General features: G+C 37.8%; 46 protein-coding genes (2 of these 46 running past the window's edge). 31 read left to right on the forward strand and 15 right to left on the reverse strand.

Annotation, left to right across the window (positions count from 1 at the left end):
- From ND2E_RS11670 to ND2E_RS23660, 4 genes are all read right to left on the reverse strand, one after another.
- Positions 1-2,231, reverse strand: partial view of an MlaD family protein gene (locus ND2E_RS11670; RefSeq protein ID WP_033093690.1) — the 5' portion only. 865 nt of this gene lie to the left of the window's left edge; the window shows 2,231 of its 3,096 coding nt (coding positions 1-2,231); it begins with the start codon at positions 2,229-2,231; the stop codon falls past the left edge of the window.
- 2 nt (positions 2,232-2,233) lie between these two features.
- Positions 2,234-2,908, reverse strand: coding sequence for a paraquat-inducible protein A (locus ND2E_RS11665; RefSeq protein WP_033093691.1), 675 nt, complete (start codon positions 2,906-2,908; stop codon positions 2,234-2,236).
- Complete coding sequence (locus ND2E_RS11660; RefSeq protein WP_052056483.1) at positions 2,895-3,545, reverse strand: paraquat-inducible protein A; 651 nt, start codon at positions 3,543-3,545, stop codon at positions 2,895-2,897. The genes ND2E_RS11665 and ND2E_RS11660 overlap by 14 nt, the downstream gene beginning before the upstream one ends.
- A gap of 110 nt (positions 3,546-3,655) precedes the next feature.
- Positions 3,656-4,609, reverse strand: a complete 954-nt coding sequence (locus ND2E_RS23660) for a c-type cytochrome (RefSeq protein WP_033093692.1) — start codon at positions 4,607-4,609, stop codon at positions 3,656-3,658.
- Positions 4,610-4,853: 244 nt separating this feature from the next.
- Between ND2E_RS23660 and yihA the strand changes: the two genes are divergently transcribed.
- Positions 4,854-5,519: a ribosome biogenesis GTP-binding protein YihA/YsxC gene (gene yihA, locus ND2E_RS11650; protein WP_033093774.1), complete on the forward strand. Its 666-nt coding sequence runs from the start codon at positions 4,854-4,856 to the stop codon at positions 5,517-5,519.
- A gap of 98 nt (positions 5,520-5,617) precedes the next feature.
- Here the strand turns inward: yihA and ND2E_RS11645 are convergent, their stop codons facing one another.
- Positions 5,618-7,423, reverse strand: coding sequence for an ABC transporter ATP-binding protein/permease (locus ND2E_RS11645; RefSeq protein WP_033093693.1), 1,806 nt, complete (start codon positions 7,421-7,423; stop codon positions 5,618-5,620).
- 827 nt (positions 7,424-8,250) lie between these two features.
- Between ND2E_RS11645 and ND2E_RS11640 the strand changes: the two genes are divergently transcribed.
- Complete coding sequence (locus tag ND2E_RS11640) at positions 8,251-10,680, forward strand: hypothetical protein (RefSeq protein ID WP_033093694.1); 2,430 nt, start codon at positions 8,251-8,253, stop codon at positions 10,678-10,680.
- Between the two features lie 134 nt (positions 10,681-10,814).
- On the opposite strand, the gene ND2E_RS11635 is transcribed toward ND2E_RS11640, so the two are convergent.
- The 6 genes from ND2E_RS11635 to ND2E_RS11610 all read right to left on the reverse strand — a co-directional run bounded on the left by ND2E_RS11635 (position 10,815) and on the right by ND2E_RS11610 (position 18,037).
- Positions 10,815-11,570: an MBL fold metallo-hydrolase gene (locus ND2E_RS11635; protein ID WP_033093695.1), complete on the reverse strand. Its 756-nt coding sequence runs from the start codon at positions 11,568-11,570 to the stop codon at positions 10,815-10,817.
- A 225-nt stretch (positions 11,571-11,795) separates the two neighbouring features.
- Positions 11,796-14,888, reverse strand: coding sequence for an efflux RND transporter permease subunit (locus ND2E_RS11630; RefSeq protein ID WP_033093696.1), 3,093 nt, complete (start codon positions 14,886-14,888; stop codon positions 11,796-11,798).
- A 9-nt stretch (positions 14,889-14,897) separates the two neighbouring features.
- Positions 14,898-16,034, reverse strand: coding sequence for an efflux RND transporter periplasmic adaptor subunit (locus tag ND2E_RS11625; RefSeq protein ID WP_033093697.1), 1,137 nt, complete (start codon positions 16,032-16,034; stop codon positions 14,898-14,900).
- Positions 16,035-16,155: 121 nt separating this feature from the next.
- The gene (locus tag ND2E_RS11620) at positions 16,156-16,881 is read right to left on the reverse strand and encodes a TetR/AcrR family transcriptional regulator (protein ID WP_033093698.1); all 726 of its coding nucleotides are present in this window, start codon (positions 16,879-16,881) and stop codon (positions 16,156-16,158) included.
- Positions 16,882-17,027: 146 nt separating this feature from the next.
- Positions 17,028-17,486: a GNAT family N-acetyltransferase gene (locus tag ND2E_RS11615; protein ID WP_033093699.1), complete on the reverse strand. Its 459-nt coding sequence runs from the start codon at positions 17,484-17,486 to the stop codon at positions 17,028-17,030.
- A 158-nt stretch (positions 17,487-17,644) separates the two neighbouring features.
- Positions 17,645-18,037 carry a DUF2750 domain-containing protein gene (locus ND2E_RS11610; RefSeq protein WP_033093700.1) on the reverse strand — a complete coding sequence of 131 codons (393 nt, stop codon included), beginning with the start codon at positions 18,035-18,037 and terminating at the stop codon, positions 17,645-17,647.
- 525 nt (positions 18,038-18,562) lie between these two features.
- Between ND2E_RS11610 and ubiE the strand changes: the two genes are divergently transcribed.
- The 3 genes from ubiE to ubiB are packed head-to-tail and all read left to right on the forward strand — an operon-like array spanning position 18,563 to position 21,671.
- The gene (gene ubiE, locus ND2E_RS11605; RefSeq protein WP_223303596.1) at positions 18,563-19,378 is read left to right on the forward strand and encodes a bifunctional demethylmenaquinone methyltransferase/2-methoxy-6-polyprenyl-1,4-benzoquinol methylase UbiE; all 816 of its coding nucleotides are present in this window, start codon (positions 18,563-18,565) and stop codon (positions 19,376-19,378) included.
- 2 nt (positions 19,379-19,380) lie between these two features.
- A complete protein-coding gene (locus ND2E_RS11600; RefSeq protein ID WP_033093701.1) occupies positions 19,381-20,049 on the forward strand; it encodes a ubiquinone biosynthesis accessory factor UbiJ in 669 nt (222 codons plus the stop codon).
- 53 nt (positions 20,050-20,102) lie between these two features.
- Positions 20,103-21,671, forward strand: a complete 1,569-nt coding sequence (gene ubiB, locus ND2E_RS11595; protein WP_033093702.1) for a ubiquinone biosynthesis regulatory protein kinase UbiB — start codon at positions 20,103-20,105, stop codon at positions 21,669-21,671.
- A 99-nt stretch (positions 21,672-21,770) separates the two neighbouring features.
- On the opposite strand, the gene ND2E_RS11590 is transcribed toward ubiB, so the two are convergent.
- Complete coding sequence (locus ND2E_RS11590) at positions 21,771-22,379, reverse strand: hypothetical protein (RefSeq protein WP_033093703.1); 609 nt, start codon at positions 22,377-22,379, stop codon at positions 21,771-21,773.
- A gap of 223 nt (positions 22,380-22,602) precedes the next feature.
- A complete protein-coding gene (rep, locus tag ND2E_RS11585; RefSeq protein WP_033093704.1) occupies positions 22,603-24,636 on the reverse strand; it encodes a DNA helicase Rep in 2,034 nt (677 codons plus the stop codon).
- Positions 24,637-24,748: 112 nt separating this feature from the next.
- Between rep and ubiK the strand changes: the two genes are divergently transcribed.
- The 10 genes from ubiK (at position 24,749) to ND2E_RS11535 (ending at position 38,731) form a co-directional block, all read left to right on the forward strand.
- Positions 24,749-25,000: a ubiquinone biosynthesis accessory factor UbiK gene (gene ubiK, locus ND2E_RS11580; RefSeq protein WP_033093705.1), complete on the forward strand. Its 252-nt coding sequence runs from the start codon at positions 24,749-24,751 to the stop codon at positions 24,998-25,000.
- A gap of 55 nt (positions 25,001-25,055) precedes the next feature.
- Positions 25,056-26,468, forward strand: a complete 1,413-nt coding sequence (locus ND2E_RS11575; RefSeq protein ID WP_052056484.1) for a phosphohexomutase domain-containing protein — start codon at positions 25,056-25,058, stop codon at positions 26,466-26,468.
- A 44-nt stretch (positions 26,469-26,512) separates the two neighbouring features.
- Complete coding sequence (locus ND2E_RS11570; RefSeq protein WP_033093706.1) at positions 26,513-27,643, forward strand: GNAT family N-acetyltransferase; 1,131 nt, start codon at positions 26,513-26,515, stop codon at positions 27,641-27,643.
- 2 nt (positions 27,644-27,645) lie between these two features.
- Positions 27,646-27,933: a phosphopantetheine-binding protein gene (locus tag ND2E_RS11565; RefSeq protein ID WP_052056485.1), complete on the forward strand. Its 288-nt coding sequence runs from the start codon at positions 27,646-27,648 to the stop codon at positions 27,931-27,933.
- Positions 27,934-27,946: 13 nt separating this feature from the next.
- Positions 27,947-28,753, forward strand: coding sequence for a hydrolase 2, exosortase A system-associated (locus ND2E_RS11560; protein ID WP_223303601.1), 807 nt, complete (start codon positions 27,947-27,949; stop codon positions 28,751-28,753).
- Complete coding sequence (locus tag ND2E_RS11555) at positions 28,753-29,601, forward strand: hydrolase 1, exosortase A system-associated (protein ID WP_033093708.1); 849 nt, start codon at positions 28,753-28,755, stop codon at positions 29,599-29,601. Before ND2E_RS11560 ends, ND2E_RS11555 begins: the two co-directional genes overlap by 1 nt.
- A 117-nt stretch (positions 29,602-29,718) precedes the next feature.
- Complete coding sequence (gene wecB / locus ND2E_RS11550) at positions 29,719-32,001, forward strand: non-hydrolyzing UDP-N-acetylglucosamine 2-epimerase (protein ID WP_033093709.1); 2,283 nt, start codon at positions 29,719-29,721, stop codon at positions 31,999-32,001.
- Positions 32,002-32,081: 80 nt separating this feature from the next.
- On the forward strand, positions 32,082-34,826 hold the full coding sequence (gene prsT / locus ND2E_RS11545) for an XrtA/PEP-CTERM system TPR-repeat protein PrsT (RefSeq protein ID WP_033093710.1): 2,745 nt from the start codon (positions 32,082-32,084) through the stop codon (positions 34,824-34,826).
- A gap of 155 nt (positions 34,827-34,981) precedes the next feature.
- Positions 34,982-37,768, forward strand: a complete 2,787-nt coding sequence (gene prsT / locus ND2E_RS11540; RefSeq protein ID WP_033093711.1) for an XrtA/PEP-CTERM system TPR-repeat protein PrsT — start codon at positions 34,982-34,984, stop codon at positions 37,766-37,768.
- 195 nt (positions 37,769-37,963) lie between these two features.
- Positions 37,964-38,731 (forward strand): PEP-CTERM sorting domain-containing protein, encoded by a 768-nt coding sequence (locus ND2E_RS11535; protein ID WP_033093712.1) that lies wholly within the window; start codon positions 37,964-37,966, stop codon positions 38,729-38,731.
- Between the two features lie 459 nt (positions 38,732-39,190).
- Here the strand turns inward: ND2E_RS11535 and ND2E_RS11530 are convergent, their stop codons facing one another.
- Positions 39,191-39,493 carry a c-type cytochrome gene (locus ND2E_RS11530; RefSeq protein ID WP_033093778.1) on the reverse strand — a complete coding sequence of 101 codons (303 nt, stop codon included), beginning with the start codon at positions 39,491-39,493 and terminating at the stop codon, positions 39,191-39,193.
- A 202-nt stretch (positions 39,494-39,695) separates the two neighbouring features.
- On the opposite strand from ND2E_RS11530, the gene ND2E_RS11525 reads away from it, so the two are divergent.
- The 5 genes from ND2E_RS11525 to ND2E_RS11505 all read left to right on the forward strand — a co-directional run bounded on the left by ND2E_RS11525 (position 39,696) and on the right by ND2E_RS11505 (position 44,361).
- Positions 39,696-40,010, forward strand: coding sequence for a DUF3630 family protein (locus tag ND2E_RS11525; RefSeq protein ID WP_033093713.1), 315 nt, complete (start codon positions 39,696-39,698; stop codon positions 40,008-40,010).
- The gene (locus ND2E_RS11520) at positions 40,007-40,519 is read left to right on the forward strand and encodes a DUF523 domain-containing protein (protein WP_033093714.1); all 513 of its coding nucleotides are present in this window, start codon (positions 40,007-40,009) and stop codon (positions 40,517-40,519) included. The genes ND2E_RS11525 and ND2E_RS11520 overlap by 4 nt, the downstream gene beginning before the upstream one ends.
- A 119-nt stretch (positions 40,520-40,638) precedes the next feature.
- Entirely contained in the window at positions 40,639-43,530 is a 2,892-nt protein-coding gene (locus ND2E_RS11515) for a hypothetical protein (protein ID WP_033093715.1), read from the forward strand.
- A gap of 22 nt (positions 43,531-43,552) precedes the next feature.
- The gene (locus ND2E_RS11510; RefSeq protein WP_081962032.1) at positions 43,553-43,765 is read left to right on the forward strand and encodes a DUF1289 domain-containing protein; all 213 of its coding nucleotides are present in this window, start codon (positions 43,553-43,555) and stop codon (positions 43,763-43,765) included.
- 74 nt (positions 43,766-43,839) lie between these two features.
- Positions 43,840-44,361, forward strand: coding sequence for a hypothetical protein (locus ND2E_RS11505; RefSeq protein WP_223303597.1), 522 nt, complete (start codon positions 43,840-43,842; stop codon positions 44,359-44,361).
- Positions 44,362-44,396: 35 nt separating this feature from the next.
- Here ND2E_RS11505 and queG read toward each other — a convergent pair whose 3' ends face one another.
- Complete coding sequence (gene queG / locus ND2E_RS11500; protein WP_033093716.1) at positions 44,397-45,599, reverse strand: tRNA epoxyqueuosine(34) reductase QueG; 1,203 nt, start codon at positions 45,597-45,599, stop codon at positions 44,397-44,399.
- Positions 45,600-45,920: 321 nt separating this feature from the next.
- Here queG and ND2E_RS11495 point away from each other — a divergent pair, with 321 nt between their 5' ends.
- The 11 genes from ND2E_RS11495 to ND2E_RS11445 form a co-directional block, all read left to right on the forward strand.
- Positions 45,921-47,495, forward strand: a complete 1,575-nt coding sequence (locus ND2E_RS11495; RefSeq protein WP_052056487.1) for a bifunctional ADP-dependent NAD(P)H-hydrate dehydratase/NAD(P)H-hydrate epimerase — start codon at positions 45,921-45,923, stop codon at positions 47,493-47,495.
- Positions 47,496-47,533: 38 nt separating this feature from the next.
- On the forward strand, positions 47,534-48,022 hold the full coding sequence (gene tsaE, locus ND2E_RS11490) for a tRNA (adenosine(37)-N6)-threonylcarbamoyltransferase complex ATPase subunit type 1 TsaE (RefSeq protein ID WP_033093717.1): 489 nt from the start codon (positions 47,534-47,536) through the stop codon (positions 48,020-48,022).
- Positions 48,023-48,039: 17 nt separating this feature from the next.
- A complete protein-coding gene (locus ND2E_RS11485) occupies positions 48,040-49,371 on the forward strand; it encodes an N-acetylmuramoyl-L-alanine amidase (protein ID WP_033093718.1) in 1,332 nt (443 codons plus the stop codon).
- 6 nt (positions 49,372-49,377) lie between these two features.
- A complete protein-coding gene (mutL, locus tag ND2E_RS11480; protein ID WP_033093719.1) occupies positions 49,378-51,330 on the forward strand; it encodes a DNA mismatch repair endonuclease MutL in 1,953 nt (650 codons plus the stop codon).
- Positions 51,331-51,408: 78 nt separating this feature from the next.
- Positions 51,409-52,308 (forward strand): tRNA (adenosine(37)-N6)-dimethylallyltransferase MiaA, encoded by a 900-nt coding sequence (gene miaA, locus ND2E_RS11475; RefSeq protein WP_033093782.1) that lies wholly within the window; start codon positions 51,409-51,411, stop codon positions 52,306-52,308.
- A gap of 167 nt (positions 52,309-52,475) precedes the next feature.
- Positions 52,476-52,727 (forward strand): RNA chaperone Hfq, encoded by a 252-nt coding sequence (gene hfq / locus ND2E_RS11470; protein ID WP_033093720.1) that lies wholly within the window; start codon positions 52,476-52,478, stop codon positions 52,725-52,727.
- A gap of 54 nt (positions 52,728-52,781) precedes the next feature.
- Complete coding sequence (hflX, locus tag ND2E_RS11465) at positions 52,782-54,068, forward strand: ribosome rescue GTPase HflX (protein ID WP_033093721.1); 1,287 nt, start codon at positions 52,782-52,784, stop codon at positions 54,066-54,068.
- 62 nt (positions 54,069-54,130) lie between these two features.
- On the forward strand, positions 54,131-55,279 hold the full coding sequence (gene hflK, locus ND2E_RS11460; RefSeq protein WP_033093722.1) for an FtsH protease activity modulator HflK: 1,149 nt from the start codon (positions 54,131-54,133) through the stop codon (positions 55,277-55,279).
- Between the two features lie 3 nt (positions 55,280-55,282).
- The gene (gene hflC, locus ND2E_RS11455; protein ID WP_033093723.1) at positions 55,283-56,170 is read left to right on the forward strand and encodes a protease modulator HflC; all 888 of its coding nucleotides are present in this window, start codon (positions 55,283-55,285) and stop codon (positions 56,168-56,170) included.
- Between the two features lie 264 nt (positions 56,171-56,434).
- Positions 56,435-56,989, forward strand: a complete 555-nt coding sequence (locus ND2E_RS11450; RefSeq protein WP_395858423.1) for a hypothetical protein — start codon at positions 56,435-56,437, stop codon at positions 56,987-56,989.
- Positions 56,990-57,126: 137 nt separating this feature from the next.
- Positions 57,127-57,671, forward strand: the 5' portion of a protein-coding gene (locus ND2E_RS11445; RefSeq protein ID WP_033093724.1) for an adenylosuccinate synthase. The gene runs 751 nt beyond the window's last position; 545 of the gene's 1,296 nt are visible here — the first part of the coding sequence; its start codon is at positions 57,127-57,129; its stop codon lies beyond the right edge, outside the window.

The raw sequence follows: 57,671 nt of genomic DNA on the forward strand, positions 1-57,671 counted from the left end.
GATGTTTCAGGATTATAAAAGCTAATGCCGCCGCGTAAAATGCTATCAATTGATTCTGTTTTTACAACAAAATCACTTAAACCACCGGAAATAGTCAATCCGCCAGCATTATAAAAACGGCTGGTGCCATGCAATAAATCTCGGTGTTCATCGTCAATTGTGATGTTGACTTGAATCTCGTCGTCTACTTTATTTAGGCTAACATTGTCTACCTGGCCAATAATAATTCCACGATAGCTAACAGCGCTTCCAGGTGTTGCAACATTAGCATGATCGGTTGATAAAGAAAGTTGTAAACCGGGTGAACTTGCAAGTTTTACTGGCGGCTGGCTAAATAAAGTGAATTGATTTTTGTCTTTACCTTGGCCAAGATTAAAGGTGATGTAAGCGCCACCGAATAATGCATCAGTATCACTCGCACCAGAAAGACTTAAGTTGGGCTTAACTAGATAGAATTGTGTATCAGCTTTTAAAATATGTTGGTATTCAGGTAATAACCCTAATTGTAGCTGTTGCTTATTACCTTGGAACTTGGCTTGATGAATTGCGCCAATTTCTACACCGCGATATAAAAGCCGTGTATCAGCACTTAATCGCTCGCTAGCGCTATAATTTAGTGTAAAGTTAATATTTTGTTCGGCAAGTTTATTATTAGCATAGAGTGAAAAACTATCGCCATTTTTCACCGATTTTTTTTGTGATTCTTGTGCATTGTCTTGGTTAGTAAAAGCTATACCGCCCGTTAACATACTCTGTAATGACTGAGCTTGGATATCGACGCCTAGTAAATTTGCAGATATTTTAATGCCAGAATTATTGTAAAAACGACTATTTTGATTCACATAATGACTAAACTTTGGTTGTACATGGATATGAATTAAATGGCGATCTGGTGCCGTTGTTTCAATAGCTTGTATATTACCAACAACTTGCTGTTTGTAATATACACTACTACCAACTTGTAATGAGCTTAGATCATTACTCGTTAACATTAAGTGCAACCCTGGCTCAGTATATTTATACGGGGGTTTGCTACTAAATACAGTAAATTTGTTCCTTGGGTTACCTGCTAAAGACGGCCTGATACTTAGATAGTTTCCGGTTAATAACGTCTTAGCATTTGATAAACCTGAAAGGCTAATTTGCGGTGCAACAATATAAAATTGTGACTGATCCGTTAAATAAGGTACCACGCGAGGATTCACTTTAGCTACTGCGGTTATTTTTCGACTTACCGGGTCTATTTTACTGAATGACTCAATAACGCCTATGGTTAAGCCCTGATATAAAATAGCGGCATTGTGATCTATGCCAGAGTTCCATTCTAATGTTAATTCAACTTCATGACCCATTTCAGCTGATTGAAAGTCAGCATGCAAGGGAAACGTTTGACCATTTTTAGCAGGGGCCAATTCTGTTTGATAACTTAAGTTATCAACGGATATTCCGCCTGCCATGATAGAGGCTAATGACTCGGTGTTAACTTTCACTCCAGCAGAAAGAGAAGCGGTGACTTGCACGCCGCTGGTATTATAAAATAAAGAATTCTCTTTTACTAAGTGGGCGAATTCAGGTTTGATATAAATATTAATACCGATTTTTTTACTGCTTTCCTTGTAGTGATAACCGGTAACATGGCCAATAGGGATCTGCTTGAAACTAATAGGGGAATTTTCACTTATAGAGCCTAAGACATCGGTGTGCAAAGTAAGGTGTAAGCCAGGCGTTGACATATCTAAGGTAGGCGCTTCTGTTAACGCGACAAAATGATCTTGGCTATCTGCCTCTTGATTAGTATCTGGCATAATTGTGATATAACTACCTGATATCAGTGTATCTAACCCAGAAACACCTTGCAGTGAAATATCTGCACTGACTAACCAAAAACGGGTATTTTCAGTAAGGTAGTCGGTAAAGTTTTTAGAAATTTCTACTTCGGCAATAACACGTTGTAAGTCGTCAGATGGCACCACTTTTTTCACTAAACCAGTGACTAAACCTTTATAACGAATTTCTGTTTTATTGGGAATGATGCCAGAGCCGTTATCAAACTCTATCGTGATAAAGGTTCCTTGTTCAGAGACTACCTTTACGGTTAGCCATAAGCCAAAAATTAGCGCTATAAAAGGCACAAACCAAATAATAGAGATGCCTTGACGAGGCACAACTTCTGCGTGGGAATTATCATTTTCGTTATGTTCAGAGGCAGCACTAGCTTTTTTATTAGTCATTTCTATCCTTTATTCCTTGGTATCTCGCCTGACAAGTTATCCGATAATGATGGCGCTTGTATTACTGATTTTTTATCCGCTTTTTTATCCCATAACAGTCGAGGGTCAAAACTGTTTGCGGCGAACATGGTAAAAATTACCGTAATGGTAAAGTAATTGATAGCAGGTCCTGCGGCTACAGAAGTTACAAAGCCAAGTTCAACCACTGTTACCATTAAAGCAACAACAAAGACATCAAGCATTGACCAAGGACCTAACACTTCAAGTATATGGTAAATTTTACTATGTTTGTCGGGCTTTAAACGGATCCCTGTATACGCTTTATAAACTAACACAAATAAACCAATGATTTTTAATAAAGGTACTATGATGCTGGCAGTAAAGATAATAACGGCAATTGGATATAAGCCATGGTCTATAAATTCACCGATGCCAGACAGAATAGTTGCCTCATCACCAATACCCAATTGATAAACAATCATTATCGGATAAAGGTTTGCAGGTATAAAGGCTAATAAAGCAGCAAGATTCCATGCCAAAGTGTATTGTAAACTGTTACGTTTTCGTTGATAAAACTTACCATTACAGCGACTACATTGCTGAGGTTCTGCTTTTAAACTATTAAGCTTATGGCACTTAGGGCATAACGTAAGGTTAAGTTGTTTAGCTGTTTTCATCTTGTACCTCAGCTTTAGCAAAAGCTTTTTCAAGCTTGTCCCAAATGTAGTCTTGGTCGAGAGCTACAGCCGACATGGTAGAACATATTAACCAAAAAATAAAAGCTAATAAGCCAAGGTTTACTGATAGCTCAGTGTCATCAATTAACTTATACATAGACACAACAATACCCAGCATAAAGACATTGAGCATGGCCCAGTTATCAAGGTGATGATAGGCACGAAAGAAGTTCAATAAGGAAGGTCTTAGCTTGTTGAATTTAAAACTGTAGGAAATATAAAGCGCACCGGCTAAACGGACAATGGGCACAGCGATAGCGAATAGAAAAACTAAACTGGCAATCATAAAAAAGCCACGATCAATTAATACTAAAATACAATCAAATAAAGACGCTTGATGAAATTGACCTGCCAAGGTTACCCCCATAATAGGTAACATAATTGCGGGTAGCATTAACATTAAACCGGCGAGAGACCAATTAAAGCTACGCTCAATAGAATCGACTTTGCGTTCTATTAAAGTGCTGCCACAACGATTGCATTTGGCAAGTTGTCCTTGTTTTAAATGTGGTTTGTCATATAGCGCATCACATTGCTGACAAGCGACAAATAATGAGGTGTTAATTTTGTTGTTCATTTTGCTGTTAGTTATCCATCTACTTACATATTATTCAAAAGTACAATGAAAAAAAAGCAGCGATAAACGCTGCTTTATATAAACTTATTAATGAAGCAACCAAGCCATTATTATTTTAATGACGTGATGTATTGAGAAACTGCCTCGATATCAGCATCTGATAGTTTAATCGAGATATTGCGCATAATAGCGCTGTTGTCATTACCACGACTACCATCACGGAAGCTAGCAAGTTGCTTTTTCAAGTAATCTTTACTTTGACCAGTAAGACCAGGGAAACCTGCTTGTTTCATACCTTTACCATTTACGCCATGACAAGCAATACATGCTGTAATGCCTTTAGCTGCATCGCCGCCTAAGTATAATTTATGGCCTGCTGCATTTGACTCACCCGTACCAGCTTGAGTGTTTTGCACTGCAAAGTATGCAGCTAAGTCATTCATATCTTCTTGAGAAAGACCTGCAACCATACCAGCCATTACTGGGTCTTTACGGTTACCTGATTTAAAATCAGCTAATTGCTTAGCAATATAGTTAGCGCTTTGACCAGCAAGACTTGGGTATGTAGGCACTAAGCTATTGCCATCGGCACCATGACAAGCAGCACATGCTGCTGATTTATTTTGACCTGCGGCTACATTGCCTGCATAAAGTGCTGCGGCTGGTGTAGAAGTCACGATTTCTACGTTTCCTGCTGCTGGAGCACTCGCTGGTGCAGCATCAGTACTTGCGTCTGCACCTGATGATGCTGCCTGCTCATTTGCACTTGGCAAACCAGAAAAGTGAGCGGCTAAATCAGCCATATCTTCATCAGATAAGTTAGCAGCCATCGGTGCCATCATGGCATCGGTACGAGCACCAGACTTAAAATCTTTTAGTTGTTTTATAAGATAAGCGTCATTTTGGCCGGCAATGTTAGGGAACATAGGACTTCCACTAACACCTGTAGGACCATGACAAGCGCTACAAGCACCTGCTTTTTCTTTGCCTGCGTTAGCATCTGCGGCTTGTACAGCACTTACTGAACTTAAAGCTACAAATAGCGAAAAGATAATTTTTTTCATTGAGTTGCTCTCTGCTTGTCATTAATTACCTAGCTGTTAGAACAAAATGTTAGCTATCTAATTAAGAAATGATAAAAAAAGTATGATGGATGCCGGCATTTTACACGAATATTAGTCCTGTGTAATAGTGGATACGTAAAAATTGAGCAAAAAAAACTATAAATTCACCGTTTTATGCATTTTTTTAATAATAAAAGTGAAAGAAAAACGCTATAATGACGAAAATTTTACACGAGTAAAGCCCTTGTCTTCTACAAAGATACATTTAACTAAAGCCGCCTTTACCATTAGCGCTCCAGATATTCGTCGTTTACCAGCTGATTCTGGAATTGAAGTTGCCTTTGCTGGGCGTTCTAATGCGGGTAAATCAAGCGCTTTGAATACGCTAACCAATCAACGTGGTTTGGCGCGCATTAGTAAAACTCCTGGTCGAACTCAGCTTATCAATGTCTTTGAGGTAGCAGAGAATCGACGCCTTGTCGATTTGCCCGGTTATGGTTTTGCGCAAGTGCCATTAGCAATGAAGAAAAAATGGCAAAAAGCACTGGGTGAATATTTAGAGAAACGTCAGTGTCTGAAAGGCATAGTGGTCTTGATGGATATCCGTCACCCTTTAAAAGACTTAGACATGGATTTAATACAGTGGGCTGCTGATAGTGATTTACCTGTTTTAGCTTTATTAACCAAGTGTGACAAGCTCTCGCAAGGTAAACGTAGCGCTGAAGTATTGGCCGTGAAAAAGGCATTATCAACATTAAATGCTGATATTAAAGTTCAGGCTTTTTCATCACTCAAATATACCGGCAAAGAACAAGCGGATGCCATTATTTGTGGTTGGCTTGAACAAGAAGTTCAAGACGGTGAATTACCAGAAGAAGATGATTTTGATGACTCTTTTGAAGGTGAATAATATTCTGCAGAAGTAAAAGTTAAATTTGCCCATCGCACCGCTATAACAGGAGAACGCATAACGCTATTCTCCTTTTTTATGTTTTCTCACTTTAGCAATTAAGCCAATTTTTTAAACTGTAGTTCCACCAATCGTTGATATAATTCACATTTCTTCAACAATGATTGGTGATCGCCAGTATCTATTATCCTACCTTGTTCTAACACGGCAATCTTATTTGCATGTTGAATTGTCGAAAGTCGGTGCGCAATGATAATCGTTGTGCGGCCACGCATTAACTCTTCTAACGCTTGTTGTACGTGCTGTTCGCTTTCACTATCAAGGGCACTGGTCGCCTCATCTAGTAATAAAATATTTGGGTCTTTTAATATGGCACGTGCAATCGCAATACGTTGGCGCTGACCGCCGGATAACCGCACTCCACGTTCACCTAGAAAGCTGTTATAACCTTCAGGTAAGTTAATAATAAACTCATGAGCATGAGCTTTTTTAGCTGCTGAAATTACTTCTTCATCACTAGCATCAGGTTTGCCGTAACGAATATTATGAAAAACGTCACTACTAAAAAGGGCGGGTTGTTGTGGTACAAGGGCCATTTGTTGGCGAAGGTCTTTTGGCTCAAGCTGTTTTATATCAATACCACCTAAGGTAATACGGCCAACTTGCGGATCATAAAAGCGTTGTAATAACTCAAATAATGTAGTTTTACCTGCACCAGACGGGCCGACAAGCGCTAATACTTTACCTTGTTCAGCGGTTAGGTTCAGTGCTTGGGTTGCTGCCTGATCTGGTCGAGAAGGGTAATTAAAACTAACCCCTTCAAAAGCAATTTGGGCATTGAGTGCCTGAGCTGAGCTAGCATTTTCAACTGGAGGAAGAATATGACTTTTAACCTGTAATATCTCAATTAATCTTTCGGTAGCACCTGCAGCACGTTGTAGTTCCCCTAATACTTCAGAAATAGTTGCTAGTGAAGAAGCCACCAAAATAGCATAAAAAACAAAGGCCCCTAAATCACCACCGCTCATTTTACCCTGAATGACATCACTACCACCGACCCATAACATGCCAGTAATTGCACCAAAAACTATAATAATAACGCCAGCAATTAATGTGGCACGTTGTTTTATGCGGTTTCGGCCAATTGAAAAGGACTTTTCAACTTCCTTGCTAAAAGAGAGTCTTTCATGTTGTTCGTGGGTATAACTTTGTACTGTTTTAATATGTTCAATTGCCTCACCGGCATAGCTACCAACATCAGCCATTGAGTCTTGGCTTTTACGTGATAATTTTCTGACCTTACGACCATAGAATAATATAGGTACTAAAATAAAAGGTACTGACAGCAAAACAATAAAAGTTAACTTGATATTGGTAGCAAATAGCATTACTAAAGCACCTAATAGCATGAGTGCACTACGGATAGCCATGGAGAAAGAAGAGCCAATAATGCTTTGCAGTAAAGTAGTGTCAGTGGTTATACGCGACATGATATCGCCGCTACCATTTGTTTCAAAATAGCTGGGGTGTAAGGTGATGACATGATTAAAAACGGCCAAGCGAATATCAGCACTGACTCGCTCACCTAACCAAGAGACCAAGTAAAAACGGAAAAATGTTCCTCCAGCAATCAATACCGTAATAGCCAATATAAATTGTACGGCTTGCTGTAATTGCTCTATAGATTGTTGCGAAAAACCCTCATCGATAAGCATTCTCACCCCTTGACCCACTGAAAGCATAACACCTGCGGTAAATAGCAGTGCAATAAAAGCGGCTATCACCTGACTTTTATAAGGGTGAATGAACTGTATTAGCTCCAACAGAATGGAGATCTTTTTATTTTTCGAACTTTCTAGTGAAGTATGCTCAGCTAGATCATTAGCAGTAGATTGATCAGACATAAAATCTCAGGGGTTGTTGTTCCAATAGAATTAATTGTTCGGCCATCTAAGATGGTCTACCTATTCAATTGGTATTACTAGTCATTAAGGGTATTAGTGACAAGTACATGAATTAATGATCAGTAGTTTACGCTTTACCTCCGCATTGAACTAGAAAGTTTTACTGGAATCCGATGTAAAAAATGTAACAGAAAGAAATACTGTGGCAGAGAGTTGATGTTTTCGCAGATAAAAAAAAGCCGATGGTATTTTCAGAACTATTAAGTAGTTGTGAATCGCATCGGCAAAGCTTATGGGGAAGCTACAAAAAAATTATTACAATAAGTGTTCGCTTAAGAACAAAGTAATTATAGAGTAACAACTCTACACAAGTAAAGCGATTTATAGAGTAATTACTCTTTTTCTTTGATTTAGATCATTATTGAACGATTTGTTTATATATTAACCATGAATATTAATAAGACCAGCGACAGAAAATGAACTTTTAAGGCTTTGTATACTCAAGTTGCAAGGACGTAGGTAGGCTTAAGGGTAGAAAGTAATCACTTATTTTTGATAATATTTTCTCTGCTACTCATCTAATAATTAAATCACTTTGATATTGCCAACATGGCTAGATGTATTACGTTAAGTAAGAGCCAATAAAATGTAGTTAAGCAGCTTTATACTAGCCTCTTGATTGCAAGGCATTATTTACAATATGTGAAGATTCATGTATTTTAACAAAAAATTTACATTGGTATGGTTATTTGAAATACCAATATAAGTCATTAAAAATCATATTCAGCTCATACGAGTCTGAAGTTAACTTTTATTAAGGAAAATAAATGTTAAAAAATTACTATAATCCACTTCTTTGTTTGGCTTTCACTGTCTTAATTTCTGCTTGTGGCGGGGGGGGTGAAGACGCTGAATCAACACCAACTAAAGCTGCAGTAACAAATACCGCTCCAACAATAAGCGACTATACTAGCACATATCAAATGGTTGAAAACAATGCACTTATTATTGATAGTCTCACTGTTTATGATGCTGAAAATGATAACTTAACTTCGAGCTTTTCTGGCGATGATGCCGATCTTTTCAGTTTTAACATAGCAACAGGGAAGCTTTCGTTCAAATCTGCTCCTGATTATGAAACTCCCTCAGATAGTGATCTGGATAATAGATATAATGTAGAGCTTACTATTTCAGATAGTGAATTGACAGTCACTGCAAGTATAGAAGTTACTATTATTAATGATATTTCGATTGAAATTACATCTCCTGTTGAAAACAGTAATATAGGTGGTGGTGATACTTATAAGGTAGTTGCCAAAATTGCGGAACATGAGTCTGGTGTTGTGACAGTAGGAGTCGATGCACAGGTATCCATAAATGGTCATTCTGCCACACCAATCGATGATTCCGGAAAATATTGGCTGCTAGAAGTTGAAAATCCTGCCAAAGCGAGCATTACCGCTGAGGTTATAATTGAAGGTATTACCTACTCAGATACCATTTCAGTACAAGGGTTACAACCATTGGTGTCAGTTAAGGAAATAGCTGTAGATAACACCAATGGTTTTATGTATCTAAATGATCAAGGTACACGTTTAATAGTAAAAGTGAACCTTGATGGCAGTTCATCTACGGTTATCTTTGACCCGAAGAAATATGGCTACTCTTGGGTATCTTCGATTTTACTAGATAGCACTAATAATCGCTTGTTAGCCGTTATGGATGTGCCTAAATCAGATGGTAGTATATGGTTTGTGAAGAGCCTTGTTGCCATAGATTTAACTACTAAAGCACATTCAATTCTTTCAGGTGAGCACGTAGGTACAGGAGATTTACTAAGTAATAATTCGGGCCAAATGGCTTTGTACAATGAAGCAGTATTAATTCCTGACTATAATAATCAATCATTAGTTGAAGTTAATTTATTAACAGGAAATAGAACAACTCTTTCCAGTGTTGCTATAGGAGCAGGGCCTCTATTGGAAATGCCAAATGGCTTGGCCGTGAATTCAGATAATAATTTAGCTTATGTTTCCTCAAATTCTGCGATGCTAGAAGTTGATCTTCTTACGGGGAATAGAATAATAATAGGTGATAATAAAACCGGTTCTGGTACAGCATTAGATTCACCAGAGAATTTATTTTTTGATGGTAAGAATAATCGTTTAATATTTTCAAATCGGGGGGAAGGTATTACGGCACTTAGTTTGACCACTAAAGAGCGCATATCATTACCAACACCTGTAGAGTCACGTTCACTTGGTTTAGGTGATAATGATAGTTTCTATACCTTCAATTACAGTGACAACTCTATTAATACAGGCGTGTTAGGGCAAGATAAATTTGAAAAAGTCATTGCGATTAAAACGGGTCAAGGCCTTCAAATCAATAATGGTTATAGCATTGAGTTTTCGAACAAATCACAAGCATTGTTTTTTAATAGCCACGGTGTTTATAACTTTGATCTTCTAAAGCAGACGGTAAGTAATTTAACTACAGGGACTTCTGATGTTGTTAATCAAATTGGTTTAGCTTTAAATACGGATGATAATAGTTTAATTATCATTAATAATTCAGAAATTAATGAGCCATCTTTATTGTTGGTAAGTACAGAAGGTACTAAACGAGAAGTTATAACTGAGTATAGTGTTGAAGATGAAGTTAACCTTATCAATCCAATTGATGTTGTTCTAGATGATAAAAATACTTATGCCTATATTCTCGATGCGCCAAATTATCAAAATAATGAAGCTGAAGTAAATATAATACAAGTCGAACTGGCGACAGGTATTAAAACACTTATATCAAGCAATGCAACTCATTCAGGTGCTGCTTTCAATAAGCCGAACTCAATTTCATTTCAATCAAAGAATAAGAGCTTGCTTGTTATTCAAAACCCATCAGATGAAAAGGGTGTTGATATTATTGAGATAGATATCGCTAGCGGTGAAAGATCATTAATAGCTAATGATATTGATACTAGAGTAATGTCAGCAGTTAATGACTCTTTATTTTTGGAAGATGGAACCTTTGTCATTATGGGTTGGAGATTTATTTATAAAGTAAACTTAACGACTGGCGTGAGTAGCTTATTGTCATCTAATGGAGTAGGAGGCGGGGTGCCTTTCAGTCAGTTATCAGCACTAAGTTATGATAGTAATAAAAATAGACTATTTGCCATTGATACTGAATTAAAAGGAATTTTTGCTATTGATATTTCTACAGGTAATAGAAGCTTACTAGTTTCTGGAAATTAATTACTTGATTCGCCTCTACTATAAAGTAGAGGCTTTCTATGGCATACTAGATGCCTTTATCTTATTCAAAAATCATGCGTTTAACTTAGGTGTAGATTGTTTTGTTAACTTACAATTTGCCACATTGAATCTAATTAATTACTAGATGTTTTAAACGGTTTGAATAATCGCGCTTTAACTGATCGCCAATGCGTTTTTGGTATTTTAGGCGCCAAAGACAATAAATGTTGGTAATCAAGCTGTGTTGGAGTGACTTCACCGCCATGGGCAAGAATAATACTCTCAGGCTTTAAGGTGATAATTTTATGTAATGAAGCTCGATATCTATTCGGGTAAAAAATAGGGAAGGGGGGGATGAATCTATTTTTAACCTTCACTATTAAATCAGCAACATAGATCTTATTGCTAGGTAAGTGGTGTAAAGAGATATCTCTATCTGTATGGCCTTGGGTTGCTAGTGCTTTCCATTCAGAAAAACCAGGTAATTGCTCACCATCATTAAGTTTATAATCAGCGGTTAATTGACTAGAATACCAAAAATTGAGGCGAGGTTTCTTCATGCGCTTTGCTACCCATTTAGCTAATAGTATGTCGGTAAGGTGCATGAGACGGCCATCAATACCTGAATACCATTGTCCACTAACATTGGCAGCTGCCACTTTACAGCCCGTGAGCTTTCGTAGTTTATTGGCAGCACCGGCATGATCTGGGTGCATGTGTGTTACCACGACTAACGATAAATCATTGAAAGGCCTTTGTAAGGTCTTAGTGATAAATAGCTTAAGCATTGAAATGTCTGAACGACAGCATCCATCAAGCAATAGCAGCTTGTTGGGGTACTCAGCGAGTAAAATTGTTTGGATGTGCCCATCTATGTGGTGTAATTTCATAATGATAGTACAGTTCAGTCATAATTTAATTATCGCTTTATACTGTAAAAGAAAAGCTATGCCTCTGCACTCTATTTACTTACTTTTAACATTATACTGACTATGGCTGGCCTTTATAGCAGTATGCTAGGCAAGTAAATTTATCAGCAAGAGGATATTGGCTTTTGACACTGTATAACCATCTACTTGCTTCCAGCGGATGGTTATGCAGGATAATTAATAGCGCTAATTAAGAACTTTCTGCAAAGCTTCCTCTGAGACTTGCACTTCATCTACAGCAAGCTTTTGCCTTTTTCGCGCGAGTAATAAATAGAAGCTTGGTAAAATGAACAAGGTAAATATTGTTCCAATGAACATGCCTGCCACTAAAATAATACCAATACTATTACGTGCTTCTGCACCCGCTCCCGTCACCAATACTAAAGGAAAATGACCTAATATAGTGGCTGCTGTAGTCATCAAAATAGGACGTAAACGTGTTGTCGCGGCTTCAGTTACGGCTGCGAGTTTATTGGCACCGAGCTCTTGGGCATGATTAGCAAATTCAACAATCAAAATACCATTTTTAGCAATTAATCCAATTAAGGTGATTAACCCTATTTGCGAGTATATGTTAATAGTGGTTAATTCAATATAAGGAATAAGTAGGGCACCTGATAAAGCTAATGGTACACAGCCAAGTAATACCACTAATGGATCTCTGAAACTATTAAATTGTATCGCAAGTACTAGAAATACAATTAATAAAGATATTCCCAGTACCATAATTAATGTATTACCTTCTTTCCGTAATTGCCTAGATTCTCCTGCGTAATCAATCGAGTAACCTAAAGGCAATATTTCTTTTGCGGCATCTTCTATCGCTGATAACGCCGCTTCTTTATTAGAACCTGGCGCAACACCTCCGTAGACCCTAAAAGATGTTTGTTGCGCAAAGGTACCTAGTTGTCTCGGTACTGTTTTCCATTGTAAATCTGCTATCGCTGAAACAGGCATCAACTCACCAGAAGGTAGTTTAATATCCAATGATAAAATTGCTTCGGTTTTACTGCGCACTTCGTCATTAACAATAGGGATCACTCGATATGCTTTACCGTCTGCATCAAAACGATTAACAAAGTTGCTCGATAATAAAATACCTAATTGTTCGCTAATTTCGCCGACATTCATACCTAAATCAGCAATTTTTTCTCGATTTAATTGCAACTCTACTTGCGGTAAATCCATTTTCAAGTCGGTATCGGCAAAGAGGAATTTACCACTGGAAAATGCTGCGCCAACAAGTTGATCTGCATATTGCTTCATTTCACTATACGGCGCTGTGGCTTTAACAATCATTTCAATTTCAAACTGACCCGAACTCGGTAATGAAGAGGGTAAAATTGGAAACATGTTCAGTCCCGGGATTTGCGATAACTTACCGTAAATTTTTGGCACTAAAGATTGCGCACTGTAATCACGGTTTTCAGCATTATCTAACTCTAAACCGCCAAAACCACCGCCACCAAAAATGATTTGCCATATTTGTTTACCGCCTTCAATCTCCTGTAGACTCTCAATAACTGGGTTCATTTGCGCTACGTTATAAGCCATTGACGCATCTGGTGGCGATTGAATGACAAACATAACTGTGGCTTGATCTTCTATTGGCGCCAATTCTTTTTTAGAGTCGAGATAAAAAGGGATAGTAAGCAATGATATGACTAGCGCTATTAAAAATACTTGTCCTTGCCATTTAAATATATGGGTTAATAATTGGCCATATCGTCGTTGTATTCTCTCAAAAAGGTGATTAACTTTAGCGGTTAACCAACTCTCTTCGCCACCCTTAGGGGAAACATAAGCACTCATAATGGGTGACAAGGTAATAGCCACAATACCCGAAATGATGACGGCGATAGCGAGGGTAAACGCAAATTCTTTGAATAGTACGCCTGTTAGCCCTGATAAAAAGCCAATAGGTGCATAAACGGCAGCTAGCGTTAATGTCATTGAAATAATCGGTACAAGTAGTTGGCGGGAGCTAATGAGTGCCGCATCGAATTTTGATAAACCTTGGCGCATCAAGCGTGCAACGTTTTCAACCACTACAATGGCATCATCTACCACTAAACCAACGGACAATACTATCGCTAAAACGGTTAATAGGTTTAATGAAAAGCCCATTATGGCCATAGCGGCAATTGCCCCTAAAATAGAAATAGGTATGGTAATTAAAGGCACTATGGCACTTCTAAATGAACCCATAAGTAGTACAACGACTAAGCCAACTAAAAGAACCGTTTCGGCCAAGGTGGTAAAAATCTCTTTCAATGCATCGCGCATGTATAACGTGCCGTCGTAGGCATAATCAATTGATAAACCGTGGGGTAGTGTTTTATTTAGTTCATCAATTTTTTTATATAATTTATCACCAATAGCAATTTCATTAGCCCCAGGTAAGGGCCAAATCGAAATGTAGACAGCATCTTTATCGTTTAACCTTGCAGTAACGCTGGTGTCTTCTGCAGCCAATTCAACCTTTGCAACATCTTTTAAATAAATAGTCGCACCATCAACTTCACTAATGACAAGTTGTTGAAACTCTTCAACACTACTAAGTTGGGTATTGGCAACAATATCAATTTTCTGACGAGTGTTTTCAACATAACCCATAGTGGCTATGGTGTTGTTTTTTGCTAAGGCTTCATAGACATTACTAGCGCTTAGGTTAAATACTTGCAGTGCCTGAGCATTTAACCATATACGCATTGCCGGAGTTCTCGCGCCTTCAATACCAACGCGTTGTACGCCCTCAATCGCATTTAAAACAGGGTTTACTTGGCGAGTTAGATAGTCGGTAATACGTGATAAGTCATTACCATTGGCTTGGACATTTAAGTAAAAAACAGCAAAAGGTCTATCCGCTCGACTTACAGACACGACAGGATCTTGAGCACCTTGTGGTAATTCAAAACGAATTTGACCTAAACGTGCTGTCAATTCGGCTAATGCCAATGTTGAATTCTCATTTAATTTGAGCCAAGCCGTTACTTTAGAACTGCCAGAAGTACTTGTTGAATCAACGTACTCAACACCAGGCACAGTAGCGGCGGCACGCTCAATAGGCTCGGTGATGAAACCTTTGACCACATCAGCAGATGCACCAATATAATAAGTGTCAATCACTAATGAAGCACTGTCTATTTTAGGGAATTGTAAAACAGGAATTTTACTTGCAGACCAAAGGCCTGCGATACAAATAATGATAGATAAGACAATTGCAACAACAGGACGTCTTACAAAGATGTCCATTATAGATGGTTTACTTTCTTGCATCATAATCCCTTATTCTTGTGCGATAGCTTCAGAAACTACTGCTTGAGTCTTTTCTTCGTTCACATCACTAGCGGCTTCATCAGCTAGGTATACTTTCATACCTGGAAATAACTTGAATGCACCTTTGTTGGCAACAAGCTGTCCTGCTGTTACACCCGAAAGGATCATGACCTGCTCACCATGTCGCTCACCCAACTCAACGGGGACTTGTTTGGCGCGATAGTTACCCTCTTCATCAGTCTCTAAAACAAAGACATAGTTACCTAATGCATCACGTTTTATCGCTAAATCAGGTACAACGGCAAGAGTCGTTTCATTCGCAATGGGCACAATCACCGATACCAAGGTATTCGGCTTTAAGGCCAAGGTTTCTGATGGGAGTTGTACGCGATATTTTAGGTGACGTGACAGACGAGATAACTGTGGATCTATTGCGATAATTTTTGCTTCGAATACTGCATCTTGATTAATAGGACTAATCTTGACCGTCGAAGATAAACCTAATTCTTGGTAAAGCTGTGGCAGATTAAAATCAATCCAAGTGAAATCATTAACCCCTACCAGTTCAAGTACTTGACTGTTTTTATCTAAATATTGACCAATTTCTAGTGAATGAATACCGATTTTAGCGGTGAATGGTGCAGTTAATGTCTTCTTATCGATGGCAGTAGTGATAGCTGATATCTCTGCTTTAGCTATTTGTACCGCAGCGCGAGCCTGATCAACCTGTTCTTCACTAATGCCACGGTTTTTATGCAATTTAATATTACGATTTAACGTTTGTTGATTTAATGTCAATGTCGCTTCAGCAGCCATTAAGCGCGCATCTTCGTCACGATGGTCTAATTCGAGTAATACTTGTCCTTTATTTACAATCTGACCTGACGTTGCATTTAAATGAGTAATTTCCCCAGCCAATTCGTTGTTGAGCATTAAAAATTTAAATGCTTGTACCTCGCCACTGACTTGAATATTTTTTTGGTAACTCATATTAGCCACCTTCACTGCGGTTACTGTTGCCGCCATCTCTGGCATATTTGCAGCTTGCTCATTGGCAGCTTGTTGTAGCGATGCTTTGTAGTTATATAAGCCAAAAATTGTGCCGGCTAATATGATAATCACTAAAAGCCATTTAGTTATATTCATGATTATTCCTTTATCTTTTTTATTCAAGCACTTAAGCTCTATGTTTAAGTGGTTTTGTGTTTGTCAGCTGCTGCGTTTTGATTCTCTTTATGGAAGTAAATCAATGCAGACTCTTAATTTATTATCTAAGTTGTGCACCTGTTAAGTGCAGACAAACTTTTTCAATATCATCATTTGAAATCTTTTGTTGCCAATCGTATGTATTCACTAAACGTTTCATGGTGCGAATATGAATATTATCGGCGGCTAGTACGAAGCTATTTTCATCTTCGGTATTCTCTTTAAGATCATTATGCCAGCATTGGTGCAAGCGCACGGTTTTAAAGTAACCGACCGATAAGGACCAAGTACCTAAATTGATTTCTTCAATATCTCGATTGCCTGAGGTTAATTCACCAGAATCCGCTGCGGCTTGTAAAAACTGCTGAAACATAGCTTCGCATTTTTTCCCACAGGCGATCATTCTCGTTAACCAACGCTCTGAGCATCGTTTCATCATCGCTTCGGTATTCACAATACTTTCGAGTTGATTATCAAAGTTATACATTTGAACTTTAGAGAAATCTAACAAGCTTGTCGCTAAAATACGCTCTGGTGTTGTTAAGGGTAATGCGAGTACTTTTTCGAAAACCGATTGTCGCTCTTGATACATGCGAGTAGCTAAGGCAATAAGTACATCTTCTTTACATTGTACAAACTTATAAACCGACCCCATTGACAGACCTGCTAACTTAGCAATGGCAGACATGGAGAAGTCTAATAAACTACTTTCTTCTATTGCTTTAATTGCCGCACAAATGATTAATCTTTCTTGTTCTTCTGCACTAAATCGTGGAGCTGGAGCCATGTAAAACCTATAGAAAATGTTATTCGAATGTCGTTCAAATGCTATTCTAACTGACTTAATGCCAAGTTCAAGCACAAAATTTACTGAGTTACCTGATAGGGAGCATTTAAGGCTTGTCGTTTAAATGAAAATAAACGCTATAAAAATTAACTGATGCTCTTTGACATAAAGGTACTGTAGGGATCTTCTTGATAATCTGCGAAGGGCTGACATGGATGAAAACCAAGTTGCTGATAAAGTGCTTGTGCGGGCAAAAATGCATCCATAGTGCCTGTTTCTAAACTTAGTCTTTGGTAGCCTCGGCTAATTGCTTCTGCAAAGATATACTCCAACAGGCACTTGGCGACTCCTTGACGTAAAAAGTTTGCTGAAGTACGCATGGATTTAATTTCACCATGGGTTTCATCTAACTCTTTTAACGCTCCACAACCCGCTAGTTCACCATTTTTCCAAACACACAAAAAGGTAATTTCCCTTTGCGCTAATGCCGATAAATCGAGGGCGTGAACACTCTCTGGTGGAGAGTGTAACAGCATCTCTTGATGATGTTGCTCTAGCAATGCGATGACTGATGGGTGTGTGAGTGATCCAATGCAGACTTTCATGCTTTCCTTAAAATATTTGGATTTTCAGAGTTAATGTTATTAATGTAGATGAAACACTTCGCCTATAGGGAGCGCATTAGCAAGCTAATGACAAAAGCAAATAAGTGAATCCGCTTAATACCAAGCAACTTCATAGCAATACAGCGATATAAACTTTATTATTTTCTGTTTTGTTTCTTGGTTTCTTTTAATAAAGCCTCTTCAAACTCTTCCGGAAATAAGACCAAGCCTTGATTATCTTGATTTGGAAAAGCAACTAATGCTAGTTCGTCATCTACTAAGCCAGTACTCCAACGGCTGTACCATTTACTCAATGATATAGCTTCAGCTTTACATTCCTGCCATTCATCCGTTGCCCAGCGCTGAGCAAATTCCTCGTTTGGCCATACAGGCACGCAATCTTCATCTTCTGTATTTAGCATCACACATCCATGTTTGTCAGCTAATATCCAAATTTCTTTGTTACTAATTACTTGTTGAAGTAGGTAATTTAAACGTTTTTCTTCATCGTACTTTTCTATCGTATTGAGTTGATCGCTGCTGATTGACATAGTTGCCTAGGAGGTTTGTATAGATGAGCAATATTTTACCGTGTTAGTGCTAGGCAAACAACATGAATGAGTTTGCCCATTACACAGTAGGAATTAGCATTGTTGGTTAATGACTGATCTTTTTTCTGTTAGAAACTAAACCACTTGATAGTAGACGTATGAGAATAATTTTAGGAAAAGATAAGAATTAGGCAAAAAAAAACCGATAGCAGGGCTATCGGTGACTTAGCTATGAGGAAAGCTAGAATATTCAATTATTACAACAAGCGTCCGCATTAGGGAACGAAGAGAAGTATAGAGTAAACGCTCTATATTCGCAAGTGTTTTTGTAATTTTATTCCATTCGTGTTGCTTTCTTACATTGTGTTACTGCTAAATAAATGTCTTTTAAGTATTTATTGCTGATTTAAGACACCTTTGTTTTAGTTAGATCAATAAAAAGTCAGTAGGGTGTTTGGTGATTTAGCATGCATACAGTAAACTATCGGCAATTATAGTTTTAACATTGCTTAAAGTGAAAATATCATGTCTACAACAGATCAAAACTCTCAAGCCAGTGACTTACCTACAACGTCAGAAATACCCGCTAATGTCGACAATGAAAGTACCACTCACTTTGGTTATAAAACGATAGAAAAAGACGATAAAATTTCAATGGTCGCTGGTGTATTTCACTCGGTTGCTAAGCAATATGATGTGATGAATGATTTAATGTCATTTGGTATTCATCGTTTGTGGAAACGTTTTACTATTGATGCAAGTGGTGTACGACCTGGTAATAAGGTCCTAGATCTTGCTGGCGGTACCGGTGATTTAACTGCTAAGTTTTCCAAGTTAGTTGGCCGTGAAGGTAAAGTTATATTAGCTGATATCAACAGTTCTATGCTAAACGTTGGTCGTGACAAACTGCGCGATAAAGGTTTAGTGCAAAATATAGAATATGTGCAAGCAAATGCCGAATATTTACCTTTTGAAGAGAATACTTTTGATATAGTTACTATCGCCTTTGGTCTTCGCAATGTAACAGATAAAGATAAAGCGTTGCGTTCTATTTATTCGGTACTCAAACCAGGTGGTCGTTTACTGGTTTTAGAGTTTTCAAAACCTGAACATGAATTATTGAATAAAGCTTATGATTTTTATTCATTCAATATATTACCTAAAATGGGTGAACTGGTAGCAAAAGATGGTGAAAGCTACCAATATCTAGCAGAATCCATCCGGATGCACCCTGATCAAAATACCTTAAAAGGCATGATGGAAAATGCTGGCTTTGAACAAACAAGTTTTAAAAACTTAACTGGTGGTGTGGTTGCTTTACACAAAGGTTATAAGTTTTAACCATGGCACCACTTCACAACCAGGCTGTCACTAAAATAAGCAACGACCTATTATTAACACAGGTTGTCACGGCAACCCTTGAATTGATTATTAATAAAGCTCTGAGCTTGAATAATAAATCAGTCTCTTTTGCTGCTGTAGCGCAAAAGACGCTAACACTTAACTTGGCGGAGTTACCATTTTCGTTAAGTTTTACCTTAGATAATACTTCAATGCCTGCAAGCATTATTGTCCGCTCTGGTTATGAGTATAGTGATTGCACGATAAATACCAGCGTAAATACGCTTAAAAAGTTGAAAACTAACGTGCCTTTGACACAATTGATTAAAAGGGATGAACTAGATGTTAGTGGTGATATTAAAATAGCACAACAATTTTCCAATATTGCTCTATCACTCGACATAGATTGGCAAACAGAGCTTGCTAAACATATTGGTGATGTACCAACTCATAAACTTTTACAGTTTGGTAATAAAATTACTAAATCACTTTCTAGCACAGGTAAACAGCTTGAAGCAGATATTAGTGAGTACCTTGTTCATGAAAAACGGTTAGTCGTAACGAACTCCCAACTAAATGCTTTTAACCAAATGACCAAAGATGTTGCTAGTGAAGTCGATGCTTTGTCAGCACGCATTGATAAACTCATTGCGGATACAGCGGGACAATAATTAAATACTAGTCAGCACTAGCCTCTAATAAAAAATAGGAAATAATCACCACTGTGAGTAGCCAACGCCTTTATCAAATAGTTAAAACTTTCTTGAATTTCGGTTTAGATGACATGGTACCTACAGCTATGTTGCCATGGTATGCAAAAGTGGGAAGACATAGTTTATTTTGGTTGAGGAATAAACATAAAGATAAAACCCCAGAGCAGCGTTTTCGTTTAGCGATAGAATCGTTAGGGCCTGTTTTTATCAAGTTTGGCCAAATGTTGTCAACTCGACGGGACTTATTACCTCCTGAATTAGCTGATGAGCTCGCCTTATTACAAGATAAAGTCACCCCTTTTGATGGCGAGCAGGCAAGAAAGATCATTATTGAAGCCATGGGGGCTGATGTTTTTGAAAAACACTTTAAACATTTTGATTTTACTCCATTAGCCTCTGCCTCTATTGCGCAAGTTCATACCGCAACTTTACTGACCGACGAGCAAGAGACAAATATTGTAATAAAGGTTTTACGGCCTAATATTAGTAAAACCATTCTGGCTGATATAAAAGTGATGTCACTGTTTGCTGGCATCGTTGCGCGATGGTTACCTGATGGTAAGCGTTTACGCCCTAAAGAGGTAGTCGAAGAATATCGAAAAACGATTATCGATGAATTGAACCTTAACCGCGAAGCTGCAAATGCCATCCAATTAAAACGTAATTTTGAACAAGGAAGTGAATACGACAAAGCGCTTTATGTTCCTGAAATTTACAGTGAATATAGTTTTGAGAATGTATTGGTAATGGAGCGTATTTATGGCATTGGCGTAGGCGAGGTAGGTACGCTTAATCAGCTTGGTGTAAATATGAAATTACTTGCTGAACGCGGTGTGGAAGTGTTTTTCACGCAAGTATTTCGTGATAGTTTCTTTCACGCAGATATGCACCCAGGTAATGTTTTTGTCGATGCAACTCAGCCAGAAGACCCTACTTGGATTGCTATTGATTGCGGTATTGTTGGCACATTAAATCGGGAAGATAAACGCTATTTAGCTGAAAATTTTGTTGCCTTTTTTAACCGAGATTACCGTAAGGTTGCCCAGCTACATGTCGATTCTGGTTGGGTGCCAGTCAATACTAGCGTTGATGAATTTGAGTTTGCCATTCGCACTGTATGTGAACCTATTTTCAACAAGCCACTGTCGGAAATATCTTTTGGACAAGTGTTAGTCAATTTATTTAATACTGCTCGTCGTTTTAATATGGAAGTGCAACCGCAGCTTGTGTTGCTACAGAAAACCTTACTCTATATTGAAGGATTAGGACGCCAGCTCTACCCTCAGTTAGATTTATGGCAAACAGCCAAGCCATTTCTAGAAAATTGGGTGAAAGATCAAATGGGTGTTAAAGCCGTTTTAAGTAAAGTTAAAGCGAATTTACCTTTCTGGAATGAAAAACTACCTGAAATACCTGACTTAGTTTATGACTACTTAAAAACTAGCCGTGACAACCAGCATCAACAAACGCAGTTGATGCAGACCTTATTGGCGAACCAACGTAAAAATAACCAGCGTATTATTTACAGTATTATTGCAGCAGCAGTAATGATTGCCGGAGCTATTCTTTTAACTCATTAACATTAAATTCTCGCTAACAGAATAATAAATTAGGCTGATTGGCATATATTCGGCGGAGATAGTTATTTTCATAATAACGTGAAGTTTTAATGCTAGAGGTTATTTAATAAGAGTTGTGACTCCTTTATTAACACCATAAATATCGCTTGGGTAGAAACCTAAGGTAACATGAAAGTCTTTATCAGGTAACCGTAAGTTTTGACGATATTTTGTTGCCAGCGATGATTGAGCAACAACAAAGTATGTGGTTTTATCTTTTCTACTTACCCGGCCTAAGCCACGTAGAGATACAGATAAAATTGTCCCAATAGCAACGTCTTTTGTCACCGATTGGTATTCGTATGGGTTAATTAACGTCATGTGGAAAGTATGAAGATCTCTTTCGCTTTGATATTGTCGATAACGCGTGAAGTCATCCCCTAATATTTTTTGCATTTGGCATAGGTATCGCTCAAGATCGTCCTCGCTCACTTTCCCGCCTATATAAGTTAAGCCGCTATTATCAGTTAATTTAATGACTTCTAATTGAATAACTAATGCCTTTTGTATCGCTAGAGGGGTATCAGACATAGGAGCTTCTTTAGGATGATTATTGGTGTTTTCAGCTAAAAACTTGTTTATAGTCTTAGCCGATAAACTGGCTTGCCAACATATTATAAAAGTAAATAAAAAAACTTTTAAAATAGTTACTTTGTTGATTTCATTCATTTATTGCAATCACTTCATTAGACAATAATTTTAGTGTTGATCGTATTACAACTAAAATTAAACGCTAGCGTTGTTCTAGTCAAAAATTAACACTGTAAATATATCATTATGGAACATAGGTGAATTCTGTAGTGTTAATGAATCCCTAGATAATGTCATGCGCCTTGATGAATATTTACAGCTTATGCACGGGAATAAAAAAAAGCCTAGTCTTCCCAATAACTTACTTTTTAGCTTGCTTGGCTTTCGCTAATTGAGCGCGTAAACCTGCCATGCCTTGTTTATTTGATTGCTCGACATGTTCAGCTGTTTTTTTCTTTGCTGCGCCCAATTCCCAATTTAAATCATCTTGTGGTAATTCATGTAAGAAGCGGCTAGCCTCGGTGCGGGCTACTTCACCAAATTGTCTACGCTCTCTGGCATAAGTAAATATTAACTCACGTTGGGCTCGTGTAATACCAACATACGCGAGGCGACGCTCTTCTTCCACACCACCTTCATCAATACTGGTTTGATGGGGTAATAAGCCTTCTTCCATACCAATAAGAAATACATAGGGAAACTCGAGACCTTTAGATGCGTGTAAGGTCATTAACTGCACTTGATCGTTACTGTCTTCTTCTTCATTACGCTCCATCATGTCGCGCAAGGTCAAACGAGTAACAATTTGGGGTAGGGTCATTGGCTCTTCATCATCACTACCTTCTAGCATTTGCGTTACCCAACTAAATAGTTCAGTAACATTTTTCATCCGCATCTCCGCAGCCTTTGCACTGGGTGAAGTATCGTATAAGAAGTCTTCGTAATTAATTTGGCGGATCATGGAGCGCAGCACTGCTGCAGTATCACCTCGCTCAGCCTGATCAGCAATGTCAACGACCCACTGTGTGAAGGCTTGCATCTTCATTAAGCTGCGACCCGTTAAGGTTTGCTCTAAACCCAGCTCAAAACTTGCAGCAAACATACTAATTTGGCGCATATTAGCGTAGGTGCCCAATTTTTCTAATGTTGCTGGGCCTAGTTCCCGTTTAGGAACATTCACAATACGTAAAAAAGCATTATCATCATCAGGGTTAACCAGCACCCGCAAATAAGCCATGATATCTTTAATTTCAGAACGTGAGAAAAATGAGGTACCACCACTGATTTTATATGGGATACGGTTCTGCATCAGTGCTTTTTCAAGTAAACGAGATTGATGGTTACCGCGATAAAGTACAGCATAATCTTTATATTGGCTACGATTCATAAAGCGATGACCAATCAACTCACCAATGACTCGCTCTATTTCATTTTCTTCATTTTTTGCTTGAATGACTCTGAGTTCTACCCCGTAAGCTAACTCGCTAAATAATGCTTTATCGTAGACATGCGGGTTATTAGCAATCAGAACATTGGCACATTTTAAGATACGTCCACTCGAGCGATAGTTTTGCTCCAGTTTAATCAGTTTTAGTGTGGGGAAGTCTTTACCAAGCAGTATTAAATTCTCTGGTTTTGCACCGCGCCATGAATATATTGATTGATCATCATCCCCAACCACCGTTAAGCGGCCGCGTTCACCAGTGATATGTTTAACTAATTCGTACTGGCTCGCGTTAGTATCTTGATATTCATCGACCAATAAATAGCGAATTTTATTTTGCCAACGCTCTCGAACCTCTGGGTAGTTTTTCATTAACAGCGTGGGGATTAAAATGAGATCATCAAAATCTAATGCGTTATACGCTTTCATGTGTTTATGATAGCGCTGATAAAATTCAGCATACTCGCTGCTGTCTGCATCATTTGCCGTTTTCAGAGCATCATCAGGTAAGAATAAATCATTTTTCCAATTGGAAATCTTACTTTGCAGTTGACTCAATAAATCTTTATCGCCATCTAATTCATCAATGGTTAACTCTTTGAGTAATGCTAGAGTATCTTGATCATCAAATAAGGTAAATCCAGGTTTGTAACCTAAGATCTTTATTTCTCGACGAACAATATCAAGACCAAGTGAGTGAAAGGTAGAAACGGTTAAACCACGTGTTAAATCTCTACCGAGCATTTTTTGAATACGCTCTTTCATTTCTCGTGCTGCTTTATTAGTAAATGTTACCGCAGCAATATTTCGCGCTTTGTAATCACACTTTTGAATAAGGTAGGCAATTTTTTGACAAATAACCCCAGTTTTACCTGAGCCTGCGCCAGCCAACACAAGGCATGGGCCACTCACAAATTTTACTGCTTCATTTTGTCCTGGATTTAGTTTCATTACTTCTTGGGTTACTTAATTCAAATAAACTTTCATGTGGTCGATTTTACCTGTTTTTAGTCATCGGCAAAACAGTTACAATGATATCAAGTGAAATTGATGAGAAATTATTATGTTGAATGCAAAAAAGATTGAAGAAATAGCCAAGCAAGTAACTGAGTCTATTCCGCCAGGTTTAAAAAGTATGGCCAATGAACTTGAAGATAAAGCGAAAACGGTTCTGCAAAGTAAATTATCACAACTTGATGTTGTCACACGCGAAGAGTTTGATGTGCAAACACAAGTACTAATAAAAACTCGGGTAAAAATAGCAGAACTTGAAGCTAAGTTAGCAGCATTAGAAGAGAAAATAGCGGCAAGTTAACTACACTCAAAATCAGTCAGCATCATTAATTAAATACCAAGGACGAGATCATACCATGTCATCTTCTAATGTAGCCCGAACGGTCGGGCCTTCAGCAATTACCTGTTTCAAAGCTTATGATATTCGTGGAAAACTAGGCGAACAATTAAATACCGATATTGCGTATCGAGTTGGTCGTGCTTTTGCCCAGCATACCCAAGCTAAAACCGTGGTCGTGGGTGGTGATATTCGCTTAACCAGTGAAGAGTTAAAACATGCGTTGGCTGAAGGATTAATGGCAGGTGGTACCAATGTTATTGATTTAGGCTTAGCAGGTACCGAGCACATTTATTTTGCGACCAGTCATTTACAATGTGATGGTGGTATTGTTGTAACGGCTAGTCACAATCCTATTGATTACAATGGTATGAAGCTTGTACGAGAAAATTCAAAACCCATTAGTGGTGATACAGGCCTTTTCGATATCCAAGCACTTGCTGAAAAAAACGACTTTATTGATGTTGCTACAGTAGGCACGCTAACCACTGCAGATATCTCCCAAGCTTATACCGAGCACTTATTAAGCTATATTGACAATAAAAATATTACCCCGTTAAAGTTGGTAGTAAATGCAGGAAATGGCACTGCAGGTCCAGCTCTAGATGTCATTGAAAGGGCTTTTAATGCGCTCAATATGCCTGTTGAGTTTGTTAAAGTGCATCATCAGCCTGATGGTCATTTCCCAAATGGTATTCCAAATCCATTATTGGTAGAAAATCGTGCGGCAACTCGTGATGCAGTCATCAAGCATAATGCTGATATGGGCATTGCCTGGGATGGCGATTTTGATCGTTGCTTCTTGTTTGATGAAAACGGTGAATTTATTGAAGGTTACTATATTGTTGGTTTATTGGCAGATAATTTTTTAAGCAAAATTAAAGGCAGTAAAAGTGAAGCAAAAATTATTCATGATCCTCGATTAACCTGGAATACTATTGATATTACCGAACAGGTGGGAGGCAAAGCCATTCAAAGTAAAACGGGTCATGCTTTTATTAAAGAGCGCATGCGCAGTGAAGATGCTATTTATGGTGGTGAAATGAGCGCACATCATTATTTCCGAGATTTTTTCTATTGTGATAGTGGCATGATCCCTTGGTTGTTAATCGCAGAGCTTATTTGTTTGCGTAAACAGCCTCTTTCTAATTTGGTAAAAGAGCGTATTGCTGCTTACCCATCATCGGGTGAAATTAATAATAAAATTGCAGACCCTAAAGCGGCTATCGCGCGTGTACTCGCTTTCTATCAAGACCAAGCGCAAGTTATTGATAAAACTGATGGTATTAGTATGGAGTTCGGCAATTGGCGTTTTAACTTGCGCAGTAGCAATACTGAACCAGTGGTTCGTTTAAATGTTGAATCTAAAGGTGATGTAGCATTGATGCAGGAAAAGACAGAGCAAGTTTTAGCTTTATTGTTAGCGGAGTAATCTTTTTTTAGGGCTAAGGGTTTAATAGCTAAGGGCATATAATTTTGGACGTAAATTCTAGCTATAGCACGCTTTCATTTAGTGAGTTTGTTGAGCAATATAAAACTGATTATGAACGCCTACCAAAGGCGAGGTTATTTGAATTAACTTTGCCTTGGTTAGTTGCAACAGCAGAATTTATGCTTCCTGAAAATAGCCAAATAATTGTTCATTGTTTGTATCACATAAGTGACGGGAAAAAGCCAAAATTAACAATTGCTTGGCCTTTGGTTCATCGTCTTAATAGTAAGAATAAGGTATCTCAACCTGAGATTACCTCACTTACTAGTTTTTATTCTTCGGTTGCTGAACCAATATTCTTCATTTCTCCGTGTAAAGTAGCCATGCGTCAATTGCTTATTCATATAGATAAACAATATCAGTGGCATAGTATGCAGCTTGGTGATTTTGACGAAGGGCTAGTTGAACAAGCATTATTAGAGTATTTTCCTTATCAACGGCTATTTTCTATAACGGATAACGTCTACCAAAGGGATATAAGTGATTATTCAAGTTATTATCAACAACGACCCAGTCAGCTACGCAATACGATAAGAAGGCGAGAAAAAAAGCTAGCTAAGGCGCATCAATATCGAACTGAAATAATCACCAATGTTGAAGCATTCGATTCCGCATTTTTAGCATATAAAACGATTTACCAGCAAAGCTGGAAAGGTGAAGAATATAGTTTCAATTTTATTAAGAAGGTCTGCCTCTCAGCTATCGCTGAAAATAAATTACGCTTTGGTCTTTTATTTGTTGATGATGAACCAGCAGCTGCGCAGCTGTGGTTCTTGCAAATGGCTGACGATGATAGTGCAGAGCAGAATAATAGTGAACTATTTCAAACGACAGCTTCAATTTTTAAGCTAGCTTATAGCCCTAAATATCAGCAATATTCAGTCGGTTCAATTTTATCTTTAGCGCTATCTGAATATGTCATCAGTAAAGATAAAGCGGCTAATATTGAGTTTGGTATGGGATCTGAAGCTTACAAAAAAGATTGGTTAATCGATAAACGAACTAGGCAAAGTTATCAGATTTTTAATCCTGCCAGTATTTATGGTAAGTTAGCTATTATTCGTTATATTGCAATACCGCGTTTAGTAAAATTTTTCATCAGGAAAAACAAGTAATAATGACTTCTGCACAAGCCTTTGAGCAAACGACCGAGCAATCTAGAGAGCAAACCATTGCACAGCTAATTAAATTACTTATTGCTATTATCCCAAGTTATGATGAAAGCTTCTGGAATGTTGATACCGAATTATTTGGCGCCATTGCTGAATTTGACTCAATGGCTTTAGTCACCTTAATTGGTGAAATAGAAGAGTCATTTGATATTGACTTTGATGATGATGATATCAGTGCGGAGAATTTTTTTTCGGTTGCAAGTTTAGCTGATTTAGTTCTTGAGCAAAGCTAGCTCTTTTTTGACTATGGTATCAACGGACGTTGAATTTTATCACGGCAATAAAGGCCCTCTCTTTCGGATAATACGTACACCAGAAAACATGGTTGCGCGTCTTTTATTTATTGCTCCACTGTTTGAGCAAGCTAATCAAACCCGTCATCATATTACCCGTTCTGCAATTAATGCTTATGGGCAAGGTATACAAAGCATTATTTTTGACCACTTTGGTACAGGCGATAGTCATGGTGAGCTAATTGATGCAAATTTGGGGCTATGGCAACAAGATATACTCTGTCAGCTTAGAGAGCTAAAAGCTAAGTCTCCTCATGCTATTTATCTATCTTTACCTTTATCAGCAGTTTTATTATTAACAGATGAAATGTTGGCGCTTACTGATGGCATAATGCTTTTACAGCCTGACTTTAATGGTAAACGCTTCGTGCAGCAGCTTAAACGTTTAGCACTAGCTGCTGGGTTAACCGGGGGGAATAGGCCAACAAACACTGGCGCAGAAGCAGAGCAAGTTGTTGAGATTGCTGGCTATGTGATGAAGGCCAAATTATTGGATGAGTTGGCTGGACAACATATTAATAAGTTAGCCGGCTTCAATATCGACTGTTATTGGTTCGAATGGCAGGAAAAGTTAGAACTTTTAAGCCCTAGCCGACTAAAACAACAAACTCTCGCCAATAAAAATAATACTTTATTTATTCATCAAATTGATGATGTGAAATTTTGGCTAGCAACTGAATTACAAGTAGCTCAATCATTTTTAGCACAAGAATTATCGCTTTTTTCAACATTAACTGCTTCTGAAGCTGAGGGACGTTGATGAGTGAGCAAGGTGTTGTTTTTAATAGTAATGGCAAACAATTAGTTGCTATTGAGCATTTGCCTGAATTAGTAGAGCAAGAGAAACCTAAAAAAGGCATGATAATCGTAGTTGGTGGGCCACAAACTCGCGTTGGAAGTCATCGATTATTTGTTTATTTAGCTCGCACATTAGCAAAAAAAGGCGTGACAGTTTTTCGTTTTGATTATAGTGGCGCAGGGGACAGTGAAGGTACTGTTAGTACTTTTAGTGACATTCAAGATGATATTGATGCTGCGATTAAAACCTTTCAACTACGTCATAGCGATATTACTGATTTAGCCTTATGGGGGTTATGTGATGCAGCCTCTGCTATCTTGCTTTACCTCAGTGAAAAGCCTGAACAGGCCAAAATAAAACGTATATTTTTAGTCAATCCTTGGGTCAGGCAAGCTCAAACCCAGGCAAAAGCTTATCTTCGCGGTTATTATATTAAACGGTTCTTGAGTAAAAATTTCTGGCAAAAACTATTAGCAGGAAAAATTAAAACAAAATCAACCTTAAGTGATATTCAAAAACTCCATCAACAAAGTCAAACCAACAACATTAGTAATAAACAAGGTAACTTTGTGACGGAAATGCTACGCGGATTAAATCAATTTTCCGGTACGTGCGACATCTTGCTGAGCGGAAATGATTTAACCGCTGATGAATTTAAGTTATTAATTAAAATTGATAAGCATTGGCGCCATGCAATGGCTCGCGCTACTATTAATAAGCAGACAATTGACCATACGGACCACACTTTTTCTCACCGAGATAAACAAATCGAGCTAATTAGGTTAGTGTGTAATGCTTTTGCAAAATAAAGAGTTAACAGATCGTTAAGAAATTTACTTAAGCTATGTTACTTGCAATGATAAATGCTTTACAATTAAGCAATGCATAACATTTTTGTCATAAATTAACACAGAGAAGGAAGCAAAATGAAAATAGGGATTATCGTTGGTACTCGCCCAGAAATAATCAAAATGGCACCCGTTATTCGTGAATGTAAAAAGCGCGGTATTGCCTATTTTATCATCCATTCTAATCAACATTACTCTCAAGAAATGGATAGCATCTTCTTTAAAGAATTGAAATTACCTGCACCGGATTATAATTTAGGTGTTGGCTCTGGTTTGCACAGTAATCAAACGGGCAATATTCTTATTGAAATGGAGCCTATCTTATTACAAGAAAAACCAGATGTAGTATTAGTACAAGGCGATACGAATACCGTATTAGCTGGTGCATTAGCTGCATCCAAACTTGATATTAAAGTGGGTCACATTGAAGCAGGCTTACGTAGTTATGATCGTACTATGCCTGAAGAAACTAATCGTATTCTGACCGACCATATGAGTGAATATTTGTTTGCCGTTGGTCCAAATCAGCATGCTATTTTGGCGAAAGAAGGTATTGATAGTGATAAAATTTTCACTGTGGGTAATACTGTATCAGATTCATTATTTCAACATTTGGACATTTCAGCCAGCACAAGTACCATACTGTCTGATTTAGGTGTCGCTTCTGGAGAGTTCTTCCTAGTCACTGCTCACCGAGCTTCTAATGTTGATATTCCGGCAAATTTATTAGAACTGTTAGCATTATTTGATAAATTACACGCAAAGTACAGTCAAACGATTGTTTGGCCAATTCACCCAAGAACCCAAGCTAAGCTCAAAGAGTTTGCGATTGAGTTACCTAGTTACCTGAAGCTTATTCCACCTATTGGTTACTTAGACTTTATTCAACTGCAAAAACATGCGCAGTTAATCTTAACTGACTCTGGTGGGATCCAAGAAGAGGCATGTTTATTAGGTGTTCCTTGCATTACTTTACGTGAAAATACTGAACGTCCCGAGTCCATTGAAGTGGGCGCCAATGTACTCGTTGGTCGCGATGCAGATAAAGCCTTAGTTGCCGCAGATAGATGGCTTGCTAGTGATGCGGCTAATTGTAACTGGGCAAACCCCTTTGGTGATGGTCATGTTGCTGAAACTATTTTAGATATCATCACTAACTCAGTGCCTAATTCTATTGATAAAGAAATCATTGCTAAAAATGAAACCTTAAGTGTTATTGGTATGGGTTACATGGGGTTACCCATTGCAAGTTTGTTGGCTGAAGCCGGGTATAACGTAACGGGTGTCGATTTAAATAGCGATAAAGTTGCTGCTATTAATGACGCACAATGTCCTTTTGATGAAGCAGGTTTACCTGAACTTATTACTAAAGTTGTTTCGCAAGGTTATTTAACTGCGAGTACTGAAATTCCTTCAAGTGAAACCTATTTAGTTGCTGTGCCGACACCACACAAAGATAATAGTTGTGACCGTAGTTATGTTTTTAGTGCAGTTGATGCTATCGCCAAGGTTGCACAAAGTGGTCAAACCGTGATTGTTGAGTCAACCATATCACCACAAACAAGTATTGCGGTTGCACAACGATTCGCAGATGCAGGTTTGACGATTGACGTGGTTCATTGCCCTGAGCGTGCAATTCCGGGACAAACCTTACATGAACTTGTGCACAACGATAGGATTATCGGTGCGACAAGCGCTAATGCACAGCAGAAAGTTAAGACTATTTACCAAAGCTTTGTTAAAGGTGAAGTGTTTTTAACAGACCTGACAACTGCTGAGTGTATCAAATTAGTCGAAAATACCTCTCGTGATGTTGGTATTGCGTTCGCCAATGAGTTATCGCAAATATGTAAAGAGCTTGGCGTTGATGTCTATGAAGTTATCCGTTTAGCCAATCGTCATCCAAGAGTCAATGTATTAACACCAGGGCCAGGTGTCGGTGGGCACTGTATTCCAATTGATCCATGGTTCTTAGTTGAAAACACTAAGTCGGGAGAGTTTGTTCGTTTAGCACGTGAAATTAATGATAAACGTCCAAGTATTGTGGCAGAGCAAGCTCTATCATTGTTATCTGATAATCAAGGTAACTTGGCAGGTAAAAAAGTCGGTATTTTAGGTGTTGCATACAAGGCAAATGTCGATGACTGTCGAGAATCACCGGCAGATGCAATTCTCGATTACTTTAAGAAAGCAGGTGTTGACATTAATTACCATGACCCATTTGTGCCAAATTGGCATTGTGAAAAACAAGAGACGATCAGTGATATTGATAATTGGGCAGATGTACTTATTTTAGTTACTGACCATGAATGCTACAGTAACTTAAAGGTTTCAAGCCTCTTGCTCAACACTAGAGCTTAACTATAAACCCATTAGCTTTACTGTTAATGGGTTTTATTTTTTGTTAGCTTAATAATAATAACCACAAAAGGAATTTTGACATGAAATTTGTAAATGCCTCTCTCTATTTAAGTGTCGTTCTGGCCATATCCGCTTGTGGGGAGCAAGTCTCTGTTGAATCTCATTTAGAAAATGCGAAAAGCTACCTAAATGAAAATAAAGTTAATGAAAGTATAATCGAATTGAAAAATGCAATTCGTGCAGATACTAAAAATGCTGAAGCACGTTTTTTACTAGGTCAAACCTATTTAAGTTTAGGTGATGGTCTTGCCGCAGTGAAAGAGTTGGAACGAGCACAGGCATTAAAGTTTCCAGATAACAAAGTGCTTCCCTTATTGGCTCGAGCATATATCTTAACTGATAGTGATAGTGATGTAATCGACTTAAGTATCGTTGCTAAAGAACTCGCTGCTGAGGAACGAAGTCAATATTTGGCCTATCAAACACTAGCGGCACTTCGTAGCGAACAACCAGAACTAGCAGAGCGAAGTGTTGAATTAGCGCAGTCGATTGCCCAGCAAAGCCTTTATAGTATGTTGGCTTTGGCGTATTTTCAGTTATCGGAAAATAAGTATGATGAAGTAAAAACCCTTATTTCAAGGATTTTAACGATAAACCCTAAGCAAGTAGATGCTCTGATGCTACAAGGGCAAGTTTCTATGGTGACTGAAGAGTACCAATTAGCGGTAGATAGCTTTAAACAATTTATGGTGTTACAGCCTCGATTTGCCATGGTGCAATTATTACTCGCTAATGCACTACTTAAAGCAGGGCATGACGAGGAAGCAGAACAGCATGCAGATGCTATTTTAGCAACAGTTAATAATCAACCCTTTGCTAACTATATTAAAGCGATGGTACGCTTCCAAGCCCAAGACTATGCCAAAGCTAGTGAGCATGCCGAAGTAGCACTATCGGCAAACTTTAATCAATTCAATTTAAAATTAGTGGCAGGTGCCAGTGCTTTTTACCTAAAAAATTGGCAGCAAAGTTATCATCACTTAAGTGCAATTATTAAGTATATGCCTAATGACCACCAAGCTCGTCGCATGCTAGCCGTTACTCAGTTAGAGTTAGGGTTAATCGATGAAATTAGTGCCACAATTGGCGATTTTGATGGTACTGATGAGGTTAACGCACAATTTTTATCCTCTTTGAGTTATAAGTTATTAGAGCTAGGCGCAACCACAGAAGCAAAGAAATTACTTACTCAAGGTGAGCAAACTCGCTCAGGAAATGCTGCCCATAATGCCCGTCAAGGCATTTTAAAGTTAATGATGAACGACCTTTCGGGCATAGAGAACTTACAAGCTGCGGTTAAGCTCAATCCAGAGCTTGTTGAAGCAGAATTAGCCATAGCATTTTCTGCATTGCAAAGAGGCGATATTCCTAAGGCTAAGGCCATTGCTGATAAATGGAAAAAACAATACCCAGACAAAGCGAGCAGTTTTAACTTATTGGCGAGTATTGCAATAAAAGAAGAAAAATATGATGAAGCTGAGCAAGCGCTTAAGAAAAGTTTAAGCTTAGAACAGGACAATCTTTTTGCATTGATTGAACAATTGCGTATCGCTCGCATGCAAAAGAATATTCCTGTCAGTAAAAACCGAGCTGATTACTTAATCGCTGTCGCTCCGACAAATAATAAAGTTTTAAGACAGTATTTTGGTGTTTATCAAAATGAAATGGCACTAGAAAAACTGACAAAGGCTTATGAACTTGAAAAAACAGATATTAATAAAGCAATATTATTATCAGAAGCTATGGTGAGTCTTGGGCAATTTAAACAGGCCGAATCATTACTTGTGTCACTCGAAGATACTGAAAAGCTACCTAAGCGTTATTGGCAAATATTATTGCTTACCTACAAAAAGCAACAGAAAATCGAAAAAATACAACCTACCTTAGAAAGGTGGTTAAAAGAGAATCCTTATCATATAGAAGCTGTAGTGTTATTAACCGATTCTTATGCGAGTCAACGACATTATGATCGCGCTTTAACAGTCATTAAAAGAGGGCTTGAAAATCATAATGACAACTTAGTTTTGCAATTAATTCAAATGCAATTATTACTAAACAGTAAGCAAATATCTCCTGCGAAAAGTCTATATAAAGTGTTAGAAAAAAAAGATATTTACGACGCACTTAAGCAAGGCCTGCTTGGAAGAATACTACTGCTAGAAGAAAACTATGTACAAGCACTACCTAAATTAACCGTGTTGTATCAAACTTACCCTAGCAGTCAAAATGCTATTTATTTAGCTGGAGCTCACTTGGGTAATGATGATAACGCCAAAGCAGTACAAGTTTTAGAACATTACTTGACTGTTGAGCCTAATAATAATCGTATTGAAACTATGTTAGCGGGATTATACCTAAAAAATGATAGCAATAAGGCGATTGCTGTATACGATGACGTTGTTAAGAAGCAACCTAAGAATGTGGTTGCCCATAATAATTTAGCTTGGTTATATTTAGAACAAGATAATATCAATAAAGCCTTAGAACATGCGAAAAAAGCATTTGAATTGGCACCACACATTGCCAATATTGTCGATACTTACGGCAAGGTATTGTTGGGCTCTGGCGATAAACGGGCGGCCTTGACATATGCTAGTAAAGCGTCAGAAATAGCCAAAGGTAAGGATGTAGATATTCAGTTGAATTATGTTGAAGCTCTTATAGCCAATAATCGAATAAATGAAGCTAAAGACTTATTAAGCAAAGCTAATGCCTCAACAGATGAACAAAGTAAGAAAAAGTTAGAATTACAAGCTCAGTTATAGCTTTGTTTTTTATAGCCCAAAGAAATGACTGCTATGGCAGTCATTTTTATTTGAATCAAGAGGCTTAAAGTAACTGCTATTGATTGCGTTATCTTTTTCGTAATAGACAAAATAAACATTCTGTTATGAAGTAGGAGTACACCAAGGGATTTATCATGAATAAATTATTAATCACCGCAGCTGTTGTCTTAGCATTGAGTCTTAGTGCCTGTAGCGAACAAAAGACCGCTGAGCAATTAATGGCCAGCGCACATCAACTTAGCCAACAAGGAAAGTATGCAGATGCCATTATAGACTATAAAAATGCAATCCGATTAGTTCCTAAAAGCGCTGAAGCCCGTTTACGATTAGGTCAAGCATACCTAAATCAAGGGAATTATATTAGTGCTGAAAAAGAACTAGATAGGTCTGTAGATCTTGAGGCAAGCTTTACACAAGCAGCAACACTGTTAGCACAGGTAAAAACTCGACTAAATAAGCATAAAGAAGTTGAACGACTCGTTGTGCTAAGTGAGGAGCTTAACGATAATGACTATCTTACTATTTTAAGCTATGCGGGTATGGCCACTCTCGCAAATGGTGATATTACTAAAGCACAAGATTACTTTTCACAAGCCACAGCTATAGTAGCTGAAAACCCTTACAACAAACTATCGCAGGGTTATCTCTCTTATATAAATAGGGATTTTTTACAAGGAATAGAAATTACTAAAAGCTTGTTAAGCGAGCAAAGTTCCTTCGCTGAGGCCTCTTTATTACAGGGCTTCTTATATTTTTCTCTACATAATTATCAGCAAGCAAGTGATTCGTTTGAGCAATATCTTGACCGTTATCCGCTAGATCAATCTATCCGATTTTTCTTAGTTAATAGTTTGCTCAAAGCGGGTAAGTTTGCCCAAGCGAATATTCTCACTGATGAGCTTCTCGTTACCTTTAAAGAATCACCACTTGCTTTACAGTACAAATCACAAATTGAGTACAATGCGGGTAACTACGCAGAAGCTCAGAGATATGCTAGCCAAGCGGTTAATTATGATGATAGTTTTGTCGTTGCTAACATGATAGCTGGTATTAGCTCTTACCAATTAGATGAATTAGAGCAGGCATACGATCATTTGATTTCTTTAGAAAGTAAATTACCTGCCAATCATCCTATCAATGCTATTTTGTTATCGATTAAAATAAAATTAGGCCATACCGATGATATAGCTTTATCTGTAGATAAGTTAAAAAACAGTGCTAGTGATGCAGGTTTATTGCAAATCAGCAGTTTAGAGTTATTGAAAGCAGGTGATCTTGTCAGTGCGCAATCATTATTAAATAAAGCGACTCAGGTTTCACCGAACAATGCTAATTTGCAAATTAGACAGGGTGCGCTTTTATTAAGTCAAAAAGATTTATCAGGGGTTAAGTCGCTAGAAAATGCCCTTCGTATTGATGCGAGTTTACATGACACTGAATTTGCATTGGCTCGTCAATACCTTAGAAGTAATGAGGTCTCTAAGGCACAAGTGATAGCAAACAAATGGCTGAAGTCTGAAAACTATCAGGCATCTGGTAATATATTGAACGGCTTGATTGCCATGAAACTAGAAAAAGTAGATGAAGCTGAGATGTACTTTCAAGGTGCCTTAACATTTGAGCCTAAAAGTATTAGTGCAATTTATAATCTAGCCATCGTCGCTGCATTTAATAAAGAAGTGATGCAAGCCATTGTGGGTTTTAAAGAAGTCATTGAACTGAACCCTAATCATCATAATGCTATTCGTCGCTATACTGTGCTGCAAACAAGGCAAGGAAATACGGCTGATGCAATTTCTTTTTTAAATGCCATATTTGAAGAAAATAAATTCAATAATAAAATTCATAAAAATTTAGCTATAGGTTTGGCACAAAATCTACGTATAAGTAAGCAGGTGCCTGCGGCCATTGAGTTATTAGAGTCGATAAAAGTTGAAGATAACTTATCGGCTCATTATTGGTCTGTTTTAGCCAGTAGTTATACACAAACCCGCCAGTATAATAAAGCGTTGTCTACTTATGAATTAGCTCTGAAAGAGGTGCCAAGAAGCTATATTCTTTATGTTGGTAACATCGCTACCTTAGAAGTGTTAAAGCAGTATCCACAAGCTTTAGCATTATCTAAAGTCGCAAATGAATACTTTCCTAATGATAATAATTTGATGACAACATTAGCTTATTTAGAGTTAGCCAATAATAATGTTCAAGCCACTAAGAGACAGTTGAAAGAGCTTAAAGATAAAGGGGTCTCTAATCATCTTATGACAGCTACTGCTGCAAAGGTAGCGATAAAAGAAAATGATTTTTTTGAAGCGGTAGAGCTCTATAGTGAGCTATATGAAAAAATCCCCAATGCTAATAATGCGATTAACTTAGCAAGAGCATTGCAGTTTTCTAAACAAGGGCCTGAGGCTGAGCTCGTTTTGGAAAATTACCTGGTTAAAGAAGTAAATGATAACCGAGTGAGAATGTTACTTGCTGAGCTATATAGTATGAACAATGTAAACAATAATAAATCAGCTCAGATTATCAGCACTTATCGAACGATTGTCGACAGACAACCGGATAATCTAGCGGCTTTAAATAACCTTGCATGGCAACAATATCAGAGCAATGATATTAAAAGTGCAAAACAAAATATTGAAAAAGCACTATCCTTGTCACCCAACAATAGAAGTATTTTAGAGAGTTATGGCGTAATTCTCGTCGCAAATAAACACTATAAAAAAGCAATTGAAGTGTTATCAGATGTTGTAGATAAAGGTTCAATTGATGTCAGTGCTAAAGTGAGTCTGGTTGAGGCATATATTGCTGTTAATCAATATGAACAAGCCAAAATGATGTTAAAGGGTTTAAGTTCCCATAGTAGTAAGTTGAACGTAAAGATAGCGAAATTAAAGCGAGAAGTTGCTCAATATTAAGCAACTCAGTGACAGCCTAACGATTGTCAGTAAACTTTACACTCTCCTATCTCATTATTGAACTTTTGATGGGGTTGACTTATTACTCGTTGATTATAAAGCAAAAAAATAACCTTTTCATTCTTGGCATAATAAGTGCTTTAATATTAACAAAATATAAAATAACAAATTTTGATTACCTAAAAAGGAAATTATATGAATTTATTAAAAACTTTTGCTACAGCTTCATTGATTGCTCTTGCAAGCATTGGCGCTAATGCTTCGCAAATTGTTTCTGGTGGTGTTACTTGGGATCCTGATTTTGATAATGGATTTACAAGCGACTTTATTTCTACTGGTGTTTTTAAACAATATTATGTTGCTGGTACTGCTCGAGGTAGTATTTCTGTAGGAGATAAGATTAGCGATTTTAACTTAGTCACTTTAGATGATACGTTAGAAGGTTATGGCTTTTTAACAACGTTTAATGGTCAGAACGCCTCTGAATACTGTGTTACTTGTGATGTGTTAAGCTTTACTTTCACAGACTTTAAACTAGATGATTTAACTGCTGTAGGTGCACCAATCTTTACTGGTGGTAGTGCTGCTATATATGCTAACTTGGGCGGCCTTCCAACTAGTTATGCTGATGCATCAGATGATTTACTTTGGTTAGAATTAGATGCTGTTGTTAACCCATTAGCCGGTGATGGCGCAGGCTCTACTATCGATGTAGCAGGTACTGTTGTAGGTGGTCTTAATGCAAACGCCTACTTTGATGTTGTTGGTGGCGCAGCTGCAAGCAATTTTGATACTGATGGTGAATTATTTGGTAGTGACTTAGCGTATAGTGCTACACGTAATGCTGGTCAAGATACTGGTGGCTTTATCATAAATGGTAATTCTATTCCTGAGCCTACTAGTTTAGCAATATTTGGCCTAGGTATTTTAGGTTTAGCTGGCGCAGCTCGTCGTAAAGCTTAAATTTACTGATTAGTTGAAGCTTGGCTACTAGGCGTAACTATTGATTACGCTTTAGATATAAATAACCTCCTAATGGAGGTTTTTTTATGTCTGAAAAATGTAAAAATTGACGGTAGGAGTAGATTAATATCAATTTCATTAACTTTATTCCAAACTAAGAACTATGTCAGGAGCGTTATAATAAATAAAACTTGTGCGGATCAAGTCATTCAACATCAAACAAGTTATCGTCTTTCTGACAAGAACGCAGAATGGATACCGTTTATGACAATTGCGCTGTCCCTAAGATTATTAATTCTCGCTGAGTAGGAAATAACGTAATGGAATTGGTATAAGGTTAGTATAACAAAGGGGTATTCTGCTCTTGTTCCTATTAGATTACTGATAATTTGCTACAAAAAAGCCGCAGTTTAACAAAATTAAACTGCGGCTTTGGATAACTCTTAAAAAAGCGAAAACTTATTTTAAACCAGCGTAATAAGCTGCTAAGTTTTCCATATCCGCATCAGAAAGTGCCATAACCATACCTTTCATTGTAGGGTCGTTACGTTTGCCTGATTTAAAATCTTTAAGTTGCTTGGTAAGGTAAGCTTCTTTTTGACCAGCTAAGTTAGGGTAAGTTGGTACAGCAGAAATACCAGCAGCACCGTGACAAGCGGCACACATTACTGATTTTCCTTTACCAGCTGCTGCATCACCAGCAAATACAGGAGATGCCATCATAACCGTTGCTGTTGCAACAGCAAGCATAAGTTTATTCATAGTTTCACTCTCTTTGGTTCTAAGGTTTTTGTAACTAAGGTCAAATGCAAGCATATTAGTTGAGTTACAAAGATAAAATTCTCTCTTGAGTATATGAAAATTAGATGAGCTTGTCGTGGATTTTTTTGTCAAAAGTCCTGATTAACATCAAACTTTAGTCGTATAATCAACTATATTTTGTAAGATATGAGCATAGGTGATTATGAACCCTGTTACCCCTCCGCAAAGGCTTGAGTCATTAACGTATCAAGTAGACCACTTAAACGTTATATTCCAACAGCACTGGTACCAAGAAAATATTGAAACATTAATTGATATCCTGTTTTCATCTATTATGCCGGTTACTATACAAGAAAAGATAATTGGAGCTGATCGTGAGAATATTCGCTTTAGTTGGGCCGGCCATCACTTTGTGTTGAATTTTGAAATTTATAGTCAGTCTTGCTGGATAGAAGGGCAAGATGGCCAAAGTACTGAACTATTAGCAACGCTTCACTTGGCAATAACAAAAAAATGAAAACAAATGAACGAGTAACCGATAAGATTTTAATAAGTGCCTGCTTTTTAGGTGAACGTGTTCGTTATAACGGCGAAGCTAAACCGCTTGTGAATGTGTTAATAAAAGAATGGCAAAAACAAGGACGATTAATCCCTGTATGTCCTGAAGTTACTTCAGGACTTCCAGTGCCTCGGCCACCAGCAGAAATTGATCCAGTCACAAAAAAAGTGATCACTATTGAATCGGTAGATGTTACAGAGCAATTTGAGAAAGGGGCAGAAATTGCACTACGTTTATGTCAGCAGCACAATATCCGTTTGGCCTTATTAAAGGAATCAAGCCCCTCCTGCGGCAGTAATAGTGTTTATGACGGAACGTTTTCTCAGCAAAAGATTATTGGAGAAGGCGTAACCACTAAACTTTTACGTGCAAACGGTATCAAAGTATTTTCCGAAGCTTCGATTGCACAATTGGCTGCACAAATTGGCTGCACAAATTGGCAATTAAAGTTTTTCGACAAATGCTAGCAATCCTAAATAGAGAGTTCTTTATCGAACGATAGGTAGGTTTCACAGTCCTGCACTTTGCATGGTAACAGCAATGGTATAAAATATGACTCAAGGGAACAGGACTATGTTGATAAATAATGAGTTTACACAAAGCGGCGACAAACCCAAATGATAAACACAGTAATACCTCACTAAAAGCAGGGAGTAAAACTAAGCATATTCACCAACTTTTTACTGTCCATTTTATTGTAATATTTTTGACCGTAGCCATTGGTTTATGCTCGATATTATTTTTTTTAACACTGCAACATAATCAATCTCAAACAAAAATAGCTTTGCAGTTTGACTCACTTCGAACACAGTTTCTTCAGCAAAAATACTTGATGAATGCAGATATGCTGATTGATAGCATTTTGAATAGTACTAATTCACATGAATTGCTCACCTCGCAGGAAACACTTTCTCTACAAAGTAAAAAGCTCTCATTACTAAGCTCTAAGCATAAAAAGCGCTATCAAGGAGCATTTGCTCGCAATTCTCAAGCGATGGATTTAATTATCCGTATTGAATCGAAAGATGTAGAAAATGAACTGTTGAAATCTAAAATATTAATTCAGCTTGACACTTTACTTGATGCCATCGAAGTTCAATTGAATAATCAGCGGACAGACTTGAACCAAGCCACTCTATTAAATGAAGTGGAAAGCCAACTTACTAACATAGTACTGATACTTAAAGATTTAAACCTAAAAACATCGGTTGAAACTTTTGAAAAATTGACTGGAAAAATGGAGGAAGTTTTTGTTACTGATTATGCTAGACAACTAGCTAATCAACAGGATGAAAGTCTAGGGATGGCTGACATTGTCAGAGACTTTATTCGCTTTGAAGACCTGATGTTGAAAGAAGACTTCTTGTCTAAATGGCAAGGTAATTTGGGCTTAATGAGTCATTATCAACGGCAGCTTATTGATGAGAAACAACAGTTACAGCAAATTATTAGTGCGCTATTCGTTAGTCAGAATGACGGCGACGCTACATTGGTAATGAACGATTATACAGTAATAGATAAAGAAGCTATTTTATTAAATCAAATACCTCAATGGGTAGCTATTTCTTCCTCCATATTACTTGTCTCTGTAATTGTCTTACTTTGGTGCGTTAGAAGAAAAGTTAAAGCGGTTAGTCAATTTAGCGTAGCTAGTATAAGTCATGCTTTAAATAATGAAGCGAATACTGTGATAACTGAAGAAAAAGGTAGTTTTCCACCGTTACATCATAAAGCCTTCTATAATGCTGAGTCCGAGTATATCATTAGAAAAATACAACGTACGAATTCCAACAAAGCAGAATATGCAGCACTCATTGATAAAAACTTAATGCTGGAAGATAAGGTACTTAAACTTAAAGCGTCTGCGAAATCCTCATCACAGTTACAACTTGAACAGCAAGATTGGCAATCCCTTCATCTGACGACTCTTAAGCAATTGGTACTAATTAGTAGTGCTGCTGTACAAGAGACTGCTAACAAAATAGGCTTAAGTGAAGAGAAAAATTACTTATACCTCGCTCATCTTCAGGGGCGATATTTAGTAAGAAGATTAGAACAATTTAGTGGGCATTGCTATTTGCAGAATGGTGATGCGTTATTGACATTGACTGATGTGAATTTTGTTACTCAATTGCAGGCGATCGTTCTTAGTTTACGCAGTGAATTATTGCTCTGTAAAAATACGTTATCAGTAACCATTGATGAGAAAATTCTTCCAGAGGTGAATCTTGATGTTAAGTTATTTGGTGAAATGTTGGCTGCTTTTATTGGGTTACTACTCTCTAAACAAATAGGTAGGAAGTTAACGATGAAGCTGCAGTTAGTAGATAAAAATAAAGGGCAACAAATAATATCTTTTACTGGCCAAATTGAAGGAGGGAAAAATGCACTACAACTACCTCTTGTGCTACAAGCATTTAGTGATAGTAGTTTTGAGCATAGCGAGCTTGGTAATTATTTTAATGCTTTATTACGATTGCAGCATGGTAATAATATTAGCGTCCAATTAACTGAAAAAGCTTATTATTTCAGCTTTACTTTACCGTTCGCCGTTGCTGATAATCAGCGAGAGCATAATTTTCCACTACTCTCACTACCGGGTCGCTTAGCTGATATTCAAAAAGATTGTGAAGAATTAGCAACTAAGTATATTGTTATGCCTATAGAGGTGTTAATTGCAGTGAAAGTACCTGAAAATCACCTGCGCTTACAGCAATTATTACAAGCTTTTGGTTTACAGGTTACGTTCGTCAGTTGTAAATTGATGTTACAGCAATATTGGCAAAGTGGCCGCTTTGCAGTATTAATGACAGAGTTAGACTGTCAGCCCTTTACGGCATTTATAGTTGATGAAGAAGGAATAGTTTGCCCAAGAACGCCCTTAACTCGAGGGGTATTTAGTTTATCTGAGCTAAGGGACTTTAACTATAAACCAGAGAGGTATTCTCACTGGAAGCATGGTGTTCTTAAGCCTAACTACTCCGTAAGTGAACTAGAAACAGCATTGCAACCTTGGTTAAAGGAGCAAGTTTGTAGCAATGAAATTATCGAAGAAAAAGTACTGCAAGTTGCTAGTAGTAATTGTGACAGTGATGCTTTGTCAGAAGCACAGTCTGTATTAACAGCGAAAAAGAAGGAATATAGTTTTAACTTTGAACGTTACTTAAAAAATCAAGGCTCTGCGGAACTGGCTATTTATATGCTTGATGAGTATACAATTGAAAACAGGTTACTTGTTGAGGAGTTAAGTCAGGCTATTTCAGCTCATGATGGTAAAAAGACTGATGATATTATCCGTTCGCTGTTGGTAAATGCCCGTATACTTGCGGCGGATAACTTACTGCACCTTTGTCAGCAATGGCACACATTGCTCACAACTCAAGGATTAGATAGCTGTGAGAAATTACAGATGGTTTTATTAAGTAAAACTAAACAAGCCGTTGATGACATTAGTCAGCATGCAGTTACTATCGTTTGACACGCGTTTATAGGAAAGTATATTGAGTAAATATAATCGTAATAATCAAGTGCAGTTAACTGACAGTCCATGTGTGCGTAATTGCTGCTTAGATGATGATGACATTTGTCTAGGTTGTTTTCGTCATATTGATGAGATTACCTCATGGCGAGATTATTCTGATGAAGAAAAGCAAGGTGTTTTTGATTTATGCAAGCAACGACAAGATGAAAAGCAAAATAAATCAAATAGCTAGGTGAGGATGATTGATTCGTATACTGTCATAGTTCAATATAACTTTAAACTCAGGAATGTAATAAAGGACTTTTTGTGATTAATAAGAAAACACTTAAATCAATACTCTCTTTTACTGAAAATCAAAACCCTGCACCCAGCTTTATTTTTATCTATATCCTCACTTGGTTTGTTTGGCATCATCAGTTATTTAGTCTTTTTATCAATGCTCAAGGAGATTTTTTAATGAAAATCACTACCTCCTTGACATCGCTTGAAAAAAACCAATATTTTGTTGTTTTTCTGCTAACGTGCTTGATTTTCCTTGCTCGTTTGGCTGTCGACTATTTTAAGTTTAAATCCAGAGAACTGTTAAATTCAGCAGATGACGACTTTGTTAATGCGAGAGATGACCAAAAATTTGCGCAAAATACCGACATTGCTAATTTGATGGCTACCCTAACAAAAACCCAACAACAGCTAGCAGATAGTAAAGCGAGAGAGAAAAAAGTAAGCGCAGAAAAAAATGAAGCGATTAAAAAGTTATTAACTCTTCAGCATGAGTTAGATGAGACTAGAGCAGATATCGATATCCTTAATAAACTAAAAGTTAATTAATACAATTAGCCAAACCAGATTTATATTTTGTGTGGTTAGGCGTCTCTCGTTAAGCCTTTCTCAACAGAGCGAATTAAGCGTAGTGTTAATCTGTGGTTTTTTGCTTGCTTTGCTGCAGCTTCCTCAGAAAGCATTTTCTTATTGTCTTGTTGTGCTAACGCCCAGTTAATATGTTCAGCAACCAGTTCACTTGCTTCGGCTAATTTCTCGGTTAATGCCGCTACAATAACTTCACTATAAGGTGCGTTACCTAATGCTACCGCTATGTTTCGTAGCCAACTTTGAAAGCCAATTCGCCTTATGGGTGAGCCTTGTAAGGTATTAAGGAAGTGCTCTTCTGACCAAGCAAATAATGTAAGTAAACTAATATCATCTAAATTATTTCTAGCCTGAAAGTCATCAACAAGACTAAGTTTCGCGTATTTATTCCAAGGACATATTAATTGGCAGTCATCACAGCCATAGATACGATTTCCCATTAAAGGACGTAACTCTACAGGGATAGCATCAGGTGATTCAATGGTGAAATAAGAGATGCATCGCCTAGCGTCAACTGTGTATGGCTCTACAATCGCTTTTGTAGGGCAAATTTTTATGCAAGCTACACAAGTGCCACAATCATTATTTTTAGTCTGTGTTTCTACGGTCTTAATGGCATTTTCACTATATTCATTTCGACTTACAGGCAAGGGAATATCAATAAATAACTCACCTAAAAAAAACCAAGAGCCTGCTGCTTTATTGATTAATAAGGTATGTTTACCTGCCCAGCCTAAACCAGCCTTTTCTGCCAATGCTCTTTCCATTACAGGGGCAGAATCAACGAATGGCCTGCAGTTAAAGTTACTGCAATGTTCGGCTATTTTTTTTCCTAATTGCTGTAAACGTTTACGCATTAATTTATGATAATCACGTCCGAGTGCATAACGACTTATATAGGCCTTGTTTTTATCTTTTAAAATACTAGAAAATTGAGCATTTTGTGGCAGGTAATTTAAGCGAACACTAATTACTCTAATGGTACCGGGTACTAATTCTGCAGGTCGAGCACGCATTAGACCATGACGCGCCATGTAATCCATATTGCCGTGATAGTTATTGGCTAACCAACGCTCCAAGACACTTTCATGAGCGGATAAGTCAATATCACTGATGCCTATGTCAGAAAAACCTAATTCTTTGCTCCAGCACTTGATTTTTTCAGCTAATTCTTGATAGTTAGTAGAAGACATTGTCATAAAATAAAGCCATTTTCAGCTCGTTTGTTGAACCATTGATTGAGGTTAAGTTAATACCATTTTGATTAAGTTTCTTCCCGCTCAGCGAGAATTAAAAGGCTTAGAGGTAAGGCATTGATTGAAGAGAATGGTTATTCCCTTATCTAAATCAATAACGTAGCATGTAAGCCTTTTAAACTGGCCCTTTGGGAGTTTGTCAGCAATTCGATAACCGCACTGAATTTCTTTCATATAGAATAACTATAATGTAAAAAATTCAATTTGTTCTCAAACCGCTGACAAGCTCTGAGTAGGAACAAACCTAATCAAATTGGTATCATCATGAAATTATCACTAAGTTTATCACAAAAGCCACCAGTGACGTCTGTCTATACTGCTGATCAGGTATTGAAAAATGAAGCGAATGTTGCGCGAAGTCAAGGTATAGCACTGTATGAGCTCATGCGAAATGCTGGAGCTGCTGTTTTTACACAATTATCGCATCGCTGGCCGAATGCTAAACATATGTTAATACTGTGTGGTAAAGGAAATAACGGCGGTGATGGTTTTGTTGTTGCTAAATTAGCGCACCAAGCAAAGTTGCAGGTGAGTGTATTGCTTACTTGTGAAGTGAGTCAGTTAAAAGGAGATGCTTTATCGGCTTATCAAGCCATGATTTTTGCAGGCGTATCACTGAACATTGAGAATGCTGTGAATAAAAGAGCACAGAGTTTGGCAGTCATTAATAATTTTTCTGGTGAGGTCATTGTTGATGCTTTATTTGGCATTGGTTTTACTGGTCAACTAATGCCACAACTGCAAGAGTTTGTTACTTGCATTAATCATCACAAAGCCAAAGTAATTAGCATTGACGTGCCATCTGGGCTTTGTGCGACAACAGGTAAAGTGCATGGTGAAAACATTGCAGAGCAAGCAATCATTGCTGATATAACGGTAACCTTTATTGTTTATAAACAAGGCTTGTTAACTGGGCAGGCTGCTAACTTTGTCGGTGAGTTATGCTTGGCACCCTTGGAATTGAATAGTGCTTTCTTGGATCAAGTAAAAAATAATGTGTGCTTCGGCCAATACAAACTTCCCTTGAACCTAGCTTTACGATTACCTGCCAGCCATAAAGGAAATAGCGGTTTGCTTTTGACTGTCGGAGGATGTGAGAAAATGCCTGGGGCAATTCGTCTTGCTAGCGAGTCAGCTTTACGTTGTGGCGCAGCTTTGGTTGCCGTGAGTAGCCACCAGAATAATCATATGCATATTTTGAGCGGTAGACCAGAGCTGATGTTAGCACCCGAGACGAGTACTTTGTTAGCGAGCTCAACTCAATTGAATAAAGCAAACTCATATCTTATTGGGCCAGGGCTAGGGCAAAGTGATGAAGCAAAAAAGTTATTTGAATTGATATGTAATACTAGTCAAACACAGAGGAAAACTACAGTAATAGATGCCGATGCTTTGATATTATTAAGTAAAACTAAAGCGCAGTGTAATCACTGGATATTGACTCCCCACCCAAAAGAAGCAGCAGCTTTATTGGGTGGGGATGTAACAAGTATTGAGGCCGATCGTTTTGCGGCAGTGCGTGCTATTGCAAAACAATATGGTGGTATTTGCTTACTTAAGGGAGCAGGCTCTCTAGTTTCAGATGGTGAGCAGGTAATTATCAATAATTCAGGTAATGCAGGCATGGCATCAGGGGGAATGGGGGATGTATTAAGTGGAATTATTAGTGCTTTGGCGATGCAAAGTGATAATAATTTTCACTCAACATGCCTCGCGGCATATATTCATGGTGCTGCAGCTGATATTATAGCCAAGAATAATGGTCAGCGTGGCTTGTTAGCAAGTGATTTATTTATACCGTTACAGCAATTGCTCAATGGGAAAGTACCAAATCATTAACATCACAATAGTAGTCGCAATCAACATAGAAAAGAAAAATGAAGCAATTAGAATATTTTTTGGCTGATGAAACTGCCACCATTGCCATAGGTTCAGGGTTGGCAGATATAGTTAAAAGTGCCACAGTGCAGCAGGCATTGGTTGTTTACCTTAATGGTGATTTAGGTGCAGGTAAAACAACGCTGACAAGAGGGTTTGTAAGAGGTATGGGTCATGCAGGTAATGTAAAAAGCCCTACTTATACCTTGGTTGAACCTTATGAATTAGGTGAGTGGCGTGTTTTTCATTTTGATTTATACCGTCTTGCTGATGCCGAAGAATTAGAATATATGGGGATTCGAGATTATTTTAATAATGACTGTTGCTGCTTTATTGAATGGCCAGAAAAAGGGGCAGGGCTATTGGCTAAAGCAGATTTAATCATTAATATAGCTTATCAAGATGAACAAAGAGTCATCCAGTTGCAAGCGGAAACTGTTCATGGCGAACAAGTGATAAAAGAGCTCGCACAAATTATAAAGTTATAAGAATCGGGGTTAGTTGGATGTATCGGAGAATTCTCCTGTCAATAGCAAGACTACGTACGCTAAGTTTATTATGTGTTGCTATCTTAAGTTTGCTTTCAGTAAATACCTATGCCGCTAATAGTATTGATGGCATTCGTGTATGGCCAGCGCCGGAAAATACTCGCATTGTTTTTGATGTTAAACAAAAGCCTGATTACAAATATTTTACCCTCAGTAAACCTAATCGTTTAGTGATTGATTTTACTAATACTAAAAACACAGTAGCATTAAAAAACCTTGCCGTTAACGACCCTCGAGTGAAACTTTTTCGTTCAAGCTTAACTAAAGGTAAAACTCGCTTAGTTCTGGAGTTAACTAAGTCTTATCAGCTTACGGTTTTCCCGCTAGCACCTGCTGGGCAATACGGTCATCGGCTAGTGATAGATTTATATGATAAGAATCGTAGTAAAAAGAATGTTTCTAAACCAAAACAGAGTGTTGGCGATATTATTATTGGTATTGATGCTGGTCATGGTGGTGAAGACCCCGGTTCTATCGGTGGTAAAGGTACTTATGAGAAAAGAGTAACCTTAGCGATAGCTAAAAAATTACAAAAAATTATTAATAAAGAAAAAGGCATGAAAGCGGTGATGATCCGTAGCGGTGATTATTACGTTAATTTAAATCGTCGTACTAGCCTAGCAAGAGACAAAAATGTTGATTTTTTAGTCTCAATACATGCGGATGCTTTTCATACCCCAGGTCCAAGTGGCGCTTCAGTTTGGGTGGTAACTAAAAGCCGTGCAGAATCAGAGTTATCACGTTGGTTGGTCAATAGAGAGAAAAAATCAGAATTACTTGGCGGCGGCGGTGGCGTTATTAAAAATACTTCAGATAGTCATTTAGCATTAGCTTTAGCGGACATGAGCAAAGAGCATTCCCTTGGTGTAAGTTTTGGTGTAGCTAATAATGTTATTAAAGAGCTGAAAAAAATCACTAAAATGCATAAGAAAACACCACAAAATGGTAACTTTGCGGTACTCAAATCATCTGACATACCCTCAATATTGGTTGAGACGGGTTTCATTTCTAATCATAAAGAAGAGAAAAATCTGACCTGGTCTAAACATCAGCAACGCTTAGCCAATGCAATTCACGTAGGTATCAAAAATCACTTTTTAGCGCACCCTTTAACCGGATCTTATTTCGCATCCGTGGGATATAAAAAGCATAAAGTACGAAGCGGTGAGTCACTATCTGTATTAGCGAAACGTTACAATATATCTATGAGTAAACTTAAATCTATTAATAAATTAAAAACTAATTCATTAAGAATTGGCCAAACGTTAAAAATTCCCCGTACCGGATAAATCCTTATGACTATTGCTATATTACCTGCACGTTTGGCTAACCAAATTGCTGCCGGTGAAGTGGTTGAACGCCCAGCTTCCGTTATTAAAGAACTGATAGAAAACAGCTTAGATGCGGGGGCAACATCAATTCATATAGATGTTGATAAGGGTGGCATAAAAAAGATCAAAATTACTGATAATGGTCATGGCATAGTTAAAGATGAACTCACCTTGGCGTTAAGTCGTCATGCGACTAGTAAGATTAAAGACTTAAATGATTTAGAAGCAATTGATAGTTTAGGTTTTCGTGGCGAAGCCTTAGCCAGTATTAGCTCCGTCGCACGATTAACGTTAACATCTAAGCCAAAAACTCAAGCGACAGCATGGCAAGCCATTGCTGAAGGGCGGGACATGTCTGTCAATATAAAGCCTGCCGCCCATCCTGATGGAACCAGTATTGAAGTGCTCGATTTATTTTTCAATACACCCGCTAGACGTAAGTTTTTACGTACCGAACAAACAGAATTTAACCATATTGATGAAGTGGTACGTCGAATTGCACTAGCTCATTTTGATGTTAGCTTTACCTTAACGCACAATGGTAATACGGTTCGTCAATATCGAATGTCGAATACTCATGCACAATGCGTTAAACGTGTTGCTATGGTATGTGGGCCTAAATTTATTGAGCATGCCGTTGAAGTAGACTGCCCTCATGACAATATGACGCTTTCTGGCTGGTTAGCAAAACCAAGCTTTTCACGAAGTCAAAATGACCTTTGCTATAGTTATGTGAATGGCAGAATGATGCGTGATAAGCTTATTAATCATGCGATTCGCCAAGCTTATGCTGATTTATTACCCGCAGATACTTATCCTGCATTTGTATTATTCTTAGAACTTGATCACCACGAAGTTGATGTTAATGTTCATCCAGCAAAGCATGAAGTGCGTTTTCACCAAAGCCGTTATGTTCATGACTTTATATATTCGGTTTGTCATAAAGCATTGACGTCAGGTCTAGCAGACCAAGAACTGATTACTCCCACTGATAGTGAACTTACTTTAGCACCTGAACAGTCTTACTCCTCTGTAGGTGCAAATGAAAGACTAAATGAGCGTCCAGCAACATCCTCTTCAGTAAAATATCCTAATACAGACTATATTAGACCGTTACAGCATGTACATGGTGCTGGTAACCGTCAATCTAGTAATGGCGGTTACGGTCAACATGTAAAAGCTAACGAAAGCTCTTCTGTGGCGTCAGCTAATTATCAATCATTAATGACACCTCATCAGGAAGCTTTACCTCAAGCCCAACTTGTTACAGGCTCTCACCAAGGTTCGGTGCAAGAGCAGGAATTGCAGAGCACACAAAGCTCGACCACAAAAAGTGATTTTTTGAGTTTGCACCACCCAGGTTATGCACTATATGAAGCGGGAAGCGGTGTTAGAGTATTGTCCTTATTTAATCTAGCAAAAAGTACGTACGTTAAGCTCGTTGAACAAAGTTGGCAGCATGACAATGAACAATCTGACCAGGCCATTGAATCTTTGATCAGCCAACCATTGTTATTGCCTGTAATTATGAGTCTATCTGAGAAACAGCTAAACTTTGTAGTAGCAGAGCAGGAAATACTCGCAAAGGCGGGTATAGTGTTTGTAGAGCAAAGTAAAAACAAAATACAAATTAGGAAGTTTCCTGCGTTATTACGCGAGCAAGATGTAAGCAATGCATTTATTATCATTATCGATGAGCTGATCAGCAAGTTAACGACTACCCAAGATAAATTAGTCGGTGAATCTGAGTTGCATCAAAGTATAGCTTTAGCAATGGTTTTGACGCATTACGATGAAACTCAAGCTGCTATTTTACTCAAACTATCTAAAAAATTGTTTCATGAACAACTTAGTCAACAATTGCTCTTGAATTCTATTCCCCTTGACCTCACATCACATATTAAGAAGTTATTTTAGCCATTCTCAATTAAGAGTTAAGTATTCGTGTCAGTTCAAAGCACCACAGAATTAAATCAGCCACCTGTTATTTGTTTAATGGGGCCAACTGCATCGGGAAAAACTGCTTTGGCAATGGCGCTTAAAGACGCATTACCTTGCGATATTGTCAGTGTTGATTCTGCCCTGATTTATCGTGATATGGACATTGGTACAGCTAAACCAACAAAATTGGAGTTAACACAGTACCCTCATCGACTTATCGATTTACGTGATGCGAGTGAAAGTTATTCCGCTGCTGATTTCTGTCGTGATGCGCTAGCTGAGATTGCTGAGATTAGAGCGAAAAACAGAATTCCATTATTAGTTGGTGGAACTATGATGTATTTCAAAAGTTTAATTGAGGGAATTTCCCCTCTACCGACAGCAAATCCAGATATACGCCAAGCAATTGAAGCTGAAGCTTTGAAAAAAGGCTGGAAAGCAATGCATGAACAACTTGCGGAAATAGATCCCGTTTCAGCAGAGCGAATACATCCGAATGATCCACAACGTATTACTCGAGCATTAGAAGTCTACAGGTTGACGAGTAACACATTGACACAATTGACTCAAATAAAAGGTGATAAGCTCGCGGGTGATGTTCTACAATTAGCAATAACTCCCACAGAGCGCAGTACGCTTCATGAACGAATAGCACTACGCTATCAGCAAATGATTGATATGGGTTTTGAGCAGGAAGTGATTAAATTAATGTCACGAGGTGATTTACACCAAGATTTACCTTCTATTCGTTGTGTAGGATACCGACAAATGTGGCAATACCTCGAAGGTGAATTTGACCACGATGAGATGATTTTCCGTGGTGTTTGTGCAACCAGACAATTAGCTAAAAGACAGCTAACTTGGTTAAGAAATTGGCCAGATTTACACTGGTTGACAACGGATGATAAAAGCAATTTATCACAAGTTTTATCACTGCTTGACGCAAAGCAGTAAAGGGCGAGCAAATATAAAGCAATAGTTGGAAATTGATGTATAATTAATTTGTTAGCTATTTTATATAACATTTTGTTGTGTTGTTTTCATAGCAAGTTTTTCAGTTACTTTATTACTGAGTTTTAAATTTACCAGTAATGTTTAATAATAATAAAAGGGACCATATAATGGCTAAAGGGCAGTCTTTGCAAGACCCATTTTTAAATGCGTTACGTCGTGATCGCATTCCAGTTGCAATATATTTAGTTAACGGTATTAAGTTACAAGGACAAGTAGAATCTTTCGACCAGTTTGTTATTCTCCTTAAAAATACGGTTAGTCAGATGGTATATAAGCACGCTATTTCTACTGTTGTGCCTTCTCGTGCAGTTAATACAGCACCAGTACCTAGCCCGGATGATCAATCATCAGATGCTTAATGCTTTTTATCTTTTGTTGAGAAAAATTAATCATGGTACTAGGGTTTAACGCTATTGTTTGAACGTTATCAAGCGGGTGAACAAGCCGTACTTGTCCATTTAGACTTTCCAGATGAAAGCAGTAGAGAAGATCTTAGCGAATTTAAGATGTTAGTGTCTTCTGCTGGCGTACAAGCGTTAACCGTTGTGACAGGTAAGCGAAATACTCCGCATCCCCGTTTTTTTGTTGGCTCAGGTAAAGCAGAAGAAATTCGTGAAGCTGTGCACTTAGTTGGTGCTAATATTGTTCTGTTTAACCATAGTTTATCGCCTTCTCAAGAAAAGAATATTGAAGCATTGTGTGAGTGTCGAGTAGTCGATCGTACAACCCTGATTCTTGATATTTTTGCACAACGAGCTCGTACTCATGAAGGTAAATTGCAAGTTGAACTAGCACAATTGCGTCATATGAGTAGTCGACTGATTCGAGGTTGGACTCACTTAGAAAGGCAAAAGGGTGGCATTGGTCTTAGAGGTCCAGGTGAAACTCAGCTTGAAACCGATAGACGTTTATTGCGTGAGCGCATGGTTAATATCCGTAAACGTTTAGGCAAAGTTGAAGTTCAAAGACAGCAAGGGCGAAGAGCTAGAAGTCGAGCAGAGTTACCAACTTTATCTTTAGTTGGCTATACCAATGCTGGAAAATCAACGCTGTTTAATACATTAACACAAGCTGACGTGTATGCAGCTGATCAGTTGTTTGCTACTTTAGATCCAACATTAAGAAAAATTGATTTATCCGGTGTAGGCCGTGTAATCTTAGCTGATACAGTTGGTTTCATTCGTCATTTACCTCATGATTTAGTTGCGGCTTTTAAAGCAACACTTACTGAAACTCGTGAAGCTGAACTGCTATTGCATGTGGTTGATATTTCAGATGACAGACGTAGTGATAATATTGAGCAAGTTGAATATGTGCTTAAAGAGATAGATGCAAGCGATGTACCTCAGCTCATTATTTGTAACAAAATTGATAATTTAGACGATATTGAACCGCGAATAGACAGAGATGATCAAGGCATGCCAATTCGTGTGTGGCTGTCGGCTCAGGCTAACATAGGTACTGAGTTGTTATTTACTGCGCTTGCTGAGCGTTTAGATATTAAAGTAGTAAATCACCAGTTAACTATTCCACCAAGTGCTGGAAAACTACGTGGTGAGCTTTACAAGTTAGATTGCGTTACTAGCGAAACTTTTGATGAGCAAGGCCACTGTCACTTAGAGGTTAATTTACCTTCGCGTGAATGGGAAAGGTTAATTGCTACTAAATACAGTGAGCTAATCGATTATATTGAACATTGATATAACTAAATTTTAATTGTAGTGGCGAACATTTAATTTCGCCGATTTTTGTGGAGAACAATATGGCTTGGAACGAACCGGGGAATAATGATAAAGACCCCTGGAAAAATAAAGGTGGCAAGAACCAAGGTCCACCAGATTTAGATGAACTTCTGAATGATCTTGGTAAAAAAGTTACTGGAATTTTTGGTGGAAAAACCACTAAAGGTGGATCTGGGTCGGGTAAAAGTTTTTCCAGTATTGGGATATCCATTCTTCTTATTGTCGCATCCGTCGTTTACGCATTTAGTGGTTTTTATACCATTAAAGAAGCTGAGCAAGGCATTGTCCTAAGATTTGGTGAATATTCAGGTACCGTTGAACCGGGTATTAACTGGAAGTGGACCTTTATTGACCGCATTATTCCTGTTGATATGCAAAGTACGCGTGAAATGCCATCATCGGGCTTTATGTTGACGAGAGACGAAAACGTAGTAAGTGTTGAAATGCAAATTCAATATCGTGTCGTTGATGCTCGTAAATACATTTTCAGCGTTACCAATGCTGATGATAGTTTAAATCAATCTCTTGATAGTGCACTTCGTTATGTTGTCGGCCATGCTAATATGGATGACATTTTAACCAGTGGCCGTGAGACTATTCGTCAGTCAGTATGGGAAGAGTTAGATAAAATAATTGCACCTTATGACCTTGGTTTAATCATTGTTGATGTTAACTTTAAAGATGCTCGTCCACCAAATGAAGTGAAAGACGCTTTTGATGATGCGATTTCAGCACAAGAAGATGAAGTTCGTTTTTTACGTGAAGCTGAGGCTTATGCTCGAGGCATTGAACCACGTGCTCGTGGTCGTGTTAAGCGTATGGAACAAGAAGCGCTTGCTTATAAAAGTCGTATAGTGCTAGATGCTGAAGGTGAAGTTGCTCGTTTTGATAAAATCTTACCAGAATATCAAGCTGCTCCTAAAGTCACGCGTGAACGTTTATACATTGCCACTATGGAAAAAGTGTATGGCAATACCAGTAAAGTAATGGTTGATGTTGATGGCGGTAATAATATGATGTACTTACCTTTAGATAAGATTATCCAACAACAAAATACCAGCACGCGTAGTGGTAAAACTAATTATGCACCAGTAATTGAGACTAATGTAAATACATCACCTACTTCATCATCAGATCGCTCTGATAGATTTAACAATGGGAGTAACTAATAAATGAAGAATTTTTCCATTGCTATAGTATCGCTACTTCTCATTTTAGCAGTATCGTCAGTTTTTGTTATTTACGAAGGCCAACGTGGCATCGTATTCCAATTTTCAAAAATTAAACGTGATAGTGCTACTGATGAAATGAAGGTCTATGATCCTGGTTTACATTTCAAAATTCCATTTATTGAGACAGTACGTAAACTAGATGCACGTATTCAAACACTAGATGAACCAGCAGATAGATTTGTTACCTCAGAGAAAAAAGATTTAATGGTCAATTCATTTGTGAAATGGCGTATTGTTGATTTCTCTACCTATTATCTACGTACTTCAGGTTCAGTAGATAATGCTCGTGCGCTATTAAAGCAAAAAGTGAACAATGGCTTACGTACAGAGTTTGGTAACCGCACCATTAAAGAAATTGTTTCTGGTGATCGTGACGCGATAATGAGTAAAGCGCTAGAAAGTGCTGCGAGCAGTCGTGAAGATCTTGGAATAGAAGTCGTTGATGTACGTATTAAAGCGATTAACTTACCGACAGAGATAAGTAATTCTATCTATGAGCGTATGCGCGCTGAGCGAACTGCGGTTGCCAAGGAGCATAGGTCGCAGGGACAAGAGCAAGCTGAAATTATCCGCGCTACTATTGATGCTAAAGTAACAGTAATGTTAGCAGAAGCACAAAAGAACGCTTTTACCATTCGTGGTGAGGGTGATGCAATGGCAGCGAAAGTTTACGCTGATGCGTATGGTAAAGATGCAGAGTTTTATAGTTTCTATCGTAGTCTTGAGGCTTACGAAAAGAGCTTTAGCAGTAAAAATGATATTATGGTGGTTAAACCTGACAGTGATTTCTTCCGCTTCTTGAAAGAAGGCAGTGAAGCTAAAAAATAACTATCATTAAATTACTTATACTAGCCAGCATATTTGCTGGCTTTTTTATGCCTAAATTTTACTGTATATGATTACGTTGAGTTATGGATAATTATAAATTTAACATTATGAAACAAATGGTCTTGCAAAAATCTGATATTTTGAAAGTCATAGATTGAGGTCTTGCGATATTATTGTAAATGTCGTCACAAACTAAATATTAATTAACAAAGGAATAAAATGAACATAATAAAATATCTAATCGCTGTAATTGCATCGTTACCAATGACTGCTACATTGCTGGCAGCTGAAGCACCTTTAGTTTCAATAAAAACACAAGATGATTTCTTTAACAATATAAGTAAGCACTGTGGCAAATCATTTGAAGGTCAGGTCTCTGTTGATAATGCTGCTGGAGGTAGCTTTGCCAATAAAAAATTAATCATGCATGTAAGAAAGTGTAGTGATAGTCAATTACAGGTACCTTTTCATGTGGGGAATGATGCATCACGTACCTGGATTATTACTAAAACGGGTTCAGGCTTATCGTTAAAGCATGATCATCGACAAAAAGATGGGAGTAATGATAAGTCTACTATGTATGGCGGTCATACTAATGATGCAGGTTGGGCTGAGATGCAATCTTTTCCAGCAGATCAATACTCTAAAGAACTCTTTGTCGAGCAAGGCATACCACAATCAGTAGGTAATACCTGGCAAATGTATATATACCCAGAAAAGTTTACCTATCGTTTAATCCGTCAAGGCAGGGAGTTTAGAGTTGATTTTGATTTAACCAAGCCTGTTAGCACGCCAGTCATCCCTTGGGGTTATCAATAATTTATTGTTAAGTTATTAACTTAAGTGTTTATTTTAAGATCATTAAAGAAATTAGCTTAAAAGCTGCTTTTTAGCTTGGACTATAAATAATTTTTTGGTAGAATCTTCGCCTAATTTTCTTACGAAATAGTAAAGCAATGGGCAAAAATGTAGTTGTTCTCGGCACTCAATGGGGTGACGAAGGTAAAGGTAAGATCGTAGACTTACTAACCGATAAAGCTAAATATGTAGTTCGTTATCAAGGTGGCCACAATGCAGGTCATACTTTAGTGATCAACGGTGAAAAAACCGTGTTACATCTTATTCCATCAGGCGTATTACGTGATAACGTGAAATGTCTAATTGGTAATGGTGTAGTTTTATGTCCTAAAGCTTTGATGACAGAAATTACCATGTTAGAAGCTAAGGGTGTTCCAGTACGTGAACGCTTACTCATTAGTGACGCATGTCCACTAATCCTTCCTTACCATAACGCTTTAGATGCAGCACGTGAAATTGCGCGTGGCAATAAAGCCATTGGTACTACAGGACGTGGTATTGGCCCTGCATATGAAGATAAAGTTGCACGACGTGGTTTACGCGTTGGTGATTTATTCTGTGCAGAAACATTTGCGGCTAAACTTAAAGAAATTGTTGAATATCATAACTTCTCATTGGTTAACTACTATAAAGTTGAGCCAGT

The organism is Colwellia psychrerythraea (assembly GCF_000764225.1).
GTDB classification, from domain to species: Bacteria; Pseudomonadota; Gammaproteobacteria; order Enterobacterales; family Alteromonadaceae; genus Colwellia; species Colwellia psychrerythraea_D.

Coding starts and splice junctions, on each gene's coding strand:
- mutL (WP_033093719.1), top strand. CDS start 49,378: ATGACTATTGCTATATTACCTGCACGTTTGGCTAACCAAATTGCTGCC.
- ND2E_RS11560 (WP_223303601.1), top strand. CDS start 27,947: ATGGTATCAACGGACGTTGAATTTTATCACGGCAATAAAGGCCCTCTC.
- ND2E_RS11575 (WP_052056484.1), top strand. CDS start 25,056: ATGTCATCTTCTAATGTAGCCCGAACGGTCGGGCCTTCAGCAATTACC.
- prsT (WP_033093711.1), top strand. CDS start 34,982: ATGAATAAATTATTAATCACCGCAGCTGTTGTCTTAGCATTGAGTCTT.
- hfq (WP_033093720.1), top strand. CDS start 52,476: ATGGCTAAAGGGCAGTCTTTGCAAGACCCATTTTTAAATGCGTTACGT.
- queG (WP_033093716.1), bottom strand. CDS start 45,599: ATGACAATGTCTTCTACTAACTATCAAGAATTAGCTGAAAAAATCAAG.
- ND2E_RS11600 (WP_033093701.1), top strand. CDS start 19,381: ATGGCACCACTTCACAACCAGGCTGTCACTAAAATAAGCAACGACCTA.
- hflC (WP_033093723.1), top strand. CDS start 55,283: ATGAAGAATTTTTCCATTGCTATAGTATCGCTACTTCTCATTTTAGCA.
- ND2E_RS23660 (WP_033093692.1), bottom strand. CDS start 4,609: ATGAAAAAAATTATCTTTTCGCTATTTGTAGCTTTAAGTTCAGTAAGT.
- miaA (WP_033093782.1), top strand. CDS start 51,409: ATGGGGCCAACTGCATCGGGAAAAACTGCTTTGGCAATGGCGCTTAAA.
- ND2E_RS11635 (WP_033093695.1), bottom strand. CDS start 11,570: ATGAAATTACACCACATAGATGGGCACATCCAAACAATTTTACTCGCT.
- ND2E_RS11630 (WP_033093696.1), bottom strand. CDS start 14,888: ATGCAAGAAAGTAAACCATCTATAATGGACATCTTTGTAAGACGTCCT.
- wecB (WP_033093709.1), top strand. CDS start 29,719: ATGAAAATAGGGATTATCGTTGGTACTCGCCCAGAAATAATCAAAATG.
- ND2E_RS11525 (WP_033093713.1), top strand. CDS start 39,696: ATGAACCCTGTTACCCCTCCGCAAAGGCTTGAGTCATTAACGTATCAA.
- prsT (WP_033093710.1), top strand. CDS start 32,082: ATGAAATTTGTAAATGCCTCTCTCTATTTAAGTGTCGTTCTGGCCATA.
- ND2E_RS11530 (WP_033093778.1), bottom strand. CDS start 39,493: ATGAATAAACTTATGCTTGCTGTTGCAACAGCAACGGTTATGATGGCA.
- ND2E_RS11565 (WP_052056485.1), top strand. CDS start 27,646: ATGACTTCTGCACAAGCCTTTGAGCAAACGACCGAGCAATCTAGAGAG.
- ubiK (WP_033093705.1), top strand. CDS start 24,749: ATGTTGAATGCAAAAAAGATTGAAGAAATAGCCAAGCAAGTAACTGAG.
- ND2E_RS11625 (WP_033093697.1), bottom strand. CDS start 16,034: ATGAATATAACTAAATGGCTTTTAGTGATTATCATATTAGCCGGCACA.
- ND2E_RS11535 (WP_033093712.1), top strand. CDS start 37,964: ATGAATTTATTAAAAACTTTTGCTACAGCTTCATTGATTGCTCTTGCA.
- ND2E_RS11615 (WP_033093699.1), bottom strand. CDS start 17,486: ATGAAAGTCTGCATTGGATCACTCACACACCCATCAGTCATCGCATTG.
- ND2E_RS11645 (WP_033093693.1), bottom strand. CDS start 7,423: ATGTCTGATCAATCTACTGCTAATGATCTAGCTGAGCATACTTCACTA.
- ND2E_RS11660 (WP_052056483.1), bottom strand. CDS start 3,545: ATGAACAACAAAATTAACACCTCATTATTTGTCGCTTGTCAGCAATGT.
- ND2E_RS11590 (WP_033093703.1), bottom strand. CDS start 22,379: ATGAATGAAATCAACAAAGTAACTATTTTAAAAGTTTTTTTATTTACT.
- hflK (WP_033093722.1), top strand. CDS start 54,131: ATGGCTTGGAACGAACCGGGGAATAATGATAAAGACCCCTGGAAAAAT.
- ND2E_RS11515 (WP_033093715.1), top strand. CDS start 40,639: ATGAGTTTACACAAAGCGGCGACAAACCCAAATGATAAACACAGTAAT.
- rep (WP_033093704.1), bottom strand. CDS start 24,636: ATGAAACTAAATCCAGGACAAAATGAAGCAGTAAAATTTGTGAGTGGC.
- ND2E_RS11520 (WP_033093714.1), top strand. CDS start 40,007: ATGAAAACAAATGAACGAGTAACCGATAAGATTTTAATAAGTGCCTGC.
- ND2E_RS11555 (WP_033093708.1), top strand. CDS start 28,753: ATGAGTGAGCAAGGTGTTGTTTTTAATAGTAATGGCAAACAATTAGTT.
- ND2E_RS11485 (WP_033093718.1), top strand. CDS start 48,040: ATGTATCGGAGAATTCTCCTGTCAATAGCAAGACTACGTACGCTAAGT.
- ND2E_RS11640 (WP_033093694.1), top strand. CDS start 8,251: ATGTTAAAAAATTACTATAATCCACTTCTTTGTTTGGCTTTCACTGTC.
- tsaE (WP_033093717.1), top strand. CDS start 47,534: ATGAAGCAATTAGAATATTTTTTGGCTGATGAAACTGCCACCATTGCC.
- ND2E_RS11620 (WP_033093698.1), bottom strand. CDS start 16,881: ATGGCTCCAGCTCCACGATTTAGTGCAGAAGAACAAGAAAGATTAATC.
- ND2E_RS11450 (WP_395858423.1), top strand. CDS start 56,435: ATGACTGCTACATTGCTGGCAGCTGAAGCACCTTTAGTTTCAATAAAA.
- ubiE (WP_223303596.1), top strand. CDS start 18,563: ATGTCTACAACAGATCAAAACTCTCAAGCCAGTGACTTACCTACAACG.
- ND2E_RS11610 (WP_033093700.1), bottom strand. CDS start 18,037: ATGTCAATCAGCAGCGATCAACTCAATACGATAGAAAAGTACGATGAA.
- ND2E_RS11665 (WP_033093691.1), bottom strand. CDS start 2,908: ATGAAAACAGCTAAACAACTTAACCTTACGTTATGCCCTAAGTGCCAT.
- ND2E_RS11495 (WP_052056487.1), top strand. CDS start 45,921: ATGAAATTATCACTAAGTTTATCACAAAAGCCACCAGTGACGTCTGTC.